The organism is Variovorax sp. 10L426 (assembly GCF_056395305.1).
Map to the genome: position 1 here is coordinate 56,549 of NZ_JBFTJF010000008.1, position 54,809 is coordinate 111,357.

The window sequence follows — 54,809 nt, forward strand, 5'->3', positions numbered from 1 at the left end:
TAGTCCTTCTTGTTCGCGCACCGCGGAGTACGGCGCCCACCAGTTTCGAATTGCTGCGGTTCGAGTCTGGAGACAGCCCGCGGCACGGTTGATTCCGCGGTAAAGCGGAACGTTCATTCCCGGAAACGCACGATCGGTTCAATACCCATGAAGCCAGTTGGGTACGCCCTCGATTGCACCAAGCGAAAGACAGGATTAGCATGATGCCGACCGCCCGGAGGTGAGTGAGCGGCCTGGAGCCGAAGAACCGTGAGCACTCAACGTAACTTGTCCGTCGGACTGCCATTGGGGTTCGCTCTGGCGTCGCCCACATCATGAGTGACCGGCGCATCCTCATCGTGGCTCACCGGACCGCGGCCTCGCCCAAGCTGCTCGCCGCCGTCGCCGAGCGGGCCGCACGCGGGCCGTGCAAGTTCACGCTCCTGGTCCCTCGGCCGTATTGGGACCCGGACACCGAGGAGGCGGCCATCACGCTCGAGCTCGCGATTCCGCTGCTCGACGTGGCCGCGGGCTCGCATGTGCAGGGGATCGTCGGGGCCACCGACCCGTACGAGGCCGTACACCAGACGCTCGAGCGCGAGAAGTACGACGAGGTCATCGTCTCGACGCTGCCAGAGCGGATCTCCCGGTGGTTGCGCCTCGACCTCGCCCATCGCATCGAGCGGTTCGGCGTGCCCGTGAGCGTCGTGACTGCGGAGCAGGCGAAGCGCACCCTCTCGCCGGGAGCCGGGTCGGGCTGATCGGACGCCGCGGTCAATCTACGGCGCGGGGTAGTCCCAAACGTCGGGCGGCAGCTTGTCCTTGAGCGATGCATACATGGCGTCGCGGGACAGTTTCAGCGCCGGGGCCCTGCTCGTTGTCCACGATGACCTCCAAGCTCTCGAGCTTGCTCGGCACCGAGGACCACCAGCCGCGAGCGGTCCTCACCCAGCCTCTTGGTGCGCCGCGCCGCCCGCACCCGCGCGACGGGACGGAATCCAATAGGCCAACGCCCCAGCCGCCACCAATGCGATCAACCCGGTCGCAGCGATGCCCAGGGCCAGGGACAGGCTGGCGGCCAGGAACGACAGCAGCGCCGGACCGCTCGAAGAACCGATATCCGACATCAGGCGCCACACGCCCAGGAAATGCGCACGCCCGTGCGGTGGCGAGTGATCGGCGCCGAGCGTCATGATCATCCCCGAGCCGATGCCGTTGCCGAAGCCGATCGCCAGCGCGGCGATCAGCAGTGTGACGAATCCGGTACTCAGCGGCATCAGCAGCATCGCCATGCCCATGATCAGCATCGACGGCACCGCGACCCAGCGCCGGCCCTTGTGATCCATCACCTTGCCTGCCGGATAGAACACCAGCATGTCGATGCCGCCGGCCAGGCCGTAGATCAAGGAAGCCACCGCAGGCGCCAGCGCCAGGTGCTCAGCCCACAGCGGTATGACGGCCTGCCGCGATGCCCGTACCGCACTGACCAGCACCACCCCTACGCCCACAGTGAGAAACACGCGGCGGTAATCCTTCAGCGTGGAGATGAGGGTCACGGACGCCGGGGCGCTCTGTCCGGCAGGCGCTGGCGGCACTTCCAGGTCGGGAATGCGCGCGCCGATTCCCGCCGCGCCCAGGACCCCGACGATCCCGATGACGTAGGCCGCCGAGAGGCCGAAGGCGTGCACTGCCGCTGCGGCAAGAAAGGGGCCGACGAACATGCCGATGCGCATCACGCCACCGAGCGTCGAGAGCGCCCGCGCGCGATACACGACCGGAACGGCTTCTGACATGTAGCTCTGGCGCGCCAGGTTGTAGACGGCCTGCGACATGCCCACCATGAGGCAGCCCGTCGCGAACAGGCTCAGGTGCGAAGTCCATAGGCACAAAGCCATGCCCAGGCCGCTCCAGATACCAGCGACAACGATGGCCCAGCGCTCGCCCCAGCGCATGGTGATGAGCGATGCCGGGATGTTGTTGATCAGCGAGCCGATGCTGATCAGCCCGACCACCAGCGCAGCCATTGACACCGAGGCCCCCAGGTCGCGCGCCGTGAGCGGAATGATGGGAAGGATCGCGCCTTCGCCCAAACCGAACAGCAAGGAAGGTCCAAAGGCCGGGACGGCTATCTTGCGGAGAGAAAACGTGGATGAGGCGAAAGAAGCGGGTGGTGGAGGGGAAGACATGCAGGAGGAATTCTCGGCCCGCCGGAATTGACAAGCGGGGCTCGATTGTGTCGCCGAACTCAGGCCTTCACCGCGATCGGGAAATGCGCTTGAAATCCATCCGTGCCCCGCTCGAACGGCACGGTGACAGCGTCTCGCGCAGCCGGAGAGAGATTGCGCCACAGGAAGTCGCGCGCGTTGCCCTGCTCGCCCGCCACGTAAAGCTGCGTGGTCAGCAGTTCGCGCGTGCCGAGCCTTACCTTGAAGTGAATGTGCGGCGTGCGGCCGCTGTACGCCACGGGCCGGATCGTGTGGAAGCGGTAGCTGCCGTCCGCACCGACGGCGACGCGACCGAAACCCTGGAACGCGGCGTCGGCGCGGTCGCCGTCGCCCGGGTGGTGGTAGTGCCCGTTCTCATCGCATTGCCAGATCTCGACCTGCGCGCCACGCAGTGGCTTTCCGTCGAGGTCCGTCACGATGCCGTCCACCCAGGTGGGTTCACCGTCACGGTAGTTCAGCGTGCCGTTGCGCAGGAGATCGTAGTCAGTGTCCTTCGGCAAGCGGACCGGATAGAAAGGCCCTTCCGTCTGAGAAGGCGTCGCGGTGCGCGCCGCCGCCGGCTGCGCGCGTGGTCCCAGCCATAGCGCGGGCGACGCGACCAGTGCAGCAGCAACGGTGCGCCGAGAAAGTTCAATGCTGGAGCGAACGAATGCTGGTTCTCGTGTTGCCATCATGACCTTTCGGATTCCGCTCACGTCCAGCAAGTTTAGGCGCCTATCTCATACCTTGCGGACAGGCCCTGGATAAAGTGCGACGTTCGCGTCGGCAGTCAGGAGCGTCATCCTCGCTTGACAACAACCTCCCAGATGCTCGCGACACTCGCGACACTGAAGAAGAGCTTGTTGTCAGGCGATTCGATCGCCTTGCGTGTCGCCGCGGAAAGGCGCTTCGGAGTGCCCGCTGCCCAGAGCAGCTGGTGCGTATCCAGCAGCAGTCTCATGCGGTGACGCCGAACAGGTGCTCGATCTCGGTCGAGCCCATCGTGTCAAAGTCGTCCGGTACCTGGACCTGCTCGGCAAGAAACCCAAGACGCTTGAGCGGCGAAGGTTCGGGCGAATCGAACGGCACGACCTTGACCATCGGCTTGCCCGCCTTGGCGATCACGAAAGACTCTCCGCGTGCCGCGCGCTCGACGATGCGCGAGAGGTGTGTCTTGGCTTCATGGATGTTGATCGTTTGCATGATTTCTGTTTTTAGTCGATCTTCGCCTGCCGCACAGGCTGGCGTCGACGAAGCCCGGTGGCAAGCCTTGCTGGAGTGGGCGATCGTCTGAGACGCGCCTCGCCACTGGACCTGGAGGCCGTCGCTGAGCTATCCAACGGCTTGAGCCACGAGCCGCCCCAGCGCCGCCACTTCCACCACGCCTTCGCGTGCCGCGGCGGCGAAGATGTTGTAGTCGTGATGGGTCTGTTCCGCGTAGGCGCCGGCGAAGCGCACCATCGCGTCGTCGAACACGTCCGACTTGCCGAGATAGCCGCCGATCATCGCCGCGTCACCCGACTTGGCGTGCGCCAACGCCAGCGCCCAGCCGCAGATGCCGCAGTACTCGGCAAAGACCGCCGGACTGGTCGCGCCAGGTTCCAACTCGATGCTGCCCTTCATGTCGCGCAACTGGCGCACATAGAAGTCGATGCCGTCGAGCCGGCCCCAGCCGAGGAAGATGTCGGGCGAGCCCTGGATCAGGCGCTGCCCGATCACCACGCGGCGGCCCTGGTTCGAAGGCAGGCCGATGTCGGGGTTCGGAGGCAGGTAAGGCGAGAGCACGGAGGCCTGGGCCTCCTTCATCTGCAGGAACAGCGGATCGTCCTTGTCGCGGCCCTGCAGCAGCAGCACCCAGCAGCGCGTGCCGACGCTGCCGACACCCACCACTTTCTGCGCCGCATCCATGACCCGGTAGCGCGACAACAGCAAGCGCCGCTCGGGCGCCAGCGAATCGACATAGGCGGCCAGGAAGTGACCCAGGGCGTCCCGCACCGGTCTTCCCATCGAGGTATGGGTCGCGCGCACGATGAAGGGGTGCTGCTCGATGATGTGATGCCGGTCGTCGATCAGATCGGTCATCTTGTCGAGCACCTGCAGGTGGGTTCGCTTGCGCGCCTTGTCGAGCGCGGCCGCCGCGCCGGGTTGCAGCCAGGGTGGCAGTGCATCGAGCAGGCGGGCGCTGTCGATGGTGTCGTACCACACGTCGAGCAGTCCCATGCCTGCGTAGCGCCGTATGCGCTGCCGGTAGCTCTCCACGCCCGCACGTGCCGCCGCCTCGCACGCAGCCGTATCGCCGCCCAGATACTGGGTGGCCACGAACGCGCTGGCGGCCAGTCGCTTGACATCCCATTCCCAGGGACCGGGCTGTGTCTCGTCGAAATCGTTGATGGCGAAGACCAGTTGTCGCTCGGCCGATGCGAAGACGCCGAAGTTCGCAACGTGCATGTCGCCACAGGTCTGCACTTGAAGCCCGGTGGTCACGCTTGGCGCCAGATCCGCCGCCATCACCGCCGCGGAACCGCGCAGGAAGGCGAAAGGCGACTGCATCATGCGCATGTGGCGCACCGGCACCAGTTCGGGGATGCGCGTCAGGGCCTGGGCGCCAAGGATCGCGACGGGATCGACATTCGGGCGACGCTGGAACTCACCGTGACTCGCCCGGGGAATGCGCTCGCGCAACGACTTGCCGGCGGCCATGCGCTGCTCGACGCTCGGCCTCTTCTTGGTGAACGCATCCGACAGCTCCTGCGCCCTTGCCTCATGGTCGCTGTCGGGCTCGCTCCGGTGGTTCCGCGCCATGCCTCGCTCCGTCTTCTTGTTTCGTGTGCATCATTCTGAATCCAATTCGAGAGCCGATGTGGGTTCAGTGGGGCTCAGTGCGGGATCTGCTGGCGCCACTCGCGCGGCGAGCAGCCGAAGCGCTCGCGGAAGGCGCGGCTGAAGTGCGCTGCGTCGCTGAAGCCCCGGCCATAGGCAATATCACCCACCGTGCGGCCCGCAAGACGCGGATCGAGCAAGTCGCGGCTGCAGGCTTCGAGCCGGCGTTCCCAGATGTACTGCGATGGCGTCAACGGCTCGCTCTTGAACACGCGGTGGATCTGGCTGACCGACATGCCGAGTTCCTCCGCCAGCGCGCCCACCGACAGGGCAGGATCGTCCAGCCGCGCGTCGATGCGCCGCTTGATGCGCGCGAGATGGAATGCCGTCAGGTTGCTCAGGGCCGGCGAGCGCGCCGCCGGCAGCGTCTGCAGGCCCGCGACGAGGATGTTGAGCACCCCGTTCGCCACGGCGAGCGCCGATGCGGGCTGCAGCGTGTCGATGTCTTCGCGCAGCGTCCGGATCATGCCGAGCAGCAGATGGCCGGCACCCTCGCGGCCCGACACGGTCGTGGCGGTCAGCGCTTCCGTCTCGCGCAGTTCGCTGCGGAGCCGCTCGCCCGGCAGCTTGAGCACGATCTGCTCGAAGGCGTCGTCGAACAGCAGCTGATAGGGCCGCGTGCTGTCGTACAGCGCGAAATCCCCCACCGACAGCACGGCGTCCCGCCCGTCCTGCCGAACCACACCGCGGCCGCGCGCCTGGATGCTGACCAGGAAGTAGTCGTCGGAAGACCGCGCAATGTGGCCGGGCGTGCGCATGACTTTCTGCGGCCCGGAGGTCACCACCGACACGTCGAGACTCGGCAGGGTGTGCTGCCGGATGCTGCCTTCGAAATCGCCCCGGCCGCCCGGGCCCGGGACCGGATCGCAGCCGAGCTGGACGTAGACATTGCAGATCATGTCCGTCCAGTACGCGAGACGCTGGTCGTGGGGAACGAGGTCGGTGCTGAGCAGCCGGGCCATCAGAGGCTCCTTCCGAAATTCGGCGTTGCAACGCTGAATCAAGAACGCCGCGCGTTCCGGACAAGGCGCATTCTGGCGGCGAACTTACGCTTCAAGCAACGCGCATGCCACCGCGCTAACCCGAAGAGATTCCTTCCAACCACCCGGAGCCCATGATGTCCAGCAAAGCCCATCCCCGTCTTCGCGTCGCCGCCGTGCAGGCGGCCCCCGTGTTCCTCGACCTCGACGGCACGATCGACAAGACCATCGACCTGATCGCGCAGGCGGCAGGCCAGGGCGTGAATCTGATCGCATTCCCGGAAACATGGGTGCCGGGCTATCCGTGGTGGATCTGGCTCGATTCGCCAGCCTGGGGCATGCAGTTCGTGCAGCGCTATCACGACAACTCTCTCGTCGTCGGTTCGGCCGAATTTGATCGCGTCAGGGATGCCGCGCGCAAGCACAAGATGTGGGTTTCGCTCGGCTACAGCGAGAAAGCAGCCGGCAGTCTGTATATCGCGCAGGCGCTGATCGACGACCAGGGCAATACGCTGCAGACGCGCCGCAAGCTCAAGCCCACGCACGTCGAGCGCACCGTTTTCGGCGAGGGCGACGGATCGGACCTCAGCGTGATCGAGACGCCGGTCGGCAACATCGGCTCGCTCTCCTGCTGGGAGCATCTCCAGCCGCTCAGCAAGTACGCTATGTATTCGCAGAACGAGCAGATCCATTGCGGCGCGTGGCCCAGTTTCTCGCTCTATCGGGGCGCCGCCTATGCGCTGGGCGCGGAAGTCAACAACGCCGCAAGCCAGGTGTATGCGGCGGAGGGTCAGTGCTTCGTGATCGCGCCCTGCGCCACGGTGTCCAAGGCGATGCACGAGATGCTCTGCACCGATCCTGGAAAGCAACAGATGCTGCTTGCGGGTGGCGGCTTTGCGCGCATCTACGGGCCGGACGGCTCGCCACTGGGAACCAACCTGCCGGAAGACCAGGAAGGCCTGGTGGTGGCCGATATCGACCTCGGAATGATCTCGCTGGCCAAGGCGGCTGGGGACCCCACGGGCCACTATTCGCGGCCGGATGTCACGCGACTGTTGTTCAACAAGACGCGGCGTGAGCCGGTGGTGGTGCAGCGGCCGGGAGAACTCGAGGCGGGAGGCTTCGAGGCGGTTGCGCCGCAGGGCGAAGCGGCCGCCGGGCCGCGACAGACGCTTGCGGCCTGAACCGCGGGAGCGTCAGGCTTCGGCCTGTGTCCCACGTGAGATCGCCTCGCGCAGCGCCGCCGGAATCTCGATCGCGCGATGGCTTTCGAGCGAGGTGGTCACCAGCACCTGCCGCATGCGCATGCGCGTCTCGCCGTCGTGATCGAAGCAGTGCAGTCCCAGCGTGATCGAGCGTGTGCCCAGGCGCTCCACCGTGAGTCCGAGGTTCACGTGGTCGCCCATCCGGCTCACGGCGCGGAAGTCAGCTTCCAATCGCACCGTGGGCAGGCCGACGCGCTGGTCGACGATGAGCTGGCGATAGCCGATGCCGAGTCCCTCGTTCACCCAGTCTTCCACCAGGCCGTTGAACATCACGAAGTACTGCGGATAGAAGACGATGCCCGCGGGATCGCAGTCGGAGAAGCGGATGAGCCGCTCGCGGCGGAATTCCGCTGCAACGTTTTCGCTCACGAGTTCTCCTCGGAAGAGGGTTCGCTGCGCATTACGTGCACGCGCAGTTGCCCGAGTTGGCTGTGCAGTTGCCGCACCGTCTTCATGTCGAGCCCCGAGAACATCTCGAGGATCCATTGCTCGTGTTCCTTGGCCATGGCCTCGAAGCTTCGCCGGCCCTTGGCCGTGAGGCTGACGATCCATGCGCGGCGGTCGTCGGGGCTCGGCGTGCGCGACACCACGCCTTCGCGCTCCAGCTCGTCAGTGAGTCCGGTCACGTTGCCACCGGTCACCATCAGATAGCGCGACAGCACGCGCATCTTGAGCCCGTCGCGATAGCGATAGAGCTGCGCCATGTAGTCGAAGCGCGCCAGCGTGATGCCGAAGCGTTCCCGCAGGCGCTTTCGGATCTCGGATTCGATCTGCGTGGTGCTCGCGAGCATGCGCAGCCAGAGCTTGAGCACCGCATGGTCCTCGTGGCCGGCGCGCGCCTCGTGGCCCAGTTCCTCGGCGTCGCTCAGCGCAGCGTGCGAAGGGTCGTTGGTGCTGTCGTCCATCACGTCACTTCTCCTCCAGACACGGAGATGGACTGCCCGGTCATCGAGGCAGCACCCTCTCCGCAAAGCCAGCGCACCGCGTCGGCCACTTCGGCGGGCTGCACGATGCGGCGCTGCGGGTTGACGCCGGCGAATTCCGCAAGCGCATCGGCTTCGCTGCGGCCGGTCTTGCCGACCACGTTGGCAACGCTGGCGCGCAGGATGTCGGTGTCGGTGTAGCCGGGACAGACGGCGTTGACGGTGATGCCCTTGCGCGCCACTTCGAGCGCGAGTGAGCGTGTGAGTCCGATCACGCCGTGCTTGGCGGCCGTGTACGCGGCCACGTAGGCGTAGCCTTTCTGCCCCGCCGTGCTTGCGATGTTCACGATGCGGCCCCAGCCCGCGTCGAGCATGTCCGGCAATGCGACTTGTGCACAAAGAAAGCTGCCGGTGAGATTGACCGCCAGCATCCGCTGCCACAGTTCCAACGATGTCTTCAGGAACGGGGCGCTCTCCGCCTGGCCCGCGTTGTTGACGAGGATCGCCACCGGCCCGGATGCGGCACGGAGTGCCTCGAAGGCGGCACGCACCGATTCCGCATCGCTCACGTCAACGGCAGCGACGCCGTGACCGGTGCCGGGCAGTTCGTCCTGCACGCGCTGCAACGCGGCGCGATCACGGCCGAGCAGGGTGACGCGGGCGCCTTCGGCGGCCAGGGTTCTCGCGATCTCTGCACCGATTCCGCGTGCGGCACCGGTGACGACGGCATGGCGACCGTTCAGGGCATTGTTCATGGCGGACTCAATTGGTTGACAACTAAATAATTTTATCCGTACGTATCTCGGCCGCCGTCAGCGCATCAACCGCCCGCCGTTGAGATCGAGCGTCGCGCCGGTGGTGAAAGCGCCGGCGTCCGATGCAAGGTAGACGACGGCCGCGGCCACTTCCTCCGCCTTGCCGAATCGGCCCAGAGGGATCGAGGCCTGCACCGCGCGCTGCCGCGCCTCGTCCATCGCGTCGAGCAAAGGGCTGCGGATCGCGGCGGGAGCGACCGCATTCACAGTCACGCCTTGCGGCGCGAGTTCCTGCGCGAATGAGCGAGTCAGCGCGAGCAAGGCGGCCTTCGACGCCGCATAGTGGGCTCCAGTCGCCGCGCTCGCTTGTTGGCCGGCAATCGATGACAGGTTGATGATCCGACCCCAACCTCGGTCACGCATGTGCCGCCCGGCAATGCGGCAGCCGAGGAAGCTGCCGCGCAGGTTCACGGCCATCACGCGGTCCCATTCGTCGGCGTCGATGTCCCACAACGAAGTCGATGGTGTCAACGCGGCGTTGTTCACCAGGATGTCGACCGCGCCGAAGTGCCCCACGGCGGTGTCGAAACAGCGGACGAAGGCCATTTCTTCACGAACGTCCAGCGGCATCCCGATGCATTCGTGCCCGGCGTTCTGCAGATCGGTTGCGCCTGTGTTCGCCGCTGCGCCGTCGATGTCGGTCAAGACGACCTTCGCCCCCGCGTCGGCCAATCCCCGCGCAATCGCCGCGCCGAGCCCCCGCCCCGCACCGGTCACGAAAGCCGTTCGGCCGGACAGCGAGAACATGATGCTACTTGCGCCCGGTGGGGCGCCGGTCCCAGGTGTCGGCGGTCACACCGCGTTCGCGCAGCTTGTATTTCTGCACCTTGCCGTTCTCGGTGCGCGGCAGGTCGTCCAGCAGGTCGACATACCGCGGCACGGCGAAGTAAGGCAGGCGCGCTTCGCAAAAAACCATGAGTTCCTGCGGATCGATGCGGTGATCGGGACGAGTCACCAGCGCAGCCATCACTTCGTCTTCCGCGAGTTCGGACCGCACGGGATAGACCGCGCACGAGGCCACGCCGGGATGGCTCAGCAACACCTGTTCGACCTCGAAGGAAGAGATGTTCTCGCCGCGCCGCCGGATCGCGTCCTTGATGCGATCGACGAAACGGAAGGCCCCGTCCGTGTCGCGGACCACGCGGTCGCCGGTATGGAACCAGAGATTGCGCCACGCCTCGACGGTCTTGGCCGGCATGTTGAAGTAGCCGCTCGCAAATGCGTAGGGCTCGTCGGCGCGCAGCAGAAGTTCGCCAGCCTCGCCGGGTGGTAGCTCGACATCGTCATCGTCTGCCACGCGCGCCTGGAAGCCAGGACGCAGCCAGCCCATCACACCGCCGCGCGGTGAATCCGGCGCGGTGGAAATCGCGAAGTTGGTCTCGGTCGAGCCGTAGCCTTCGAGCAGCTGCACGCCGGTGCGCTCCAAGAAGGCCTTGGCAGCCGCCGCCGGCACGCCGGGGCCGAGCCCGGTGCGCACGCGGTGGTCGCGCTCGCCGCTGCCCTCGGGTTGCGCGAGCAGGATCGGCACCATGGCACCCAGCAAGTAGACGACGGTCGCTCCGCTGGCCCGCATGGCCGGCCAGAAGCCCGATGCTGAAAAGCGCGATTCGAACACCACCTCGCAGCCGGTGACGGCGGCCTGCGCAAAGGTGTTGAGCGCGTTGATGTGGAAGAGCGGCAGCGTGGTGCACAGCACGTCGTCGCCGCCGACGCCGAGCACCTCGGCGCTGTTCACGCCCCACCAGAAGTACTGCGCGTGCGGGCAGACCACGCCCTTGGCGGGGCCGGTGGTGCCGGAGGTGTAGAGGATCGCGAGCGGATCGCCCGGCTGCACATCGGCCGGGGCGATGGACTCAACGCCTGCAGGATACGACCTGACGCGCACCGCTGCAGCCGGCTGCCAAGCGTCGGCGCCATCACCCTGTACCCCCTGTGCCTCACCGATCACCCAGACCTCGCGCAGCTTCGTGCCGGCCAGATCCGCGGTGCGAAGTCGCTCGACGAATTCCGCCTCGATGACCAGCAGGTTCGCCTCGCTGTTGGCGAGGAAGTATTCGATCTGCGGACCCATCGAGGCGGTGTTGATCGGCACCGCCACGGCACCGATCCAAGCCGCGCCGAGGAAGACTTCGAGGAATTCGATGCGGTTGCCGCACATCAGCGCGACCCGGTCGCCGCGCGTGACCCCAGCCTGCGCCAACGCCGATGCCCGCGACGCAGCCGCGGCGGCGGCATCGCCATGCGTCCACGCGCGCCCCGCGATTCGAAGCAGCGGCCCGCCTGCGAAGAGCGCAACCTGTCGCTGAAGCATCGCCGGCAGCGTACGCTGCGCGGGCGGCAGGGCGCGGGCCTCAGTCGTCGTCATGTGTGCCTCCGCCGAGATAGGTCGCCTGCACGCGCGGATCACTGGCGAGGTCGCCCGAAGCGCCGGACAGCGCGATCTCGCCGGTTTCGAGCACGTAGCCGTGGTCGGAGCTTTCGAGCGCAGCGCGGGCGTTCTGCTCCACCAGCAGGATCGACACGCCGTCGTCGCGCAGCTTGCGCACGATGGTGAGAATGTCGCGCACGATCAGCGGCGCGAGCCCCAGGCTGGGTTCGTCGAGCATCAGCAGGCGCGGTGCCGACATCAATGCACGGCCGACCGCGAGCATCTGGCGTTCACCGCCCGACAGCGTATCGGCGCGTTGTGCCCGGCGTTCGGCCAGGCGCGGAAAGCGGTCGTAGACGGATTGCAGGCGGCGCTTGAGCGCATCGCTGCGCAGACGCTTCGAGAACGCGCCGAGCTGAAGGTTGTCGAGCACGCTCAGCTCGCCGAAGAGCTCGCGCTTCTCGGGCACGAGGCAAAGGCCGCGCTCGACGCGTGCCTCCACATCCAGGCCATGCAAGTCCTCGCCTTCGAAACGCAGAGTGCCCTTGCTTGGAAGCAAGCCCATGGCCGCGGCGAGCAGCGTGGTCTTGCCTGCGCCGTTGGGGCCGATCACTGAAATGATTTCACGAGGCTCGAGTTTCAGGGACACACCGCGTACGGCGTCTACCTGCCCATACGAAACATGCAGATCACCGATCTCCAGCATTGCCGTCATACGACGCTCCCGAGATAGGCAGCCTGCACGCGCTCGTCCGCACGCACCGCGGAGGGCACGCCCTCCACCAGCTTGGAGCCGAAGTTCATCACCACGAGCCGATCCACCAGTTTCATCACGAAGTCCATGTCGTGTTCGACGATGAGGATGGTCACGCCCTCCTCCCGCAGTTTGCGCAGCAGGTCGCCGAGCGCCATCTTTTCCTTGCGGCGCAGACCGGCGGCCGGCTCGTCCAGCACCAGCAGCACCGGGTCCGCCGCGAGTGCGCGCGCGATTTCCAGGATGCGCTGTGTGCCGAGCGGCAGGCTGCCCGCCAATTCGTGTGCGCGGTCACCAAGGCCGATGCGGTCGAGTTGCCGCTGTGCTTCCTGAAGAATCTGGCGCTCCTCGGCGCGGTCGAGCCGCAACCCCGCCTTGAGCAGGCCCGAGGTGGTCCGCGAATGCGCGCCGAGCGCCACGTTGTCCAGCAGGCTCATGTGCGGCCGCAGCTTCACGTGCTGGAAGGTGCGAGCCAAGCCGAGCCGCGCAACCTTGCGTTGCGGCATGCCCGCGATGTCCTGCCCGAGGAAGCGCACCTGTCCTGCCGTCATCGGCAGCGTGCAGGTCAGCAGGTTGAACATGGTCGACTTGCCGGCGCCGTTCGGCCCGATCAGGCCGATGATCTCGCCGGCGTTCACATCGAAGCTCACGTCGTTCACCGCGACCAGCCCGCCGAAGCGCTTGACCGCGCCCGCCACGGACAGGATCGGCGAGCCGCGTTGCGGCAGCGTGCGATGCGGCAGCGGCGCCACGGGTGCCATCGCCTCGCGCGAGGGCGCGGCGAAGCGGCCGTGCGTCCAGCGGCGCACGAAGCCCATCAAACCACCGCGCGCGAAATGCAGCAGCAGGATGAAGAGCGTCGCGAAGGCCACCGCCTCCAACTGGCCCGCGCGTTGCGTGAGCATCGGCAGCACATCCTGCAGCGCGTTCTTCAGCACCAGCACCAGCGCCGAGCCGACCAATGCGCCGGCGAGCTGCCCCAGCCCGCCGGCCACGGCCATCAGCAGGTATTCGATGCTTGCCCGCACGTCGAAGGGCGATGGGCTCACGAAGCGGTTCATGTGCGCGTAGAGCCAGCCTGCGAGGCCGGCGAACAGCGCGGCTGTGACGAAGAGCGAGAGGCGCACGCGATACGCATCCTCGCCCACGCTCGCCAGCAGCGTCGCCCCGCCGCGCAGGCTGCGAATCGCGCGACCCGGCCGCGATTGGAGCAAGTTGACGCTGAACAGAAAGGCCAGCCCGACGAGCGCCCAGATCAGGTAGTAGATCGCGCGCGGATCGGCCAGCGACCAGCCGGCGATGGTCAAGGCCGGGATGTTCGACAGGCCCGTATGACGCCCCAGCGCATCAACATTGCCGAACAGCATCGCGATCGACAGTCCCCAGGCGATGGTGCTCAGCGGCAGGAAGTGCCCGCCCAAGCGAAGCGTGAGCATGCCGATCGCCAGCGCCGAAACGCCGGTCAGGAACAACGCGAACAGCAGCCCGATCCACGGCGACATGCCTTGCGCGGTCGTGAGCCATGCCGTCGCATAGGCCGCGATGCCGACGAAGGCCGCCTGGCCGAACGACGTCGCGCCGCCGATGCCGGTGAGCAGCACGAGCCCCAGCGCAACGAGCGCGCCGATGCCGATGTCGTTCAACAACGAGACAGTAAAGTTGCCGGCCAGCATCGGCGCGACAGCCAACGCTGCGACGACCAGGCCGATCCACACACGGCGCTGGCTCAGCAGGCTGCCCTGCGCAACCGTCACCTTGCTTGTCTTTTCGCCGAGCGCAAGCGACGCCTCGCCCGGTGTTCCGATCGATTGGCTCATTGGTCCACCTCGTCGTCTTCCTCTTCGGAGTGAACGGTGAGGTACGACCTCAGCATCAGCACCGGGATCAGCAGGCTGAACACGATCACGTCCTTGAACGCGCCGCTCCAGAACGATGCGAAGCTTTCCACCACGCCCACCGCGAGCGCGCCGATGGCCGTCATCGGGTAGCTCACGAGGCCGCCGATGATCGCCGCCACGAAGGCCTTCAGGCCGATGATGAAGCCGGAGTCGTAGTACATGGTTGTCACCGGCGCGATGAGCACACCGATCAGTCCCGCCAGCAACGAGGCACTGCCGTAGGCCAGCAGCGCGGTGCGCGCCGGACGGATGCCGACCAGCCGCGCGCCGACACGGTTGACGGCCGTGGCGCGCAGCGCCTTGCCCGCGACCGTTCGTTCGAAGACGAGGAAGAACAGGCCGCTCAACACGATCGCCGAAGCCACCATCAACACCACCTGCCCGCTCACCGTGAAGCTTTCCCCGATGGAGATGACGCCGCTGGCGAGCGGGTTGGTGCGCGAGCCTTCAGGGCCGAAGAACAGCAGGCCGAGGCCCGACAGCAGGAAGTGCAGCGCAAGGGAGACGATCAGCAGCACCAGCACAGACGCGTCGGCGATCGGCTGGAAGACCACTCGCGCCAGCAGCGGCGCGATCGGCACCACGAGCAGCACCGTCACGGCAATCTGCACCGCGGCCGGCGCGCCGGCCCGCGACGCGGCCCAGGCCAAGGCGCACGGCACGAGCGGCAGCACGCCCCAGGCCAGGATGGCCTTGGGAATCTTCGCGGCCTCGCCCCTTCGGATCAGGCTTCCGACTTCGGTGAGCACCGCGAGCGCGGCCAGCACGATCACCAGCCCGATGGTCGGCGGCAGACGGCCGGTCTCGAAGGCCGCCAGCGTCAGCGCTGCAAAGGCCGCGATGTCGCCGAAGGGCACGAACACCACCCGGGTGACGGAAAAAATCAGCACCAGTCCCAGCCCGGCGAGCAGATAGACCGCGCCATTGGCGAGTCCGTCAGTGCCCAGGATGAGCGCCACGTCCCATGTCATTGCAGAAGTCCTCAGAAGTGTTGGAATGCCCTGCGCAGGGTGCCCCTGTTCGAGGGGTGGGCCATCATTGCGCCAGCTTCCACTGGCCGTTGTCCAGCTTCACGATCACGCGGGCGCGCTCGTCCACGCCGTAGAGATTTCCCGGCTTGAAGTTGTAGACGCCGTGCGTGCCAACGACCTCCTTGGTGCTCGCGATGGCGTCGCGCAGCGACAGCCTGAACTCGGGCGTACCCGGCTCGCCCTTGGCCCGCGCAGCGGCGTCGGTGAAGACCAGCCAGCCGTCGAAGGAATAAGCCGAGAAGGCGTCGCTGGTCGGCGCGTTGTTGACCTTCTGGAAGATCTTGCGGAAGTCCAGCGCGATCTTCTTGGTCGGGTATTCGTCCGGCAATTGCTCGGCGACGATCACCGGGCCGGTCGGCATCAGCGCGCCCTGCCCCGCGGCGCCGACGACGCGCACGAAGTCGGGGTTGATGAGGCCGTGTTGCCCATACACCGGGCCCTTGAAGCCACGTTCGTTCAATGCCAGGAAAGGCAGCGCGCCCGGCGTGCCGGCACCGCCGGTCATCACCGCGTCGGGCTTCATCGCCAGCAGCTTGAGGATCTGCCCGGTCACCGAGGCATCGGCCCGTGCATAGCGCTCGTTGCCCAGCACCTTGATGCCGGCAGCGGGCGCCGACTTCATCAGCGCTTCGTAGACGAGGTCGCCCCAGGCGTCGGAGAAGCCGATGTAGCCCACCGTCTTGACGCCGTCCTTCTTCATGCGCTGGACCACGGCGTCGATCATCAACTGCGTCGGCTGCGCGACGGTGAACACCCAGGCGTTTTCTGCCGGGTCGAGCTGGATCGGCGTGAGGCCGATCATCGGCACCTTGGCGTCGCGGCCGACCTGCGCCATCGCGATCGCGGCGGGCACGCCCGAAGTGCCCATCAGGATGTCGACCTTGTCTTCTTCCACCAGCTTGCGCGCGTTGCGCCCGGCCGTGGTCGGATCAGAGCCGTCATCGAGCACGATCAACTGGATCTTGCGGCCGTTGACCTCCGGCTTGTAGGCAAGCGCGGCCTGCATGCCCTTGGCGTACGGGACGCCCAGAGACGAATTGGGACCGGAAAGCGAAACGCTCAGGCCGACCTTGAGATCGGCGGCGAACGCGGTCATCGCGAGACCGGCGCCCAGCGCGGCAACAAGCGCGGTGCGCGTCAAGGTCTGCATCAAGCTCTTCATGTCGTGACTCCTGGTGGGGTGAAATGGATGAGCAACTCGCTCAGATGAACAACTGGATGGCCGGCAGGGCGCGCCAGGCATTGAGAAGATCGATGCGCTTGAGCCGGATGGACCAGCCGGCCGCGTCGCGAACGAGAAGATGGCGGCAGGTGCCAGCGAGCGTCACCTGGTCCTCGCCGCGCGCCTCGACATAGATGAAAGGCGTGCGCAGCGCGACTTCGCCGCTCGCGGCGTCCTCGCGCTCGACGACCGAGCGTTGCAGCACATGCTGGCAATGGCTGGCCGGATGCTGCGAATGCGCACGCGGGTTCTTGAGACGGTCGATGCGCAACTGCAGCAGCAGGCGGTCTTCGTAGGCGATGGAGTTGTGCGATTGCGGATCGACCTGCGCCGCACCCAGCAACGGCACCCAGTAGCGACCGTCTTCGGCGAACAGCGCCAGCCAGTCGTCGAAGCGGCGTGCGTCGAGCAGCGCCGCTTCCTCGGCGATGAAGTCGCGGGGATCGGTCATGGTTGGGTCTCCATGCCTGCCGTCATGAACTTCGCCCAGGCGCGGAACTGGTTGCGCATCAGCAGTTCGTTGGTGCCGTTGGTGGTGATCGACGACTGCGCGAGCTCGGCAGGATCGAAATCTCGATGCAGGCTCACCCACTCGTTGCCTTCCGCGCGGAGGCCCTGCTGGATGCTCTCGAAGAGATGCACGTCGTCGTGCGCCACGACCGACATCGGCGAGAAGACGAGCCGGTTGTAGCTCATGGCCCGCTCGAAGAGCAGGTCGGGCGCACCGACAGCGCGGAAGCTCCAGGCTTCGATCAGCGTGCGGTTCGCGGCCAGCGGGCGAATCACCCGGATGGCCTGCGGCGAGCCCTTGACGGACAGGCTGGGAAAGAAGACCGAGTTCTGCGGTGAGCGCTGCAGGATTTCCACCGCACGCTCGGCACCGTGAGCGGCGCGCATCGCCGCTTCGTAATCCGGCAACTGCGCGTAGTTCGAGTGGATGCTGAAGTTGACGCCGAGCACGCTGTGCCCGTTGGCGAACACGCGGCCACCCATCTTGTCGAAGAAGTCGTAGCCCGAACCGAAGGGCAGGATCTGCTCCATCGCCATCGGCTTGGGTTCGTCGGGCGCGCGGCCCTGCCAGAGCGCATCGGCGGCCTGCGTGGCGGATTCGTGCGTCGACATCGGATGCACCGTGTCGTTGATGTTCTCCAGGTACATCTTCCAGTTGCAGTGGATGACGTTGCGCATCACACCCCCGCCGACGGTCAGCCGACCCTCGGGCGAGCGATCGACCATGTTGTCGATGGCGCTCAGCACCTCGCCGAAGTACTCGCCGAACTCCGGGCCGTCGTCTGACAGCCGGGCAAAGACGAAGTCGCGGTAGACGGTGACATGCTTGAGCGCCGTCAGCCCCTGGCCCGATTCGCATTCCCTCAGGCGCGTGCCTTCATAGCCACTCTTGAGCGGAATGCCGAGGGGCGCCCCGTCGAGCTTGTAGGTCCAGGCGTGATACGGGCAACGGAAGAACTTGCCCGTGTTGCCGCACTCGTCGGACACCAGCCGGCTGCCCTTGTGCGCGCAGCGGTTGTAGAACACGCGGACCGTGCCGTCGGGCTGGCGGACCATCATCACCGGCCGGCCGGCGAGGTCGAGCGACCAGAAATCGCCGGCATTGGGCACCTGGCTCGCGTGACCCACGTAAAGCCAGGTGTTGGCGAAGAATTGCTCCTGCTCCAGCGCGAAGAGTTCCTCGCTCAGGTAGACGTCACGATGCACGCGGTCGTCCTGCACAAGCGCTTTGATTGCGTCGGGGCGATTGCGGTAGGTGTTCATCGCGGGTCTCCTGGATTTGCGTCAGGTCAGGGAACCAGCTTCCACTGGCCCTTTTCGCTTCGCACGATGACGACTGCGCGCTGGTCCGAACCGTAGCGGTTGTCGGGCTTGAAGTTGTAGATGCCGTGGGTGCCGGTCAGCTCCTTCGTGCTCACGATGGCGTCACGCAGCGCCGTGCGGTACTGCGGCGTGCCAGGCTCGCCCTTGGTGCGGGAGGCCGCATCCGCGAGCAGCAGGTACGCGTCGTAGGTGTAGGACGAGAAAGCATCGTTCGGTGCCGAGCCGTTGGCCTTCTTGTAGGCATCGCGGAAGTCCATCGACACCTTCTTGATCGGATTGCTGTCGGGCAACTGGTCGGCGACCAGCACCGGCCCGCTCGGCACTTGCAGCCCTTCGATGGAGGCGCCGCCCACGCGCACGAAGTCTGCATTGATCAAGCCGTGCGTGCCGTAGATCTGGCCCTTGTAGCCGCGATCCGCCAGCGCGAGGTAAGGCAGCGCGCCCGGCGTGCCGGAGTTGCCGGCGAACACCGCATCGGGCCGCGCCGAAATGATCTTCAGCACCTGGCCGGCGACCGACGAATCGCTGCGCGCATAGCGCTCGTTCGCCACGACCTTGATGCCGGCCGCGTCCGCGCTCTTCACGAGCGAGTCGTAGGCCAGGTCACCTAGCGCGTCCGAGAAGCCGATGTAGGCCACTGTCTTCACGCCGGACTTCTTCATGCGTTCGACGACCGCCGACACCATCAGCGGGAAAGGCTGCGAGACCGTGACGGTCCAAGCGCCTTCCGGCCCGGGAATGGTGACGGGCGTGGGCGAGATCAGCGGCGTATTGAGTTCGCGCGCGACAGCGGCGATGGCCATCGCACCGGGAACGCCCGAAGTACCGATGAGCACGTCGACCTTGTCCTCCACCACCAGCTTGCGTGCATTGCGACCTGCGGTCGTCGGATCGGAGGCATCGTCGAGCACGATGAGCTCGACCTTGTGGCCGGCCAGCATCGGGTGCTCGGCGATGGCAGCGCGGATGCCCTTTTCATAGGGAATGCCGAGCGCCGAGACCGGGCCCGAGAGCGAGCTGATGAAGCCGACCTTGAGGTCCGCGGCTGCTGCGTGTGCTGCAGCGAGAGCGATGGCGGTCAGGCCGAGGAGTCGAGTGAGATTGCGCATGTTCAGTTCACCAGCTTCCATTGGCCTTTATCGAGCTTGACGATCACGCGGGAACGCTCGTCGGAGCCGTAACGATCGGTGGGTTTGAAGTTGTAGACGCTGTGCGTGCCGACCAGCTCCTTGGTGCTGACGATCGAATCGCGCAATGCCACGCGGTAGGCCGGCGTTCCGGGCTCGCCCTTGGTGCGCGAGGCGGCATCGAGGAACAGCAGCCACGCGTCGAAGGAGTACGCGGAGAAAGCATCGGTCGGCATGGCGCCGTTGGCCTTCTGATAGGCGTTGCGGAAGTCCATCGACACCTTCTTGATCGGATTGCTGTCAGGCAACTGCTCAGCGACGATGACCGGCCCGGTCGGCGCCAGAAGGCCCTCGACCGAAGCGCCGCCGACGCGCACGAAATCGGGGTTGATCAAGGCGTGCGTGCCATAGATCTGGCCCTTGTAGCCGCGCTCGGCGAGCGCCAGATAGGGCAGCGCGCCGGGCGTGCCCGACGTGCCGGTGATCACCGCATCGGGACGCAGCGCGACGATCTTCAGCACCTGGCCCGTCACCGATGCATCGGCGCGCGCATAGCGCTCATTCGACACGACCTTGATGCCGGCCGGCTCGGCGCTCTTCTGCAGCGCGTCGTAGACGAGGTCACCCCAGGCGTCGGAGAAGCCGATGTAGCCGACCGTCTTCACGCCCGACTTCTTCATGCGTTCGACCACCGCGCTCACCATCAGCGGCGCGGGCTGCGGCAGCGTGACCATCCATGCACCTTCTTCGCCGGGCAAGTTGGCGTTGGCGATGGAGATCAGCGGCGTCTTGGTTTCGCGCGCRACGGCGGCGATCGCGAGTGCGCCCGGCGAACCGGCCGTGCCGATGATGACGTCGACCTTGTCCTCGTCGATCAGCTTGCGCGCGTTGCGTGCGGCAGTGGAAGGGTCCGACGCATCGTCGAGCTGCACCAGCTGGATCTTGTGGCCGTTGAGTTCAGACTTGTACGCGACCGCGGCCTTGATGCCCTTGTCGTACGGAATGCCGAGCGAGGAAACCGGCCCCGACAGCGAAGTGATGAACCCGACCTTGAGGTCGGCGGCCCACGTGTTCGCTGCGGTGAGCACACCGGCGGCGGCGGCAACGCCGGCCATGGTGCGGATGCGGGTCAGGACTTTCATGCAAGGCTCCTAGAAATGAACAACCACATGATTTGTGAAATATTTAGAGTTAAACAATACTATCGAGCCAGTGGCGCGACGACAAGGGAGAGAAAACGATAGGTGGGTGAATTTGCGGACGGTGCACTGCTACAGGGCCAGACTGCCCACGCTGGTGCCGCCGCACACGTAAAGAACCTGCCCCGTGACAAAGCTGTTCGCCGGGTCGGCAAAGAAACGCACGGCCCGTGCCACATCGGCCGATTCGCCGAGTCGCCGCACCGGCACGGATGCCGCGAGCGCGCGTTCCTTTTCGCTGCCGGCTTCGACGACGTCGTAGAACATGTCGGTGCGGATCGGCCCCGGCGCGACCACGTTCACCGTGATGCCCTCGGGCGCGAGTTCGAGCGCCCAGGTGCGCGCCATGCCGAGCATGCCGGCCTTGGTGGCCGAGTAGTTCGTGCGCGTGGCCAGGCCGAGCGCTGCGCGCGACGACAGCAGCACCACACGGCCGAAGCGCTGCGCGCGCATCGCGGGCAATGCGGCCTGCACGAGCTGGATCGCGCAGCCCAGGTGCAAGTCGACCAGGGCATCGAGATCATCGAGCTTGACGTCGGCGAGCAGCGCGGGGCGGATCACGCCGGCGTTGTGGACGACGGTCGTCACCTCGAAGCGACGAACCAATTCAGCCACGGCCTGAGTGGTGGCGGCGCGGTCCGCGAGATCAACCTCGATGCTGTGCAGCTTCGGATGGTCGATGTCAGCACGCCGCCTTGCCAGCGACACCACTTCGTAGCCCTGTGCGAGCAAGTCTTCGCAGATCACCTTGCCGATGCCGGCGCTGCCGCCAGTGACTGCGGCCACCTTCGCTGATGCACTCATGCCGAAGCTCCCACCAGCGCAAGCACGCGCAGCGGGCTTCCACTGCCCTTCTCGATCTTGAGCGGCGGGCAGATCAGCACCGCGCCGGCCGGCGGCAGCAGGTCGAGGTTGCTCAGGCACTGCAAGCCATAGCGTCCCGCGCCATGCATGTAGTAGTGGCACGGATACGGCGGCCGCAGGTGATAGCCCTGGCCCGCGTCGGTGCCGATGGCCTCGGAGCCGAAGCCGAGCACATCGCGCTGCTCGACCAGGAAGCGCACGGCCTCCGTGCTCGGGCCCGGCGTGTGCTGGCCGGTCTCGTCGAAGTTCTGATAGGCCTCGGGGTCCTGGCGCTTCGACCAGTCGGTGCGCATCAGCACCCAGGCGCCCTTTGGGATGCGGCCATGACTCGCCTCGTATTGCTCGATGTCTTCGATGGTGAGCAGGTAGTCGGGATCGTCCTTCACCTGCGGCGAGCAGTCGATGACACAGGCCGGCGCGACGAAGTGCTGAACGGGGATCGTGTCGACCGAGTTGTTCGGCAGATCGCGGCCCGAGATCCAGTGGATCGGCGCATCGAAGTGCGTGCCCGTGTGCTCGCCGCAGGAGAAGTTGTTCCAGTACCAGCCGGGTCCGCGCTCGTCGTACTTCGACACTTCCTCGATGCGGAAGGGCCAACACTGGCCCATCTCGGGCGGCAAAGCGATCTGCGGAAACTCGGGCGTCAGGGTCTGCGTGAGGTCGACGACGCGGATGCGGCCGGTCGACATGGCGCTCACCAGGCCGCCGAGGATTTCGGCGGTGGACATCAGTTCGGTTGTTGCTGTGGTCATTGATCTTCTCCTGGGCTCAGCTTCCGCCCGCCGCCAGTTCGCGCTCCAGCACCTTCGGGTTGTCGCGCCAGCGCTCCAGCCACTCCTGGGCCACATCGCCGGGGTACACGTCCTCGACGCCATCGCGCAGCGCCTTCACGATGGCGTTGGCCAGCGCGCCCGGCGCCAGCTTCGGCGGCGGCGTGTGCTGGTTCCATTCGTCGTCGATCGGACCGGGGAACAGGTTGATCACGCGGATGCCGGCCGGCCGCATTTCGGCGCGCAGGCATTGGGCCAGCGAATGCGCAGCGGCCTTCGACGCGCTGAACGTGCCGTGGGGCGGGAAGTTGCTCAGCGCGTAGATCGACAGCAGGTTGACCCACGCCGTCGCGCCGGTCACCCCGTCAGCCGAACGACCCTTGAGCGCCGGCCCGAACTCCTGTGCGAGACGCAGCAGGCCAAAGTAGTTGATGTCCATCTCGGCCTTGGCCACGTCCGTGCCGCGCCGCGCGCCGATGCCGAAGCTGCGATGCACCTCGGCGTTGTTGATCACGATGTCGACCTTGCCGCCGATCTCGCCGGCCAGTTCGCTCACCGAGCGCCCATTGGTGAGATCGAGCGGCACCAGCGTGACTTGCGGCAAGGCGGTGATGTCCTCCAGGCCGCCCATCTTCTTCCAGGGCTCGGCATGGCCGACCCAGACGATGTCGGCCCCGGCCTTGACCAGTGCGCGCACGATGGCTTGCCCCACTTCGGTCTTGCCATCGGTCACGAGCACCTTGCGGAATTTCGGGTCGCTCGTCATTTCTCTCAGCATCTTGTCGTCAGCCATGTGGGGGCTCCCTTCGTTCGGAAATCCAATGAGTACGGCCTGCCCGGCGCGGTCGAGCCGGGCGCCGACACGCACGCGCGCCGGGGCATCGCCGACCTCGCCATGCAGGTGGACCATGAGCGTCGGACCGGCATCGAGGTGCACCAGGCCCAGTCGCCAGGGCAGTCGCTCGCGGAAGAACAAGTCGTTGCTGTGATGCAGCGTGGTGCTGCTGAGCAACTCGCCTTCACCGCTCTGCTCGCGCCAGTGGAGTCGCGGCGACAGGCACTTGTGGCAGGCTTCGCGCGGCGGGTATTGCACCGTGCCGCAGTCTTCGCAGGTCTGCAGTTCGAAGCGACCCTCGGCGGCAGCGGCGGTGATGCCCAGCGCGACACGGCCGCGCGCCCATGGCGGCAGGTTCATCTGCCGGGTGCGCAGCACCGGGTTCTTGCGCTTGGGGCGCATCAGGGGCATGGTCATGACGGCCTTCCGAAAATCACTGCGCCCGTACACAGGCAGCGGTCGTAGGTCACCATGCCGAAGCCGGCGACCAAACCCAATGTCGCATCAGGCACGGTGCGCGCCTCGGCGGTGCCGGTCAATTGACGGATGGCTTCCGTCATCCCGAGGAAACCGCCCGCCGCACCCGCCTGCCCGGCCGACAGTTGGCCGCCGCTGGTGTTGTTGGGGAAGGTGCCGTCGTTCGTCATGCTGTGCGATCGCACGAAGGCCGAGCCTTCGCCCTTCTCGCAGAAGCCGAGGTCCTCGAACTGCATCATCACGATGACGGGGTAGTCGTCGTAGGTCTGCACGAAATCGATGTCGGCAGGCTTCGCGCCGGCCTGGGCATAGAGATCGTCGCGGTCCATGCGCCAGCCGCCCTGGACCATCACCGGGTCTTCGGAATACGCGTTGTGCCGCTCGATCGCGCCGCGAATCACCACGTGGGCCAGTCCGAGGTCGCGCGCCCGCTCTTCGCTCATCACGAGGAAGGCTTCCGCGCCGGCGCAAGGCATCACGCAATCGAAGAGATGGATCGGGTCGGAGATCGGACGCGCCGAGATGTACTCTTCGAGCGTCAGCGGCTTCTTGAACATGGCATGCGGGTTCTTGAGCGCGTTGCTGCGCTGGTCGACGCAGATGCGGCCGAAGTCCTCGCGCGTCGCACCGAACGTGCGCATGTAGTTCGACGTGATCATGGCGAAGATCGAGTTCGGTCCGCCAGAGCCGTAGGGATAGGTCGCGTCGCGCGCGAAGTTGCTGAAGCTGCCCAACGTCTGCCGGAACGAATCGACATGGTTGGTGTCCGCCGCGACGCATGCCACCACGTCGGCGTCGCCCGACTGGACTGCGCGCGCTGCACGGCGAAGGCACATCACGCCCGATGCGCCACCGGTCGGCACATGGTCGAGCCAGCGCGGCGAGAGACCCAGATGCTGCGTCACGCCGACCGCGGTATCGGGCGCCAGCGAGAAGCTGCTCACGCACAAGCCGTCGATCTGATCCTTCTTGACGCCGCTGGCCTTCACCAGCGATTCGATGGCCTGGCCGAGGAACCAGTGCGCCGTGTGCGTCGAATAGCGCATGTAGGGCACCGTCACGGGCACCGCTACGGCCACGCCTTCGTAGGAAAGCCTGCGCTTCATGACTGCCTCTTCTTCATTGAGCGGGTGTCGATGCAGTGCGGTTGGCCCGGCAATGCTTGGGCCAGTTCGCGCAATTGGCCGCGCTGAATCTTCTGCGAGGCCGTGAGCGGCAGTGCATCGACAAAGGCGACGTAGCCCGGAGCCTTGTAGTAGGCCAATTGCGCCAGCGCGTGTTCGACAATGCTGGCCGCGATCTCCGCCGGCGAAGATCCATCGATGTCATCGCACATCACGATGCATGCCAACACTTCGTCGCCGCGCACGGTGTCCGGCGTGGCTGCGACGGCGGAGGTCTTCACGGCCGGGTGCTGGTTGAGCACACTTTCGACTTCGACAGCGGAGATGTTCTCGCCGCTGCGGCGGATGACATTCTTCTTGCGATCGACGAAGTAGTAGTTGCCTTCGCCATCGCGTCGCACCATGTCGCCGGTGTGGAACCAGCCATCGGCCCAGGCATTACGTGTGGCTTCTTCGTCTTTCAGGTAGCCGGAGAAGAAATAGCGCTTCGGATCGGCGCCGGAAGACCGCACGAGCAGTTCGCCCGGTGTGCCATCGGCGACATCACGGCCCTCGTCGTCGACGAGGCGAATCTCGGCGAATTCCTCGCAGCGGCCGAAGCAACTCGTGCCGACATGGCGCGGTTCGTGGTTCGCCATCACGCACGCGGCAGCGCCGGTCTCGGTCATCGCCCAGGCCTCGACCAACGGGAAGCCGAAGCGCGATTCGAACGGCGCGTGGTTCTTGCGGTCCACGCCGGCACCGAAGCCCCAGCGGATGGCGTGCTCGCGGTCCGATGTCGCCGCGGGCGCCGACAGCAGCATCGCCGGCATCACGCCGAGGTAATGCGCGATCGTGGCCCGGCTCTCACGTGCACTCTGGAGCCAGCTCTTCGGGTGGAAGCGATCGAGTTGCACCAGACAACCGCCGGCGACCAGCACCACCATGGTCGAGAACGCCATCGCGTTCACATGATTGAGCGGCAGCGGCGTGATGATGCGTTCGGCATCGGGCCGGACCGGGCAGAGATCGCCCAGCTCCGCGTACCACTGGCCTGCGCGCAGGAAATACTCGTTCGACAGCATGCAGCCCTTGGGCCGCCCGGTGGTGCCCGAGGTGTAGAGCAATGCGCATTCTGTCGCGAGGCCGATTGGCTCGCCAGCATGTGGTGGCGCGGTCTTCGATGTTGGAACGGCATCATCCGGCCCCATGGTTTCGAAGGGCCGGCCGGCGGTCTCGGCGGCGGCGCGCAGGTCGGCCGCGCGGTGCGGCAAGGTCACGGCCAGTGCGATCTCACTGTGGCCGATCAGGTAGCTCAGCTCGGCCGACCGCATTTCCGCGTTGATCGGCACCACGCTCACGCCCAGTGCATTGAGAGCGAACCAATGGAAGAGAAAGGCCGGCCGGTTTTCCAGCAACAGGCCGACGCGATGGCCATGGCCGTAGCCTGCCTTCTCGTAGGCGGCCCGGAGTCGATCGACCTCGGCCGCGGCGGCGCTCCAGAGGATCGGGCCGGGTGCAATGCCATAGGCCTCCGCAGTGACCGATTCGGTGAACAGGAATTCGCCCTGCGGCGTGCGCCGCGCGCTCGCGCTGAAGGCCCCGTGAACAGTTACGTGCATGGCGGACCTAGATGAAGAGCTGCACAGCCGGCAGGGCCGCGTCGCAGTTGAGCAGGTTGACGCGCTTGAGCGTCATGCGCAAAGCGCCGTCCTGCACCGTGAGGTGGTGGAAGAAGGTGCCGACGTAGAACCGAAGCTCGTCGCCCTGCGATTCGGTGTAGTGGAACTCCGAACGCACGACGAAACGGTTCGCCGCCGCATCGAATTCCTCGACGGTCGGTGTCTGCAACAAGTGGTGGCAACGGCTCGCCGGCTGCTGCGAAAACGCGCGCGGACTCTTGAGCCGCTCGATGCGCAGGTCGCGCAACAGCTTGTCTTCGTAGAGGTGCGAGGTGTGGTTGATGCCGTCTTCCTGGTCCGGCACCAGCGGAACCCAATAGAACGCGTCGTCCGTGAAGAGTGCGTTCCATTCCTCGTAGCGCTTGGCGTCGAGCAGGCGGGATTCGTTGACGACGAAATCGATGAGATCCTGGCGGGTCACGTCGGGCTGCATCACATCGTCTCCGTCATGTATTGGGCCCAGCTTCTGTACTGGTTGCGCATCGGCAGTTCGCTGGTGCCGATCGTCGTGATCTCTCCGCCCTTGGTTTCGGCCGGGTCGTAGTTGCGATGCAGGCTGACCCATTCGTTGCCGCTCGCGTGCAACCCTGCCTGGATTCCTCGATACGCCTGCAGGTCGTCATGCCCGACCACCGAGAACGGCGAGTTGATGAGCCGGTTGTACATGGTCGTGCGCTGCAGCAATTCAGGCGGCGCACCCTTCAGGCGGAAAGTCCAGCTCTCGATCAAGGTCTTGTCGACCGAGATCGGCCGAACCACGCGGATCGCCTGGATCGCGCCCTTGATGGTCAGGTTGGGGTAGTAGACGGTGTTGTGCCGCGCCATGCCGAGGATCTGCGCAGTGCGCTCCTCGCCGTAGCGAGCCTTCATCGCGTCGTCGTACGCGGGGATCGCCTTGTACTTGCTGTGGATGCTGAAGTTGACGCCCGTGAAGCTGTGGCCGTTGTCGTAGGTGCGAACGCCCATGTCCTCGAAGAACTTGTAGTCGGACATGAAGGGCACGAACTGCTCGATGGCCATCGGCTTCGGTTCATCGGCGGACTTGTCGGCCCACATGCTCTTGGCCGTGCCCGCGGAGGACTCGTGCGCCACCATGGGGTGCATGGTGTCGTTGAGGTTCTCGACGAACATCTTCCAGTTGCACTGGTGCATGAAGCGCAGGCAGCCGCCGGCAATCTCCAGTTCGCCTTCAGGCGAGCGGTCGGCCATGTTGTCGATGGAGCTCAACGAGTCGCCGAAATACGCCTCGAAGTCGGGGCCGACATCGTTGATCTTGATGAAGATGAAGCCGCGGTAGCTGCGCACGTTCTTCAGCGTGGTCAGGCCCTTGGCAGACTCGCACTCGTGCAGTTGCGTGCCCTCGTAGCCATTCTTGAGCGGGATCGACAGCAGCGAGCCGTCAGTCTTGAAGGTCCATGCGTGGTAGGGGCAGCGGAAGAACTTGCCGGTGTTGCCGCAGGGCGCCGTCACGAGTCGCGAGCCCTTGTGGGCGCAGCGGTTCATCATCGCGCGCACCGAACCGTCGGTGTGGCGAACGATGATCAGCGGCCGGCCGGCGAGCTCGGTGTTCAGGTAGTCGCCCGGCTTCGGGATCTGGCTTTCGTGGCCTGCGTAGTTCCAGGTGTTCGCAAAGAAATGCTCCTGCTCCAGCTCGAACAGTTCGGCGCTGGTGTAGAGGTCGCGGTGCACGCGATCGGCCTGCACCAGCGCGCGCACGGCGTCGGGGTTGCCTCGGTACGAAGTCATGTTGTTCTCCTTCAGATGTCCAGCACCAGTCGCTGTCCCTTGACGCGCGAGATGCAGATCTGCATGACGTTGCCTTCCGCCTTCTCGCGCGCGGTCAGCACATAGTCGCGGTGGTCGATGTCGCCCTCGATCACCGGCGTCGCGCACACGCCGCATTCGCCGCGCTTGCAATCGAACATCGGGTCGCAGCCATGCTCGATCAGGCAGTCGAGGATGCTCTGGTTGGCCGGCACAGTGAAGCGCTGGCCGGACTGGAGAAGCTCGACCTCGAAGGGGTGATCGCCCTCTTCCACCATCGGCGTGGTGAAGAGCTCGAAGTGCACGCGGTCATGACTCCAGCCGCGCGCCTGCGTCTGGGCGAGCACGGCGTCGAGCATGACCTTGGGGCCGCACACATAGAGGCGATCGCCCGCAGGACACGCATCGAGCAATGCGCCGATGTCGAACGGTCCGCCCCGCTCTTCATCCGAATGCACGAGCAGGTCATCGCCCAACACCGATTGCAGTTCGGGCAGGAAGGCCATCAGCTCGCGGTTGCGGCCGGCGTAGTGCATGCGCACGGGCAGCCCTTCAGCTCGGCGGCGCGTGGCCATGCTCGCGAGCGGCGTCACGCCGATGCCGCCTGCCAGCAACACGGTACCGCCAGGGCCGGTGTGCAGTGGGAAGTCGTTCTTCGGCACTTCGATGGTGACCGTGTCGCCTTCGTGCAGCCGCTCGTGCATGAAGCGCGATCCGCCGCGGCCTTCGGCTTCCTTGCGGACGGCGATCACGTAGTCGGCCGGGGCATCGGTGGCATCGGCCTGCGCGGCGAAGTTGATCAGCGAGTAGTGGCGCCAGTCCTGCGTACCGTCGGGCAGTTCGACCTGCACGCGGATGTGCGCCCCGGCGGTGTAGCCGGGCAGCCCCCCACCGTCCGCCGCACGCAGTCGGAAAGTCTTGATCAGTGGATTCAGTTCGCGCGCTTCGACGACGCGCAGTTGCAATGTGGCGGGCTGGGCAGACATGGGCAGGTTTTCCGGTTCAGGCGAGCGCGTGCTGTGTGAGCGCGGCGCGCAGCTTGTGGCCGTGCTCGTCGGCCAGTGCGGCATCGCGCAGCTCGCGCAGGGTGGCAGGCGCGATGGCGCTGCCCGCGCGCTGCAGGGCATCCATCACGGTGTCGTAGTTGCGCAGGCCACGCTCGTGGGTGTCGCTGTAGCCCTTCACCAGGCGCTGGCACTGGGCGATCTCGACGGCGAGTTCGGGGTTGCGCCCGGCGATGTCGGCGATGCGTCGCAGCCATTCCTCGATGCGGCGGTTCTCCTCCGGATAGCGCAGGGTCGAACGTCGCCAGCGCTTCATCCAGGCGACAGTGCTGAGCATCAGGTAGCCGTGCAACGAGCTGGTCTGGATGACGCGGCCGCGCTGCGTGAGGCGCTCGACCAGCTTGCGCGGCAGGGTCGAGTTCATCAGCCAGCGGCCGATGCCGGCCGGCAGCGTCTCGCAGATTTCCTGCAGGCGCGGATGCATGTATTCGTTGATCGCCAGCACCTGGCCGTCCTGCACGCTGGCCTCACCGCGCACGCGCTCGAAGCGCGATGAACGGGTCTTGAGGGCGGCGACGCGTGCCGTGTCTTCGTAAGACATCCACAGCGCCAGATGGCGGGCGGTTTCGCGCAGCAGCTTGCCGTCGTCATTGGCGGGCAAGGCGGCGACGGAGGTCATGCGATCGAGATAGAGGCCGGCATAGTCGACGTCCTGGTAGTCGATGAGGCGGCGGATGCCTTCGAGCAGAAACGGTTGCGCGCCAGCGGGAAAGTCGCGCTGCACTCGTTCGACCAGCGCGCGCACGGCGGGATGGCGTGGCTGTGGCGGGGCGACTTGCACCGGCGCGGCTTCCGGCTCCGGTTCGCCCTGCGCACGCGCGAAGGCACCGCCGAAGGCCTTCAGGCTTGGCTTGACGCCGACGCCGCCGTGTTCGATGGTGGCCTCGAACTGCGCGCGGCTGAAGGGCAGCACGCCGGAACCGGCCAGTGCACCGAAGAGCACCGCACTGATCACGCTGCCGGAAGCCTCCGCGGCCTTCGCCATGTCGAAGCGGATGAAGCGCTTCGCGGCGCGTTCGGCGTGCGCAAGAAGTTCGGTGCTGTCGACGCGGCCGTCACCCATCGAGCTCTTCTCGGCGATCGAGTACACGCGGTGGGTCGATGCGATGAGCGTGGTGCGGTCGCCTGTGACCAGGCCGCGCTGCACGGCTCGGCCGGCTTCCATGAGTTCCGACGCGAGCACGATGTCGACGTCGCCGGGCAGCGGCATCAGCGCCAGCACCGGCTGGCCGTGATCGGCCTCGGCCTGCGCCTGCGGGTACAGCTCTACGTAGTAGATGGTTGCGCCGGTCCGCTGGGCCACGCCCGGCACCGAGGTGGTCTGGGCGAAATAGCCGTTGGCTTCGCCCATCTCGACGATCCAGTCGGCGAGCACGCCGCCGCCTTCGCCGCCCATCGCCAGAATTGCAATCTTGATTGGTTGATGTCGCATCGTGGTCAATCTTCAGAACGCATAGGCCGCGCGGCGCTTGGCCTCGCTCTTCTGCAGCCAGCCGATCACGCGTTGGCGAAGGGTGTCGCGCAGGCGGTCCCAACGGCTCGGGTTGCTCACGATCTGCGCCTTGTAGAACGAGGGGCACAGCACCGCTGCATGCGAGACCTCGCCGCACACACCGCAACCGACGCAGGTGTCGAGCACGGTCGCGACCGGGTCGACGCGCAGCGGGTCGGGGTTGGGCTTGATCGACAGCGACGGGCAACCCGACAGCCGGATGCACGAATGGTCGCCGGTGCAAGTGTCGGAATCGACGCCGAACTTCTCGCGCACCATCCGCTTGCCGTCGGCGATGGCCTTGCGGACCATCGGCTTCTCGCGGCGCTGCTTGTTCAGCATGCATTCCGATTGCGCGATCAGGACCTTGGGGCCCTTCTCCTTCGTTGTCAGCGCTTCCTTCAGCGTGTCGCGCATGCCCGCGACGTCGTAGGTGCGGCGCATGGTCCGCACCCACTTGACGCCGACGCCGCGCACCGCGCGCTCGATCTCATGGCCGGTGCTGCGCGTCGCGTTCACCGCCTTCGATGACAGGATGTCCTGGCCGCCAGTCGCGGAGGTGTAGTTGTTGTCGACGACGATGGTGAGGTTGTCGCTTTGGTTGAAGACGGCGTTGGCGACACCACTGGTCAAACCGTTGTGCCAGAAGCCGCCGTCACCCATCATCGAAATCGCGCGCTTGCCCGCCTGCGTGTTGAGCGCCGCAGCGCCCGCGGCACCGAGGCCGTAGCCCATCGTCGTGTTGCCGATGTTGAACGGCGGCAAGATGGAGAACAGGTGGCAGCCGATGTCCGCGCTCACATGGTGCGGGCCGAGTTCGCGCTCGACCAGCTTCATCGCGCTGAAGATCGGACGCTCAGGGCAGCCGGTGCAGAAGCCCGGCGGGCGCGCATGCACGCTGTCGCCCAGCGGCTTCGCGGGTTCGGCCATCGCGACGAGCGGAATCACCTTGCGCACCGGCGCGGGCACCGGCAGAGGTTGGAGGCGGCCATAGCGTTCGCAGAAGCTGCGCGCGCCCTTGAGCAGTTCGGCGGCGGTGTATTCGCCGGCGACGGGCAGCATGTCCTTGCCATGCAGCGCCGTGGTCGAACCCGCCTGGCGCAAGATGGTCGCGAGGTTCTGCTCGACGAAGTTGGGCTGGCCCTCTTCCACGATCATGACGGCGCGCTTGCCTTCGCAGAAGCGCAGCACCTCGCTCTCGATGACGGGATAGGCCACGTTCATCACATAGAGCGGCACCTTCGAGTTGCCGTAGACGTCGGCCAGATCCAGCCGTTCGAGCGCACGGATGAGCGTGTTGTAGCTGCCGCCCTGGACGATGATGCCGATGTCGTCGGCGCCTTCGGAGAAGAATTCGTTGAGCTGCCGCTCTTCGATGAAGCGCACGGCGGCGGGCCAGCGGTCCTTCACCTTTTCCTGCTCGTGCTGGAAGCTGGCCGGTGGCAGGACGATGCGGCTCACGTCGCGCTGCGGGTTTTCGAGTGCTTCCTTGAGCGTGAACTTCGAGCGGCGGTTGTCGCCGGCAATGAATTGCCCGTGAACGTGGCATGCGCGAATGCGCAGTTGCAGCATCACCGGCGTATGGCTGGCCTCCGACAGATCGAAGCCCTGCTTGACCGCGTCGACGATGCTCGGCAGGTTGGGCCGCGGGTCGAGCAGCCACATCTGCGACTTCATCGCGAAGGCGTGACTGCGCTCCTGCATGATCGAAGAGCCTTCGCCGTAGTCCTCGCCGACGATGATCAGCGCGCCGCCGGTCACGCCGCCCGAAGCCAGGTTGGCCAGGGCGTCAGAGGCGACGTTGGTGCCGACCGTGGCCTTGAAGGTCACGGCGCCGCGCAGCGGGTAGTTGACGGAGGCCGCCAGCGTCGCGGCGGCAGTCGCCTCGCTCGCGCTGTTCTCGAAGCGGATTCCGTGCTCAGTGAGGATGTCCTGGGCGTCGGCCAGGACATCCATCAGGTGCGAGATCGGCGCGCCCTGGTAGCCCGCGACGTACGAAACGCCGGATTCGAGCAAGGCCTTGGTGACTGCCAGAATGCCTTCACCCCGAAACACCTCGCCACCGGTCAGCCGTAGCTTCTTGACTTCCTCGACGAATGATCGTTCTGCCATGGCGCCCTCTCCGGTTAGGGATTTGCTGGGTTCCCAACGGAACCGCGGTCTCTATAATGTTGACAACTGAATGTATTCACAATCATGAATAACCCTAGACATGCAAGCAGCGTGCCCGCCGCGGATCCGGGGCCATTCACAGTCGACACGCCGGGCGAGAAGCCTCGATTCGTCGACGACTACCTGCCTGCGTTGCTGGCGCAGGCAAGTCAGCTGATCTCCTCCGAATTCCACGTGGTCGCGCGCAAGCACGGCTTTTCGGTGTCGGAATGGCGCGTCATGGCGTCGCTGGCGGGCGGCGAGGCGATCAGCATCGGCCAGCTTGCGCAGGTGACGGTGACCAAGCAGCCCACGGTCACGCGGCTGCTCGACCGCATGGAAGCGCGCGAACAGGTGGAGCGCCTGCCCCACGACAGTGATCGGCGTATCACTCTGGTGCGGATCACGCGCAAGGGCACGAAGGCGGTGGAGCATCTGATGGAATTGGCGCGCGAACACGAGCGGCGCGTGCTCGAGCCCTTCGGCCTCCAGCGCGCGGAAGAACTCAAGGACACGCTGCGTCACATCATCGAACTGCATGCGCGTGTGCCGGGCGAGGCAGGCGAGACGGCCGAAGAGGTTTGAAGCGCGTCAGCGCCCGGGTACAAGAACCGCCCGGCCGCGATGGCCGCGCTGGCTGATCCAGTCCATCGCCTTTGCGGCTTCTTCGAGGGCGAAGGGCTGGACATCCAGCCGTAGCCGGCCATCTGCCAGCCGGGCCAGAAGTTCAGGCGCCGCCGAGCGGCCCGCTGCTTCGCGGCGGAACATGTTGAGCGGCAGCAACGACACGTCTCTCTGCAGAAAATGCGCGATGTCCAGCGAGAGCGCGTTGCCGGCCGTGTAGCCGACAAGCACGGCTCGGCCGCCGGGCCGAATGCGCGGCAGCGCGACGCTCAAGACATGTCCACCGACGGTGTCGACCAGCAGGTCGGCCGAAACGCTCTCCAGGGCCCGCGCCGGGTCATCGCCGAGCACCACGACCTTTGCGCCGGACGGCATCGATTGCGCCTGCGCCGGGTTGCCGACGGCTGCTGTCACGTTCGCACCGACATCGAGCGCAAGCTGCACCGCCATCGATCCGACCGCACCCGTCGCACCTGTCACAAGCACGCTCTCGTCTGCGGAGAGATGCGCGATGTCATGCAGCGCGACCCATGCGGACGTGCTGGGAGAGAAGAAGGCTGCGCCGATGGCGGCAGACACGCCATCCGGCAGCAGGCCGAGCGCTTCGTCGGGCGAATCGATCAGTTCGGACCAGGTACCGTCGAAGAGCGTGCCCAATCCGCTGCCGCGCAGCCATACGCGCTGGTCCTTTGCGTATTGCGCGCTGTCGACCACGACGCCAGCCGCCTCGACGCCTGGTGTGTAGGGAAAAGGCGGATGCTTCAAGAAACTGCCGCGCCACACCGTGCGGTCGATATGGCCGACTGTCGCTGCTTCCATGCGCACGATCGTGCGGCCGGCTCGCGCGACCGGGTCTGCAACATCCTCCAGTACGGGAGGCGCATCGAATGCGTGCACGCGTATGGCTTTCATGCCAGCGTCTCCAGAAAGGAGAGCACCACTTGCGCAAATTCCTCAGGCAACTGGTCGGGCAAGGGCACCATGCCGCCCGCGATGTCGACGATGCGCGCGTTCGCGAGATGCTCGAGCAGTTCAGCCGCATGCGGAGCGGCGAAGGGATCGTCGGTGGCGCGGATGATCAGCGTGGATTGCGTCACGCGATGGATGCGATCCTCCATGCGGTAGGCGGCCACGGCGCGATGGCCGTCTTCGGGGCTGCCGCTCACCTTCAGCGCATCGCGCACGAAAGCTTCGAGCAACTCGGGCCGGCCGGCCGGGTAGAAACCTTGCCTTCGTTGCCACAGCGCGGCGAGATGCGTCCCGTCATCGGTGGGTTCGACCTCATCGATCGGCGGACGTCCGGCACGTGCGCGGCGGAACGCGTCATCGGTGAAAGGCGTCGACGACAAAACCAGCCCGCGCACGCGATCCGGAAAAGCCGCCGCCAGTTCGACCGCGATCACGCCACCGGTGTGATGGCCCACCACGGCGGCGCTTCGGATCTGCAGTGCATCGAGCAATTCGCACGCGACCCGTGCCCATTGCTCAATGCTTGCCGGTCCATCGCCGGCCGCGGAATCGCCGAAGCCCACGGTGTCCATGGCGATGGCGCGATGGTGCGCGCCGATCAGCGGAAGCACCGCGCGGTACTCGGACCAGCTGCGCGGGGACTGATGCAGCAGCAGCACGGCCGGCGCCTCGCGATCGCCGCATTCGGCGTAGTGGATCTGCCCAGGCGACAGGTCGGCGAAGGCGCGCCGAATCTTCATGAGTGCGTCTCGGTCGCTGGCGGCTGCCAAAGCCCGGCGTGCCTGAGCATGCCGAGCGTTCGCGAAAGCACATCGCGGCGATACGCCGCCACGTCGCGACCTTCGTAGTCGTAGAAACCGCTACCGCTCTTGAGGCCGAGCCGCCCTTCTTCGACCATGCGGTCCACGATGGCAGGCGCGGTGTAGCGTGCGCGGTCGATCGATGCTGACATCTCTCGGCTCGCGTGATGCAGGATGTCGCAGCCGCCGAAGTCGATGAACTCGACGACGCCGAGCGCGGCGAAGCGCAAGCCCAGGCCGTAGCGCGTGGCCTTGTCGATTTCTTCGGCGGTGGCGGCGCCCTCCTCGATCATGCGGGCCGCCTCGTTCATCACCAATGCCTGCAGGCGCGGAACGATGTAGCCCGGCGCCGCGCCGCACACGACGGGCAGCTTGCCGATGGCCTCCATCAGGGCCTTGGTGCGAGCGAGCACGGCAGGATCGGTGCCAGGGTGGCAGCTGAGCTCCACGACGGGGATCACATACGCCGGGTTGAGCCAGTGCATGTTGAGAAAGCGCTCGGGCCGCCGCACCAGCGCCGCAAGCTGCGTCACGAGGATGCTGCTGGTGGTGGAGGTGAGGATCGCATCGTCGCTGCAATGCCGATTGATGTGCTCGAAGGCATCGCGCTTGGCCTCCAGCATTTCCGGCACGCCCTCGAACACCAGTTCGGCTGCTGCCAGAGCGGCAGGCGCGTCGGCTGCGTTCACGAAGTCGACGCGCGCGGCGATCGCACGCACCTGCGCGGTGTCGATCACGCCGAGTTGCGCGAGCCCGGTCAGGCTGGCTTCGATCTCGGTCTGCGCTTCGCCGCGAAGCTTGTGCCACGCCTCGTCGCTACGCGGGCGCAGGTCGATCAGCGAAATGCGGTGACCGGCGTACGCGAACGCGATCGCGATGCCGCGCCCCATGCGCCCCGCGCCGACGGCGGCGAATCTCGGCAGTTCACTCGCCATCGTGCAATCTCTGCTTGAGTTGCGCCGGCGTCAATCCGGAGAGACCGAGCGCTTCCAGCGTGCGCGGACCCTTGCGCAGATCGCGGCCGAGGAAACCGCCGACGATCGCCAGCAACCCGTGCGCAATCGGTGCGTCGACGCCAGCATAGCGGGCCGCGGAAGCCAGGAACGCCAACCCGAGCTCGGTGTCCTCGGTGATGTAGCGGTGCGCATAGAGGTCGATGTTTTCGCGCCAGTCGCCCGATTTCACCAACTGCTTGTGCGCGTCGCCGTACATCCACTGGTCGTTGTTGTAGTGGTCTGCCAGCGGATAGTGCGGCGCACCCTGGCCGAAGGCCTCGCGCACCGCCATGCGTTCCTGGTCGAGGCGGTCGGTCACGTCGCGCACCGCGCGCTGCGTGCCTTCGTTGTGGATGTCCCAGCGCTCGAAGTGCTGCAACGGCGCGGCGTTCATCACCATCAACGGTGGATGGATGACGGGGCCTGCGTTCATCAGCGCGCCGGAGAGCGCATCGCCGCAGCCGTGCACGCTGGGATAGGCCTTGCGGATCACCTCGATCGCTTCCTGCGACTTGCGCGCCGGGTACACGCCGGTCGGCAGGCGAATGGCACGGATCGTCACATTCACCTCGCGCTCACCATGCTTGCGCGCGAGATAGGGCAGCGTGCCGGTTTCGGCCCAGGCCACGTCGGCACGGTTGCCGGCTTCGGCCACCACGCGCGCCATGACGTAGCTGCCGAAGGTGCCGGGCGGGAGGAACACGACCTGCCCATCGACGAGGTGCGGGGCCATCGCACGGGCAATGTCTTCCTGCGCGATAGCCGGCGTAGGAATGACGATCAGGTCGGCGCCGCGCAATGCGGCTGCGATGTCGGACGTGGCGAGCGCCAATGGTACGTCGCGCGTGCCGGCGGCGTCCTTGAGCGTGATCGAACTTGTTCGAAGGAGCGGCTCCAGCGCCGCGGCATCACGACGCCAGAGACGCACTTCATGGTCAGCTTCGGACAGGTCTGCGGCAGCCGCATAGGCGCCGTGGCCGCCGCCGAGAATCGCGATTTTCATAAGGCAACAGTTGAAGAAACGAGGTGGACGAACCGGCCGCAGAAGCGGTCACGGAGGATTCGAGGCCTCATTACATTACTTTTCAACTGTTCATATGTCAATTAAATTGAGGTCGTATTAGCGTTTGTCACTAGGCGCGCGGAGCGGGAACGGCCGCCAGTCGACCTTGCAATTCGGCGGTGCACCCAGTAGGCGCCCTTGGGCTTGCGCGTGCGTGATTCGACCTGGGCCCGCGTGCGCAACGGGTTCGCTTCAGGTGGCACCGGAGAGGCATGGTGCATTTCGAACCTTTGCTCCTTTTGCTTCAGGTAGTGCATGAGCACGTGCGAAGTCATGTTGATGCCCAATGTTCCGAACGCGGCCGGCAGGATGTAGAGCGCGATCGAGAGTTCCGACGCAAAGACGACGTCGTCTGCGAGCGAAGGTGTCGCGCGGGCCGAGACCGACAGCGCGTGCAGCAGAAAGATGTCCGCCGCTGCCAGTCCGATGAGCAGCAGGCCGAACACCAGCACCGTCGTCTTCGAGAACTCGCGCTGCACGAAGAGCGTGACGAAGATGGCGGCGGGCATCACGACCGAGAACAGCACCAGGGACCAGAAACGAAGCTGCGTGAAGACCGTTGCATCCGACATGGACGGATTGAGCCATCGGCCACGCCCAGGAGTTTGTCCGCCGTGTGAATCCGGCGTAAAGGCTGTTTTCGGCCTCCGTTTTCGTAAAGTCACCGGGCTTTACGCTGCGTTCATCAGATTGCCATGCCGCGAGGCCAACATGCTTAGCTCGAATGAGAAGCAGACGAGAAGCAAACGCCATGGCACATACCCCATTGCAATCCAAGAGCAACTCTCAGACGACCCCCGAGCCTGACTCGGACATGACCATACCCAACCTTGTCGCGGAGGTTTTCGAGGAAGCGCCCATTGCAGAGCGCCGCAGCCTCGTCGAGGCGCTGATGCGGCCACTGGGCGTGTTGTCTCTCGTGGCCATTGCCAACGGCATCTTCGCGAAGATCCGGTTCCGCAATGCCGGCCATGATCTGAGCGTCCGGCTCGAGGACATCCAGAACGTCCATACCGCCGACGTGGTCGCGCTCGTCCATCACGCCCAACAGGTCAGCGTCGAGACTGTCGACGGACTGGCTCAACTGCTGGGGTCGTCGGGAGGCATGGCGAGTTCGGCTGCCGCGACATTGCTGATCGCGCTGCTCGTGCAGCGCGCGCGGTCGCGGAGTAGTTCGCGGGCAGCCCCTGACGACCCGTCACCGTAGCGCCCCAACAAAACAAAAAGCCCGTACTTCCGAAGAAATACGGGCTTGCGAATTGCAAGGCAGCCTCACGGCCGCCGTCACTCAGCGGCCAGGCTTGAATCCACGCTTCTGCGCGTCGCGCGGAACGAAGACCTTGCCGCCGCCGCCGGCATGGCCGCGGGGCGCGAAACCCTCGCCACGGCCACCGCCGGCTCCGCCGCGCGGTGCGCTGTCACCCCAACCCGGCTTGCGACCGTAGCCGCCGCCTTCGTTGCGGTCGCCGCCGAAGCCTGCATTGCCCTGGTTCTGGAAGCCACGCGGTGCCGGAGCGCCCGGGCCGCGGGCGTTGCGATCGTTGAAACCGCTGGCGCCGGCATAGCCGCCGCCGAAACCGCCACGATGACCGCCACCGCCGCCGCCGCCGCCGAACTTGCGATCGCGTGAATGGTGTTCACGGCTATCGCGGCCACGGCCGCCGAAGTCGCCTTGCGGGCGCGATTGCGGCGCGCGCTGTTGGGGCTCCAGGCCGGGGATCACTTCGGACTTGAACTGCTGGCGGCTATAGGCCTCGATGTCGAAGATCCTGCGGCGGTCGCGGAACTCGGCGAAGGTGATGGCCAGGCCGTCGCGCCCTGCCCGGCCGGTACGGCCGATACGATGCGTGTAGTCCTCGGCCTTCATCGGCAGGCCGAAGTTGAAGACGTGGGTGATGGTCGGCACGTCGATACCGCGCGCGGCGACATCGGTTGCGACAAGGATCTGCACCTGGCCCTGGCGCAATGCCATCAGGCGGCGATTGCGCAGGCCCTGGCTCAGAGCGCCGTGCAGCGCAACGGCGCTGAAGCCGTCCTGCTGCAGGTCATTGGCGAGGCCGTCGCACTCGACCTGCGTGCTTGCGAACACGATGGCCTGGTTGATGGTGGTGTCGCGCAGCCAGTGGTCGAGCAACTTGCGCTTGTGCTGGGTGTTGTCTGCCCAGAAGAGCGCCTGCTTGATGTTGGCGTGCTTTTCTTGCGGGCTATCGATGGTCAGGCGCTGCGGTTCGCGCATCACGCGCTGCGCGAGCTGCTGGATGCGTGGCGCGAAGGTCGCGCTGAACATCATCGTCTGCTGGCGTTCGATGGTCAGCTGGTTGATCTCGGCGAGATCGTCCGAGAAGCCGAGGTCGAGCATGCGGTCGGCTTCGTCGACGACGAGGAACTTGACCTGTTCGAGCTTGATCTGCATCGAACGCTGCAGGTCGAGCAGACGGCCCGGCGTGGCGACGACGAGGTCGGCGTTCTGCAGCTTGGCAATCTGCAGTTGATAAGGCATGCCACCAACCACGCTGGCGATACGCAGGCCGCGGCAATGCCTGACCAGATCGATCGCATCGTGCGCAACTTGCTGTGCCAGTTCGCGCGTGGGGCAGAGCACCAGCGCGCCGGGTGTGGCAGGCTTGAAATTGCGCGTGTTGGTGGGATCCTTGCGCTTTGCCTTTTTCGGCGGCGCTTCGCCGCGGGCGGCGGCCTCGGCGGCAAGGCGCTGGAATTCGGCCTTGGCGGTAGCTTCGGCTTCGGCTTGGCGCTGCAGCAGGGTGTGCAGCACGGGCAGCAGGAAGGCCGCCGTCTTGCCGCTGCCGGTCTGGCTGGAAACCATCAGGTCGACGAAACGAGTGGTGCCGCCGGCATCGCCGCTGATCGTCATTGCGCGAGGGATCGCCTGTTCCTGCACGACGGTCGGCTGGGTGAAGCCGAGGTCTTCGACAGCTGCGATCAGTTCGGGCGCGAGGCCCAGCTTGACAAAGCCGTTGGGGAGCTTGGGTTGCTCGACAGCCTCGGCTTCGAGCGCCTCGAGCACGGGCGTGGTGATGGAGATGGATTCGGCTTCGCCCGAAATGGCGAAGTTGTCGGATTGCACAGGCGCGAAGTCGCCCTGCGCTTCAAAAGCGTCGGTCATTGAAAAGTCTCATACGCGAGCGCTGCCGTAGGCGGCGCCCCGTCGGGTGGTGAAAAACATCAACCATCCAACGACGTTCAGCTTCGACTTTCGTCGCGGCTGCGGCCCATTCAGTCGGGCGCGATGTGCAAGATAGGGAGATGCAGGAAAACGCTGTCTGAACCCCTGGGTACTCAACAGCGAAGCCCGTGATTATTGCACGGCTCCGGGTTTTTACCTAATCCTGGATGCGAAGGAAGGTCTCGCGGTAATGCGCAAGTTCCTCGATCGATTCATGGACGTCGGCGAGCGCCGTGTGGGCTTGTTGCTTCTTGAACGCGTTGTAGGCGGCCGGTTTCCACCGCTTGGCAAGCTCCTTGAGCGTGCTGACGTCCAGGTTGCGGTAATGGAAGTAGGCCTCCAGCTTGGGCATGTACTTGACCAGGAAGCGGCGATCCTGCCCGATGGTGTTGCCACACATCGGCGAACCGCTCTTCGGGATGTAGCGAGAGATGAACTGGATCAGTTGTTGCTCGGCCGCTGTTTCGTCGAGCTTGGAGGCCTTGACCTTGTCGATCAGTCCGCTGCGACCGTGCGTGCCCTTGTTCCAGGAATCCATGCCGTCCAGCACTTCATCGCTCTGATGGATGACGAGGACGGGGCCGTCGATCCGCGGCGTGAGGTCGGGGCCTGTGACGACTACGGCAATCTCGAGCAGCCGCTCCCTTTCGGGGTCAAGGCCGCTCATTTCGCAGTCCAGCCAGACGAGGTTCTGGTCGCTCTTCTTGAGCATGGCCGCGGACGCAGCCGGTTCGATGGATTCGGGCATCCGCCGATTGTCGTCGATGCCCCTTCAGGCGACCGGCCCGCAGGCGAGCAGAGGGCCTGCGGGCTAAACTCGACCGTCATGCCTACCACCTCGTCCGCCCCCCTTGCCTTCACCCTGGCCTTCGCCGTGGCGCTGGTCGTCGGGCTGGTCGTGAAGTTCTGGCTTGCCACACGACAGGTGCGGCACGTTGCGCGCCATCGCAACGCGGTTCCGGAGGCCTTCGCGCAGGCGATCGCGCTGGAGGCCCACCAGAAGGCGGCGGACTACACGATCGCGAAAACGCGACTGGGGGTGCTCGAGATGGCGTGGGGCGCCGCCGTGCTTCTTGGCTGGACGCTGCTCGGCGGACTCGACCTGCTCAACAAGGCACTGCTCGCCTGGATGGACGGCGGCATGCTGCAGCAGTTGGCACTGCTCGCCGCTTTCGCGCTGATCGGCGGACTTCTCGAGCTGCCCTTCACGCTGTGGCAGACCTTTCGGCTCGAAGAGCGTTTCGGATTCAACAAGATGACCTGGCGGCTATGGTTCGCAGACGCGATCAAGGGCCTGGTTCTGGGTGCAGTGATCGGCCTGCCGATCGCCGCGCTCATCCTCTGGCTCATGAGTGCGGCCGGCGCGCTATGGTGGCTCTGGGCCTGGGGCGTGTGGATGGCATTCAACCTGCTGCTGATGCTTGTCTATCCGACTTTCATCGCCCCGATCTTCAACAAATTCCAGCCGCTGGACGATGCCGCTCTCAAAGCCCGCGTGACTGCGCTGATGCAACGCTGTGGCTTTGCGGCCAAGGGACTGTTCGTGATGGACGGCAGCACGCGCAGTGCGCATGCCAACGCCTATTTCACCGGCTTCGGCGCCAGCAAGCGCGTGGTTTTCTACGACACACTGCTGCGCCAACTCAATGCCGGAGAGGTCGAGGCCGTGCTCGCACATGAGCTGGGTCACTTCAAGCACCGGCACGTCGTGAAACGCATGGCAGCCATGTTCGCGCTGAGTCTGGCGGGCTTCGCCCTACTGGGCTGGCTGTCCGTGCACACATGGTTCTTTGTCGGGCTGGGTGTGCAACCCAATATGTCGGCGCCCAACAGTGCGCTCGCCATCCTCCTCTTCATGCTCGCCGTGCCCGTGTTCGGGTTCTTCGTGGCGCCGCTGCCGGTGCTGATCAGCCGACGACACGAGTTCGAGGCAGATGCCTACGCGGTCGCCCAAACCAGCGGCGCCGACCTGTCCGCTGCGCTGCTCAAGCTTTATCAGGACAACGCTTCGACGCTCACGCCCGATCCGGTGTTCGTCAAGTTCTACTACTCGCACCCACCCGCGTCCGAACGCCTCGCGCGCATGGCCGGGGCAACCTGAAAGCCGACGATGAGCAGCATGTTGACATTCAAAGACTGGAAGTCCCACCCACGACGCGCCATGAGCGCCACGGAAATCGTGGCAAGCCTGGCACGTCTCGAAGGCTGGAAGTTGGCAGGCGACGGCGCGAACGTCGCGATCGAAAAAACCTTCACCTTCGCGAACTATTTCGAGACCATCGCTTTCGTGAACGCACTCGTCCTGGTGGCGCACAAGCAGGATCACCACCCGGATCTCTCGGTGTACTACGACCGCTGCGTCGTGCGATTCAATACACACGACGTGGGCGGCATCTCGGCGACGGACTTCGAGTGCGCATCGCAGGCCGACGCACTGCTTGCAAACTGAGCCGCCCATGGAACGCATCCTTGGCTAAGCAGCGCGCCGGCACGAACGGCGCGGCACTGCGCGACGGACTTGTTGTCGCCGGTCACGGCCGCCACTGCATTGTCGAAACGCCGGAAGGCGAGCGCGTCATCTGCCACCCGCGCGGCAAAAAGAGCCAGGCCGTCGTCGGCGATCGCGTTCTGTGGCAGGCGAGCCAGGACGAAGGCACGATCGAAAAGGTGCTGCCGCGCAAGAATCTCTTCTATCGACAGGACGAGATCCGGACCAAGTCGTTCGCGGCCAATCTCGACCAAGTGTTGATCCTCATCGCCGCGGAACCCGAATTCTCCGAGACCCAGTTGACGCGCGCATTGATAGCCGCCGGGGCTGAACGCATCACGCCGCTGATCGCGCTCAACAAGAGCGACCTGAAGGCACCTTTCGAGCGCGCGTGGAACCGACTCGCCCCTTACCGGCGCATGCACTACCAAGTGCTGCCGCTGGCTCTCACAGCTTCGGGCGATACCGATCGCGCCACACTGACGACACTGCTGACCGGCAAGACCACGCTGGTGCTGGGCCCCTCCGGCGCCGGCAAAAGCACGATGATCAATTTGCTGGTGCCCGGCGCCACGGTCCTGACAGGCGAGATCTCGCAGGCTCTCAACTCGGGCAAGCACACGACGACCAGCACGACGTGGTACTGGATGGACAAGGCGAGCAGCACCGCGTTGATTGACTCGCCGGGCTTCCAGGAATTCGGCCTGCATCACATCGAACCGATGCAACTCGCGCATCTGATGCCCGACATCGCCGAGCATGCGACCGACTGCAAGTTCTACAACTGCACGCACCTGCACGAACCGGGTTGCGGCGTGATCGGGCAGTTGGATTCGGCCTCGCACCCGGGCGCCATCAGTGCGTCCCGCTACCGCATCTACGGCGAGTTGTTCGCCGAACTCAGTCAGACGCGCTACTGAGCGCCGAGGATGGCAGCCAGCGCATCGACCAGTGCCGAGCACTGATCACGCGTTCCGACGGTGATGCGCAGATACTGCGCGATTCGCGGTTGGCGAAAGTGGCGCACTAGAACCGCTCTTTCGCGCAACGACGCGGCAAGACCGCCGGCATCAAGTGCAGGGTGCCGCACGAACAGGAAATTGGCCTGGGACGGCAGCACCTCGAAGCCCAGGTCTTCCAGTTGCAGCACCAGCCCTTCGCGAGTGTCGATCACGTCATTGCGGGTCCGCTCGAACCACGCTTGTTCCTCGATGGCTGCCACGGCACCGGCCGACGCGAGACGGTCGATCGGATAGGAGTTGAAGCTGTTCTTGACGCGCTGAAGCCCATCGACGAGATGCGCCTGACCGCAGGCAAAGCCGACCCGCAAACCGGCGAGCGAGCGCGACTTGGAGAGCGTCTGCACGACGAGCAGGTTCGGATAGCGGTCGATCAAGGGAAGCGCGCTTTCGCCGCCGAAATCGACATACGCCTCGTCCACCAGCACCACGCGACCCGGGCACGCCTGAAGCAGCGCCTCGATGCGAGCGAGCGGCAATCCGATGCCGGTCGGCGCGTTCGGATTGGCGATGACGATGCCCGCGCAGCCGCCCGCAGCACGCGCAACCAGTGCCTCGGCATCGATGCGCAGACCCTCGTCAACGGGCGGGAGTTCGCATGCGATCCCGTAGAGCTGCGCGTAGACACGGTAGAAGCTGTAGGTGATGTCCGGGATCAGAAGGGGTTCGGCCTGCTGAAAAAACGCGAAGAACGCGTGGGCCAAAACCTCATCGGAGCCATTGCCCACAAAGACTTGCGAAGCATCCAGCCCATGCCGTGCGGCAAGGGCCTCGCGCAACACCGTCGATTCGGGGTCGGGGTAGCGCTCGAGACCGCTTTCCGCCGCGCTTTGGATGGCATGGATCACGTGCGGCGACGGCGGATAGGGATTCTCGTTGGTGTTGAGCTTGACGAGATTGGCGATACGCGGCTGCTCGCCAGGCACATAGGGTTCGAGCGCCTCGATGCGCGGGCTCCAGAAGATCGGGGATTTCGACACGATCGCGCCCTCTTGAGGCTCAGCCCAGCAAGCGCGCCAAGGTGAGCAGCGCCAGTAGAACCATCCACATCACGACCGATCGCCAGACAAGACCGACGACGCTGCGCAGGTGTGCCGGCTCGGGCTCGCGTCCCGGAGTACTGCCGCTGTCCGGGATCTGGCCGTCGGCGAACGAATCTCCGGCTTGCGCGCGCGGCAATGGATCGGTCATCGGCACGGCGCTCAACGTACCCCCACCGAGCCGCACGTTGACCGCACCGGATGTCGCGGCAAGGATGACGCCGTCGTTCCGGTTCGGAAAACGGCGAGCGTCGTTGCGCCAACAGTCGATGGCCTCTTCAAAGCTACCCACGACCGCAAAGCCCAGGGCCGTGATTCGGGCAGGCAGCCAGTCGATCAGTCCCCAGGCGCGCTCCGCGGCTTGCTGAACCCAGATGCTGGAAGGTTGCGTCGATGCGCCGCTCTTGTGCGCCCAATAGCGCGCGACGAATTCGCTCATCCGGTAGAACACCGCCCCGGCAGGACCGAGCCCCACCGCCGCGAGGATCGAGAACCACGCAAGCACGCCAAAGACGTGCCGATGCGCGGCGATCACTGAGTGCTCGATCACGTGTCGCACGATTTCGCTGCGCGGCAGGTTGACGGCGTCGACATGCTGCCAATGCGCGAGCAACGAGCGCGCCAACGGTTCGTCGCCCTCGTCGAGGGCATCGCGAATGCCGGTGAAATGATGGCTGAACTGTCGGAATCCCAAGGTGACGTACAGGATCGCAATGCTCCACAAGACCGCAAAGGGCAGCCCTATCGTCAGAATCAGAAGCCAATGCACGGCCAGCGCAAGCACGGTCGGCACGAACACCGCAAGGGACCAAGCCACCCAGCCGTGATTTGGCTTGCCGGCGTCGAAATTGCGGCTGGTCCAGCGCGTCCATGCAAGCACGCCGCCATAGATGGGGTTGTGGTACGCCAACGGACGCACCTGCTCGATCAGCAACGCGCACAGGATCGCAAAGAAGCTCATTCGTCGATGATACGAGAGCCTTTGCGGGATCCCATGGGCCGCTCAGGCAGAGAGAAAACGGTAGAGATTGCGCAGCATGCCTGCCGTCGCGCCCCACACGAAGCGCTCCTGGTCGCCATCCTGATATGGCATCGAAATCCATTCGCGCGACTTGAGGTCGTTGCCGGTCATGCTGTGATGACGGTGGTTTGCCGGATTCATCAGAAACGAGAATGGCACTTCGAAGGCCTCTGCGACTTCGTAAGGATTGATCGTCAGCTCGAAATCCGGCCGGACGAGCGCGACGACCGGCGTGACGATGAACGACGTGATGGTCGTGTAGGTCGGCAGATTGCCCAACACTTCGATGTACTCGGCCGACAGACCGACCTCTTCCCAAGCTTCGCGAAGCGCAGCGGCGGCAATGTTGGCATCCTCTGGATCAACCCGGCCGCCAGGAAATGCCACCTGTCCCGAATGGTTCGTCAGGCCCGCAGAGCGTTCGGTCAGCAGGACGGTGGGCGTATCCCGCATCACAACGGGCACGAGCACGGCCGCTTGGGCGGGCGGCCGGTCCATCATCCGGGGTTCGCGCCGCAGTTCGGGAGTCCATGCAGGCCGTGCGGCAAAGCGCGCACGCAATGCGCGGGCGCTGAGCTGATCAGGCGACACCGCCGGCAAATCGGCATCAACGAAGGTCACCGGCACCTCGCGCGGGTCGAACGACGGCAGAACCGGCGGGAGCACGGCATTGATCGTTTCGACGGGAGAAGCGCGCATGGCCGATGGGAGAGTGGTCAAGTGAATGGACTTGGTAAGTTAAACGCAAAAACGGTGCAAACGTGGGACACGGCACCACAACAAAAATCACGAATACCCCGCTCGAGCGGTGGACCAATGCAAAAAGCCGCCTCGAACGGCGGCTTTTTGCATGACATGGTGTACCTATTATTGGGCGGCCGTGGCTGCCGACTTGCCCGGCAACTTTTCCTTGATGCGAGCCGAGCGGCCGCTGCGATCACGGAGGTAGTACAGCTTGGCACGGCGCACATCGCCGCGACGCTTGACTTCGATGCCGGCGATCAGCGGGCTGTAGGTCTGGAATGTACGCTCCACGCCTTCGCCGCTGGAGATCTTGCGAACGGTAAAGCCGCTGTTGAGGCCGCGATTGCGCTTGGCGATCACGACGCCTTCGTAGGCCTGTACGCGCTTGCGGGTGCCTTCGACGACGTTCACGCTGACGATGACCGTGTCACCGGGCATGAATTCGGGGATCTTCTTGCCGAGACGGGCGATTTCTTCCTGCTCGAGGGTCTGGATGAGGTTCATGATTTCCTGATGTCGATCATGTCCGCGCTACACAAAAGGCACCTTCGGATGAAGGAGCGGCCGGGCAGAGGATCGGGGAACCGAAGATTATAGCTTTTTTTGGAGGGCTATCTCATCCGACTTGCTAAGGCGGCCCGCGCGCCGTGCGGCATCGATGAGATCAGGACGTTTCTGAAGCGTGATCGCCAGCCGCTGATCGCGGCGCCAACGTTCGATCTGAAGGTGATGCCCCGACATGAGGACCGCTGGCACTCCCTCCCCATTCCACAACTCGGGCCGAGTGAAGTGCGGGCAATCGAGCAATCCGTCGAGGGCGGGATTGAAGCTGTCCTGAACGTGGCTGGCCTCGTCGCCCAGCACACCAGGTTGCAACCTGGCCACGGCATCCAGAAGCGCCATGGCGGCAATCTCGCCGCCCGACAGCACGAAATCGCCCAGACTGATCTGATGCGTGACCCTTGCATCGATGAAACGCTGATCGATGCCCTCGTAGCGACCGCAGACCAGAATTGCGCCATTGCCGACCGACCAGCTTTCGACCGCTTCATGGCGCAACGTTTCACCAATGGGTGAGAACAGTATGACTGGCGCTGCTGCGCCGCGCGATGACAGGGCGGCATCCAGGCAAGCCGACAACGGCTGCGCCATCATGACCATGCCAGGTCCGCCGCCGAATGGCCGGTCGTCGACGCGCCGGTAGTTCCCTTCGGCGAAGTCACGCGGATTCCAAAAGACGACCTCGACCTGCTTCGACTCGTAGGCGCGACGGGTGACGCCGCTCGAGAGAAGCGGCGTGAACAACTCCGGGAACAAAGTGATGATGTCGAAGCGCATGACGGCGCCAACCCGGACCGGTCAGTAGTCCGGCTGCCAGTCGACCGTGATCAGCCGACCCGCCAGGTCCACCTTGTCGACGAAGGCCGATACAAAAGGAACCATGCGCTCGACCGGCTTGCCGTCTTCTTCGGCAGCTAGGACCAACGTGGTCTGCGGGCCGGTGGCGAGCAATTCGCGCACCTTACCTAGTGCGATGCCTTCGCGATTCACGACGGCGAGCCCTATGAGATCGACCCAGTAGTACTCGTCATCGCCGGCAGTCGGAAAACTTGAACGAGGTACGAAAACACGCGCGCCGCGCAGTGCTTCGGCCGCATTGCGGTCCGGAACCTCAGTGGACGAGGCGACGATGCAATCGGAATGTTCCTTGGCCTCGCGGATCGCGAGCCGGAATGCGTGGCCAGCCGCAGCGCCCGGGGGCTGCAGGAACCAGCGCTTGGATGAAAAAAGCGCCTCGGGTTGGGCGCTGTGGGGCAGAACCTTGAACCAGCCCTTGATGCCCCAGGCATCGACGATGCGCGCCACTTCGATTGCATCCGCCGGAAGGTCGGCGGCCTCGAGGGTGGGCAGCATCGCGTGCCAGCGGCTTAGGCTGCTGCCTTGGGCACGGCTGCGGCCGCTTGCTTGATCAGACGGGTGACCGTGGGCGAAGCTTGCGCGCCAACGCTCTTCCAGTAGGTCAGGCGATCCTGAGCGATGCGGATGCTTTCTTCATTTTCCTTGGCGATCGGGTTGTAGAAACCCAGGCGCTCGATGAATCGGCCATCGCGACGGACACGCTTGTCCGACACGACGATGTTGAAGAACGGACGACCTTTGGAGCCGCCGCGGGAGAGTCGAATAACGACCATGATTTATCCTTCGGGTGGTGCGACGAACCCGACTGGGCCCGCCCACAATGTTCTTCCAGCGTCGAGACACGCGACATGGCCACCCGGCCAGCGACACGCTGAAAAGCCCACGATTATAGCCCGGACCCACTTTTTTCTACACCTCGGCCCTGCCGGGAGTTGCTGTATGACGACCATCCGCCCCAGTTGCGACGAAGACGTCGCCGCCATCACCGCCATCTATGCGCATCACGTTCTGCACGGGACGGGTACCTTCGAAACCGAGCCACCGAGTCCTGCCGACATGGCCGCACGACGCGCCGATGTCCTGTCGAAGAACCTTCCCTACCTCGTTGCGGAGCAAGACGACGAAATTCTGGGCTTCGCCTATTGCAACTGGTTCAAGCCACGTCCTGCCTATCGCTTTTCGGCCGAGGACTCGATTTACCTCGCAAACAGTGCGCGGGGCCAGGGCCTCGGCGCGAAGCTGTTGGCGGCGCTCTGTGAGGCGACAGAAGCGGTCGGTGTGCGCAAGTTGATCGCGGTCATCGGCGACTCGGCCAATGCCGGCTCCATTGGCGTGCATCGCGCGCAAGGCTTCAGCCATGTTGGCGTCTTGAAGGACTGCGGGTGGAAATTCGGCGAATGGCGGGATGTCGTGCTCATGGAAAAGGTCCTGGGTGAAGGCAGCTCAACAAGGCCGGAGCAATGAAAAACAAGACGGTGGCGGCGTGGCTGGCCTTCCTGGGCGGCCCCTTGGGCCTGCATTGCTTCTATCTCCGCGGCCCATCGAGCATCCTGGGTTGGCTGCTCCCGATTCCTACAGCCCTCGGCCTGTACGGAGTCGAGCGCGTGCGGACATACGGCCTTGACGACGCCTGGAGTTGGCTGCTGATCCCCCTGCTGGGATTCACGATCTCCGGATGTGCGCTGACCGCCATCGTGTATGGCCTGATGACGCCCGAAAAGTGGAATGCTCGCTACAACGCGAAGCTTTCCACCGACTCGGCACCTGCGACCGGAGGCACGAACTGGCTCACCATCGGAGCCGTCGTGCTGGCATTGCTTTTCGGGAGCACCATCCTCATGGCGAGTCTGGCATTCAGTTTTCAGCGCTACTTCGAGCACGAGGTCGAAGCAGGCAGAAAGATTTCGCAGTAGGACCCGAGCCTCAGAACACCTGGATACCGATCCAGTAAGCGATTGCCGCCACAAAGGCCGCCGCCGGGATCGTGAATATCCAGGCCCAGACGATGTTGCCGGCCACGCCCCAACGCACCGCGCTGGCGCGCTGCGCCGAGCCCACGCCGACGATCGCGCCAGTGATGGTGTGAGTGGTCGATACCGGAATGCCGAGCGCGGTCGCCAGGAAGAGCGTCAGCGCTCCGCCGGTTTCGGCGCAAAAGCCGCCGACAGGCTTGAGCTTGGTGATCTTCTGGCCCATGGTCTTGACGATGCGCCAGCCGCCGAACATCGTGCCTAGCGAAATGGCTGCATAGCAGGCCACGATCGTCCATGTAGGCGGGAGTTCGGCATCCGCGGCCGCGTAGCCGGTCGCGATCAACAGCATCCAGATGATGCCGATGGTCTTTTGTGCGTCATTGCCGCCGTGACCCAGACTGTAGGCACCGGCCGAGATCAATTGCAAACGCCTGAACCACCGGTCCACGCGCGAAGGCGTGGACCGCCTGAACGCCCAGGCCACCACGATCATCATGAACGAGCCGAGCAGGAACCCGAGCAGCGGCGAAACGAAGATGAATGCCACGGTCTTCCAGATGCCCGAGGCGATCAGCGCACCTGAGCCTGCCTTGGCGATGACTGCGCCCACAATGCCGCCGATGAGTGCGTGCGACGAGCTGCTGGGAATACCGTAGTACCAGGTGACGAGGTTCCAGCTGATGGCGCCGACCAGCGAGCCGAAGACGACGTGCACATCCACGACGCCCGGCTGCACGATGCCTTTGCCGATCGTTGCCGCCACGCTCAGGTGGAACACGAAGATCGCGATCAGGTTGAAAAAAGCCGCAAACACCACAGCCTGACCTGGCTTGAGCACACCTGTCGAAACGACTGTGGCGATCGAGTTCGCCGCGTCGTGGAATCCATTCATGAAATCGAAGGCGATGGCCAGAACGACCAGCACCACTACCACCCAGAGGGCGACCTGAACCGTTGCCATTCGAAGCCCGCGGTTTCAGGAATTTTCGAGGACGATGCCCTCGATCACGTTGGCGACGTCTTCGCACTTGTCGGTGATCGTTTCGAGCAATTCGTAGATGGCCTTGAGCTTGATGACCTCGCGCACATCGGGCTCTTCGCGGAAGAGTTTGCTCATCGCGCTGCGCATCACGCGGTCGGCGTCCGATTCGAGACGATCGATTTCCTCGCAGGTCTTGAGTGTGGCTTCAGCAGTCGCCGGATCCGTAATCCTGCCCAGGAACTTCACGGCGTCCTTCACCCTTTCGCAGCACTTGACACTCAGCGCAGTCAGGCGCGTGATTTCTTCCGTCATGTGGCGAACGTCGTAGAGTGCCATGGTCTCGGCGGAATCCTGGATCAGGTCGGCCACATCGTCCATCGTGTTGATCAGCTTGTGGATCTGCTCACGGTCGATCGGCGTGATGAAGGTCTTGTGGATCAGCCGGTTGACATCGTGCGTGACGCGGTCGGCGGCGCGCTCGGCGTTGTCGACGTCACGGTTGTATTGCTCGCGCAGGTGCAGGTCGCCGTAGTTCGCCACGAGTTGCTCGAATGCGCGCGCGGCTTCGACAATGCGGTCGGCATGCTGGTTGAACATCTCGAAAAAATTCCCCTCGCGGGGCAGCAGCTTGCCGAACATGGCGGTCTCCTGGGTTCGCGGCCGCCACAGCACATTTGTGTGACGCCATCGTGAAAAAATCCGCGCAAGTGTACTGGGCAGCCCGGGCGCAGGGGTCAGAGGCGTTCGATCTGCTGGTCGGCGACTCGTTGGATCTGGGCCGCCGTGACAAGGACCGGCGCGATTTCTGCCAGAGGCAACAAAACGAATGCACGCTCCGTCATCCGGGGATGGGGGAGCGTGAGCGTCGCTGTATTCATGACGACCTCGCCATGGCAAAGCAAGTCAAGATCGAGGGTGCGCGGCGCATTCCGGAACGGTCGCTCACGGCCCGCGCCGGCTTCGAGACGGTGGAGTTCTTCCAACAGGGCCTGTGGTTCCAAACGTGTATCGAGTTCAACGACGGCGTTGATGAAGTCCGGCCCCGACGCATCGACGGGCGCGCTCCTGTAGAGCGACGAGCGTGCAGTCACCCGCGTCTGGAGCAACCCGTCCAGGTCCGACATGGCGCGCAACACGGCCGCGCGCGCATCGCCAAGGTTGGCGCCGATCGCGACATAGGCGCGGCCTTTCATTCCACGGTTGCGCCGCCTGCTTCGCCACCGCTGCGCGGCTTGCGCCGACGCCGGCGCTTGCGTGGCGCCGTGGCAACTTCGCCATCGGGCGGTAACGCGGAATCGACTTCGGCAGCCGGTGAAGCCGCTTGCCGTCCGGGGCCCGTGCCGCCTGGCGTTCGCGCGGGAACGCGCTGCCGAGTCTTCTTGTGCTGCTCGTCGCGGACCTGGTCCATCAGGTCCTGCCGCCGCAGGTCATCGGCCGTGCTGAACTCCTGCCACCACTCGGCGATCGCTTCGCCGACTTCGCCAATGTCTGCGCGCAGCCGCATGAAGTCGAATGCCGCACGAAATCGAGCCTGCTCGACCAGGCTGTACGGCGTGGCGCCGATGCGCTTGTCGAAGCGCGGCTGCATCATCCAGATTTCGCGCATGTCGGCGGCGAGCTTGCCACGTCCTGAGACGTCACCGATGCGCGCATTGAAGACATCGTCGATCGCGTCCTGCAAGGCGGGGAATGGCGGTTGAGGACGCTGCCCATGCCGGCCCTGCTGACGCTGCGCCCAGCCGTCGCGGACGTCGGCCCAAAGCACGCATGCGAGCAGGAAGCTCGGCGCCACGGGCTTGCCTTCGCCCACACGGCGATCGGTGTCCTGCAACGCCGCTTTCACGAATGGCTGGTCGGCGCGTTCCACAACCACGTCGAGCAGCGGATAGATGCCTGTCGAAAGGTCGAGCGCACGAAGCTGCGCGATGGTCGCGACCGCATGCCCCGTTTGCAGCAATTTGAGCATTTCATCGAACAAGCGGCTTTGGGGCACGTCCGCCAGGAGGCGGCTCGACTCGACGAGCGGCGCGGCGGACTTGGGTTCGAGCTTGAAGCCGAGCGCGGCCAGCTTGGCGGAGAAGCGAATCGCACGAATGATGCGCACCGGGTCCTCGCGGTAGCGCGTGATCGGATCGCCGATCATGCGCAGCGTGAGCTTCTTCGCGTCCTTGATGCCATTGTGATAGTCGACCACGATCTGGCTGGCCGGGTCGTAGTACATCGCGTTGACGGTGAAATCGCGCCGTGCAGCGTCTTCTTCTTGCGGGCCCCAGACGTTGTCACGCAACACGCGGCCGCTGGCGTCCACGGCGTGCTTCATGCCGGCGAGTTCGCCCTTGCTGGTGCGCTCGTTGCCCGCTACCTGCTCGGCGCCCGCGCTGTCCATGTAGGCGCGGAAGGTCGAGACCTCGATCACTTCGTGCTCGCGGCCGCGGCCGTACACCACGTGCACGATACGAAACCGCCGCCCGATGATGAAAGCGCGACGGAACAGGCTCTTGACCTGCTCGGGCGTGGCATTGGTCGCGACATCGAAGTCCTTCGGCCGCAAGCCCAGCAGCAGGTCGCGAACCGCTCCGCCGACCACGTAGGCCTCGAAACCGGCTTCCTGAAGGGTCGTGACGACGTTCTTGGCCCGCTCATCGACGAGGGCCGGATCGATGCCGTGCACCGAGGCGGCCACCTCCTGGCGCTTGCCGAAACGGGCCTTGCCGGTGGATGAGCCGCCGCCGGATTTGCCGAGGAGTTTGTCGATGAATTTCTTGATCATTGGAAGGAAGGGTTCGGCGCGCGAAGCGCCTCATTCATTTTCGAGCATCGACCGGATCAACGGAATCGTGATCGCGCGCTGGGTTTGCAGGGCGTAGCCGTCGAGCTGCGTGAGCAGTTCCATCAGGCTTCCGAGGTCTCGGCTGAACCGATGCAGCATGTAGTCGAGCACTTCGTCCGACAACATCACGCCGCGGCTGTCCGCGGCCTTCCGCAGTACGGCACGACGCTCAGCTTCGCTCAGGACCTGCAAGTGGAACACATGGCCCCAGCCGAGGCGCGTGCGCAGATCCTCGCGCAAGGGCAGGTCGGCCGGCGGCACTGCACCCGCCGCCACGACGCCACGCTGGAGGCTCTGCGCGTTGACGAACCAGTTGAACGCCGCGTGCTGCTGCACCGCTGTGTAGAGATGCACTTCATCCAGCACCACCGCGCCCCAACGCTCGTCAAATTCGGGAGGATCGGTCACGCCCGCATGGAGCCAGCCGGCGCTGGCGCCCTGGTCCTTCAACGCTGCCCGGACGGCTTCGAGCAGGTGTGTCTTGCCACTGCCGCTGTCGCCCCACAGATAAGTCGGCACCGGCGAATGGAGCGTCGGGACGTGCGCGTCGCCCACCCATAGCGTCAAATGCCGCAACGCCGGTTCGTTCGGCCCGGCGAAGAAGCCGGCCAGCGTCGGACCGGTCGCGATGCCGATGTCGAGCGCGAGCTGCTTCATGCCGCGACTGCCGCGAGCGGTTGAGGTGGCGCGTAGGACGCGAAAAAAAGATTCATAGGACAGGGCAGAGCGCCGCGCGACTGCCGGAAGGCGCCCACCCCTTTCCGGGAGGGGTGGCGCAAATACACGGAGACACGGAGTGACCAGCCCGGGAGAGGGTCAATGAGCGCCCTTAAAATCGTGGCGAATTCTATCGGCCCGACCGCATCGGTCGCCGGCGTCATTCTCCTCTTCCTTCCGCCTCCCCTCCCTCAGCCCGGCCCAGCCCATGAACTCCAACTCCTCCTCTCCGCTCAGCTACAAGGATGCCGGCGTCGACAT

58 protein-coding genes (1 of these 58 cut by a window edge) are annotated in these 54,809 nt (G+C 65.3%); 10 read left to right on the forward strand and 48 right to left on the reverse strand.

What is annotated here, in order from left to right:
- Positions 1-314 precede the first annotated feature (314 nt).
- Positions 315-740 (forward strand): hypothetical protein, encoded by a 426-nt coding sequence (locus AC1DHL_RS13490; protein WP_478162285.1) that lies wholly within the window; start codon positions 315-317, stop codon positions 738-740.
- Between the two features lie 183 nt (positions 741-923).
- Here the strand turns inward: AC1DHL_RS13490 and AC1DHL_RS13495 are convergent, their stop codons facing one another.
- From AC1DHL_RS13495 to AC1DHL_RS13520, 6 genes are all read right to left on the reverse strand, one after another.
- A complete protein-coding gene (locus AC1DHL_RS13495) occupies positions 924-2,165 on the reverse strand; it encodes an MFS transporter (RefSeq protein ID WP_478162286.1) in 1,242 nt (413 codons plus the stop codon).
- 59 nt (positions 2,166-2,224) lie between these two features.
- The gene (locus AC1DHL_RS13500; RefSeq protein WP_478162287.1) at positions 2,225-2,878 is read right to left on the reverse strand and encodes a dioxygenase family protein; all 654 of its coding nucleotides are present in this window, start codon (positions 2,876-2,878) and stop codon (positions 2,225-2,227) included.
- A 104-nt stretch (positions 2,879-2,982) separates the two neighbouring features.
- Positions 2,983-3,144, reverse strand: a complete 162-nt coding sequence (locus AC1DHL_RS13505; protein ID WP_478162288.1) for a type II toxin-antitoxin system VapC family toxin — start codon at positions 3,142-3,144, stop codon at positions 2,983-2,985.
- Entirely contained in the window at positions 3,141-3,386 is a 246-nt protein-coding gene (locus AC1DHL_RS13510; RefSeq protein ID WP_478162289.1) for a type II toxin-antitoxin system Phd/YefM family antitoxin, read from the reverse strand. Before AC1DHL_RS13510 ends, AC1DHL_RS13505 begins: the two co-directional genes overlap by 4 nt.
- A gap of 129 nt (positions 3,387-3,515) precedes the next feature.
- Positions 3,516-4,985 (reverse strand): DUF2252 domain-containing protein, encoded by a 1,470-nt coding sequence (locus AC1DHL_RS13515; protein WP_478162290.1) that lies wholly within the window; start codon positions 4,983-4,985, stop codon positions 3,516-3,518.
- A 74-nt stretch (positions 4,986-5,059) separates the two neighbouring features.
- Positions 5,060-6,025, reverse strand: coding sequence for an AraC-like ligand-binding domain-containing protein (locus AC1DHL_RS13520; protein ID WP_478100395.1), 966 nt, complete (start codon positions 6,023-6,025; stop codon positions 5,060-5,062).
- A gap of 155 nt (positions 6,026-6,180) precedes the next feature.
- Between AC1DHL_RS13520 and AC1DHL_RS13525 the strand changes: the two genes are divergently transcribed.
- On the forward strand, positions 6,181-7,227 hold the full coding sequence (locus AC1DHL_RS13525; RefSeq protein ID WP_478162291.1) for a carbon-nitrogen hydrolase family protein: 1,047 nt from the start codon (positions 6,181-6,183) through the stop codon (positions 7,225-7,227).
- 12 nt (positions 7,228-7,239) lie between these two features.
- On the opposite strand, the gene AC1DHL_RS13530 is transcribed toward AC1DHL_RS13525, so the two are convergent.
- The 23 genes from AC1DHL_RS13530 to AC1DHL_RS13640 all read right to left on the reverse strand — a co-directional run bounded on the left by AC1DHL_RS13530 (position 7,240) and on the right by AC1DHL_RS13640 (position 32,641).
- Entirely contained in the window at positions 7,240-7,677 is a 438-nt protein-coding gene (locus AC1DHL_RS13530) for an acyl-CoA thioesterase (protein ID WP_478162292.1), read from the reverse strand.
- A complete protein-coding gene (locus tag AC1DHL_RS13535; RefSeq protein ID WP_478100404.1) occupies positions 7,674-8,213 on the reverse strand; it encodes a MarR family winged helix-turn-helix transcriptional regulator in 540 nt (179 codons plus the stop codon). Before AC1DHL_RS13535 ends, AC1DHL_RS13530 begins: the two co-directional genes overlap by 4 nt.
- The gene (locus AC1DHL_RS13540) at positions 8,213-8,986 is read right to left on the reverse strand and encodes an SDR family NAD(P)-dependent oxidoreductase (protein ID WP_478162293.1); all 774 of its coding nucleotides are present in this window, start codon (positions 8,984-8,986) and stop codon (positions 8,213-8,215) included. Before AC1DHL_RS13540 ends, AC1DHL_RS13535 begins: the two co-directional genes overlap by 1 nt.
- A 57-nt stretch (positions 8,987-9,043) precedes the next feature.
- Positions 9,044-9,793, reverse strand: a complete 750-nt coding sequence (locus AC1DHL_RS13545) for an SDR family NAD(P)-dependent oxidoreductase (RefSeq protein ID WP_478162294.1) — start codon at positions 9,791-9,793, stop codon at positions 9,044-9,046.
- A 4-nt stretch (positions 9,794-9,797) separates the two neighbouring features.
- Complete coding sequence (locus AC1DHL_RS13550) at positions 9,798-11,411, reverse strand: ATP-dependent acyl-CoA ligase (RefSeq protein ID WP_478162295.1); 1,614 nt, start codon at positions 11,409-11,411, stop codon at positions 9,798-9,800.
- A complete protein-coding gene (locus AC1DHL_RS13555) occupies positions 11,398-12,129 on the reverse strand; it encodes an ABC transporter ATP-binding protein (RefSeq protein WP_478162296.1) in 732 nt (243 codons plus the stop codon). The genes AC1DHL_RS13550 and AC1DHL_RS13555 overlap by 14 nt, the downstream gene beginning before the upstream one ends.
- A complete protein-coding gene (locus AC1DHL_RS13560; RefSeq protein ID WP_478162373.1) occupies positions 12,126-13,841 on the reverse strand; it encodes a branched-chain amino acid ABC transporter ATP-binding protein/permease in 1,716 nt (571 codons plus the stop codon). The genes AC1DHL_RS13555 and AC1DHL_RS13560 overlap by 4 nt, the downstream gene beginning before the upstream one ends.
- Positions 13,842-13,981: 140 nt before the next feature.
- A complete protein-coding gene (locus tag AC1DHL_RS13565) occupies positions 13,982-15,037 on the reverse strand; it encodes a branched-chain amino acid ABC transporter permease (protein ID WP_478100414.1) in 1,056 nt (351 codons plus the stop codon).
- Positions 15,038-15,101: 64 nt separating this feature from the next.
- Positions 15,102-16,259 (reverse strand): ABC transporter substrate-binding protein, encoded by a 1,158-nt coding sequence (locus AC1DHL_RS13570; protein WP_478100416.1) that lies wholly within the window; start codon positions 16,257-16,259, stop codon positions 15,102-15,104.
- Positions 16,260-16,299: 40 nt separating this feature from the next.
- Positions 16,300-16,770 (reverse strand): aromatic-ring-hydroxylating dioxygenase subunit beta, encoded by a 471-nt coding sequence (locus AC1DHL_RS13575; protein ID WP_478100418.1) that lies wholly within the window; start codon positions 16,768-16,770, stop codon positions 16,300-16,302.
- Positions 16,767-18,092 (reverse strand): aromatic ring-hydroxylating dioxygenase subunit alpha, encoded by a 1,326-nt coding sequence (locus AC1DHL_RS13580; RefSeq protein ID WP_478162297.1) that lies wholly within the window; start codon positions 18,090-18,092, stop codon positions 16,767-16,769. Before AC1DHL_RS13580 ends, AC1DHL_RS13575 begins: the two co-directional genes overlap by 4 nt.
- Before the next feature lie 26 nt (positions 18,093-18,118).
- Positions 18,119-19,261 (reverse strand): ABC transporter substrate-binding protein, encoded by a 1,143-nt coding sequence (locus AC1DHL_RS13585; RefSeq protein ID WP_478162298.1) that lies wholly within the window; start codon positions 19,259-19,261, stop codon positions 18,119-18,121.
- 2 nt (positions 19,262-19,263) lie between these two features.
- The gene (locus AC1DHL_RS13590) at positions 19,264-20,421 is read right to left on the reverse strand and encodes an ABC transporter substrate-binding protein (RefSeq protein WP_478100423.1); all 1,158 of its coding nucleotides are present in this window, start codon (positions 20,419-20,421) and stop codon (positions 19,264-19,266) included.
- Positions 20,422-20,550: 129 nt separating this feature from the next.
- Positions 20,551-21,282 carry an SDR family NAD(P)-dependent oxidoreductase gene (locus tag AC1DHL_RS13595; protein ID WP_478100425.1) on the reverse strand — a complete coding sequence of 244 codons (732 nt, stop codon included), beginning with the start codon at positions 21,280-21,282 and terminating at the stop codon, positions 20,551-20,553.
- Complete coding sequence (locus AC1DHL_RS13600) at positions 21,279-22,094, reverse strand: cyclase family protein (RefSeq protein ID WP_478100427.1); 816 nt, start codon at positions 22,092-22,094, stop codon at positions 21,279-21,281. The genes AC1DHL_RS13595 and AC1DHL_RS13600 overlap by 4 nt, the downstream gene beginning before the upstream one ends.
- Before the next feature lie 16 nt (positions 22,095-22,110).
- Entirely contained in the window at positions 22,111-23,364 is a 1,254-nt protein-coding gene (locus AC1DHL_RS13605) for an SDR family NAD(P)-dependent oxidoreductase (RefSeq protein WP_478100429.1), read from the reverse strand.
- Positions 23,361-24,530, reverse strand: coding sequence for a thiolase family protein (locus tag AC1DHL_RS13610; protein ID WP_478100431.1), 1,170 nt, complete (start codon positions 24,528-24,530; stop codon positions 23,361-23,363). Before AC1DHL_RS13610 ends, AC1DHL_RS13605 begins: the two co-directional genes overlap by 4 nt.
- Positions 24,527-26,149, reverse strand: a complete 1,623-nt coding sequence (locus AC1DHL_RS13615) for an AMP-binding protein (protein ID WP_478162299.1) — start codon at positions 26,147-26,149, stop codon at positions 24,527-24,529. The genes AC1DHL_RS13610 and AC1DHL_RS13615 overlap by 4 nt, the downstream gene beginning before the upstream one ends.
- A gap of 7 nt (positions 26,150-26,156) precedes the next feature.
- On the reverse strand, positions 26,157-26,642 hold the full coding sequence (locus AC1DHL_RS13620; RefSeq protein ID WP_478162300.1) for an aromatic-ring-hydroxylating dioxygenase subunit beta: 486 nt from the start codon (positions 26,640-26,642) through the stop codon (positions 26,157-26,159).
- Positions 26,642-27,955 (reverse strand): aromatic ring-hydroxylating dioxygenase subunit alpha, encoded by a 1,314-nt coding sequence (locus tag AC1DHL_RS13625; protein WP_478162301.1) that lies wholly within the window; start codon positions 27,953-27,955, stop codon positions 26,642-26,644. The genes AC1DHL_RS13620 and AC1DHL_RS13625 overlap by 1 nt, the downstream gene beginning before the upstream one ends.
- 11 nt (positions 27,956-27,966) lie before the next feature.
- Complete coding sequence (locus tag AC1DHL_RS13630; protein WP_478162302.1) at positions 27,967-28,959, reverse strand: PDR/VanB family oxidoreductase; 993 nt, start codon at positions 28,957-28,959, stop codon at positions 27,967-27,969.
- A 16-nt stretch (positions 28,960-28,975) separates the two neighbouring features.
- A complete protein-coding gene (locus AC1DHL_RS13635; RefSeq protein WP_478162303.1) occupies positions 28,976-30,469 on the reverse strand; it encodes an indolepyruvate oxidoreductase subunit beta family protein in 1,494 nt (497 codons plus the stop codon).
- A 12-nt stretch (positions 30,470-30,481) separates the two neighbouring features.
- Positions 30,482-32,641, reverse strand: a complete 2,160-nt coding sequence (locus AC1DHL_RS13640; RefSeq protein WP_478162304.1) for a thiamine pyrophosphate-dependent enzyme — start codon at positions 32,639-32,641, stop codon at positions 30,482-30,484.
- A gap of 84 nt (positions 32,642-32,725) precedes the next feature.
- Here AC1DHL_RS13640 and AC1DHL_RS13645 point away from each other — a divergent pair, with 84 nt between their 5' ends.
- The gene (locus tag AC1DHL_RS13645) at positions 32,726-33,265 is read left to right on the forward strand and encodes a MarR family winged helix-turn-helix transcriptional regulator (RefSeq protein WP_478100445.1); all 540 of its coding nucleotides are present in this window, start codon (positions 32,726-32,728) and stop codon (positions 33,263-33,265) included.
- Between the two features lie 6 nt (positions 33,266-33,271).
- Here the strand turns inward: AC1DHL_RS13645 and AC1DHL_RS13650 are convergent, their stop codons facing one another.
- From AC1DHL_RS13650 to AC1DHL_RS13670, 5 genes are all read right to left on the reverse strand, one after another.
- Positions 33,272-34,216, reverse strand: a complete 945-nt coding sequence (locus AC1DHL_RS13650) for a quinone oxidoreductase family protein (protein ID WP_478162305.1) — start codon at positions 34,214-34,216, stop codon at positions 33,272-33,274.
- Positions 34,213-35,013, reverse strand: a complete 801-nt coding sequence (locus AC1DHL_RS13655) for an alpha/beta fold hydrolase (RefSeq protein WP_478162306.1) — start codon at positions 35,011-35,013, stop codon at positions 34,213-34,215. The genes AC1DHL_RS13650 and AC1DHL_RS13655 overlap by 4 nt, the downstream gene beginning before the upstream one ends.
- Positions 35,010-36,008: a 3-hydroxybutyryl-CoA dehydrogenase gene (locus AC1DHL_RS13660; RefSeq protein WP_478162307.1), complete on the reverse strand. Its 999-nt coding sequence runs from the start codon at positions 36,006-36,008 to the stop codon at positions 35,010-35,012. Before AC1DHL_RS13660 ends, AC1DHL_RS13655 begins: the two co-directional genes overlap by 4 nt.
- On the reverse strand, positions 35,998-37,071 hold the full coding sequence (locus tag AC1DHL_RS13665; RefSeq protein WP_478100453.1) for an NAD/NADP octopine/nopaline dehydrogenase family protein: 1,074 nt from the start codon (positions 37,069-37,071) through the stop codon (positions 35,998-36,000). Before AC1DHL_RS13665 ends, AC1DHL_RS13660 begins: the two co-directional genes overlap by 11 nt.
- A gap of 101 nt (positions 37,072-37,172) precedes the next feature.
- A complete protein-coding gene (locus AC1DHL_RS13670; protein WP_478162308.1) occupies positions 37,173-37,703 on the reverse strand; it encodes a hypothetical protein in 531 nt (176 codons plus the stop codon).
- Positions 37,704-37,945: 242 nt separating this feature from the next.
- Between AC1DHL_RS13670 and AC1DHL_RS13675 the strand changes: the two genes are divergently transcribed.
- Complete coding sequence (locus AC1DHL_RS13675; RefSeq protein WP_478162309.1) at positions 37,946-38,338, forward strand: hypothetical protein; 393 nt, start codon at positions 37,946-37,948, stop codon at positions 38,336-38,338.
- 81 nt (positions 38,339-38,419) lie between these two features.
- On the opposite strand, the gene AC1DHL_RS13680 is transcribed toward AC1DHL_RS13675, so the two are convergent.
- Together AC1DHL_RS13680 and orn are read right to left on the reverse strand one after the other, a co-directional pair.
- The gene (locus AC1DHL_RS13680; RefSeq protein WP_478162310.1) at positions 38,420-40,255 is read right to left on the reverse strand and encodes a DEAD/DEAH box helicase; all 1,836 of its coding nucleotides are present in this window, start codon (positions 40,253-40,255) and stop codon (positions 38,420-38,422) included.
- Positions 40,256-40,472: 217 nt separating this feature from the next.
- Positions 40,473-41,063: an oligoribonuclease gene (orn, locus tag AC1DHL_RS13685; RefSeq protein WP_478162311.1), complete on the reverse strand. Its 591-nt coding sequence runs from the start codon at positions 41,061-41,063 to the stop codon at positions 40,473-40,475.
- Positions 41,064-41,141: 78 nt separating this feature from the next.
- Between orn and AC1DHL_RS13690 the strand changes: the two genes are divergently transcribed.
- The 3 genes from AC1DHL_RS13690 to rsgA are packed head-to-tail and all read left to right on the forward strand — an operon-like array spanning position 41,142 to position 43,723.
- On the forward strand, positions 41,142-42,416 hold the full coding sequence (locus AC1DHL_RS13690; protein ID WP_478100463.1) for a M48 family metallopeptidase: 1,275 nt from the start codon (positions 41,142-41,144) through the stop codon (positions 42,414-42,416).
- A 9-nt stretch (positions 42,417-42,425) separates the two neighbouring features.
- Positions 42,426-42,764, forward strand: coding sequence for a 4a-hydroxytetrahydrobiopterin dehydratase (locus AC1DHL_RS13695; RefSeq protein WP_478162312.1), 339 nt, complete (start codon positions 42,426-42,428; stop codon positions 42,762-42,764).
- Between the two features lie 20 nt (positions 42,765-42,784).
- Positions 42,785-43,723, forward strand: coding sequence for a ribosome small subunit-dependent GTPase A (gene rsgA, locus AC1DHL_RS13700; protein WP_478162313.1), 939 nt, complete (start codon positions 42,785-42,787; stop codon positions 43,721-43,723).
- On the opposite strand, the gene hisC is transcribed toward rsgA, so the two are convergent.
- From hisC to rpsP, 7 genes are all read right to left on the reverse strand, one after another.
- Complete coding sequence (hisC, locus tag AC1DHL_RS13705) at positions 43,717-44,802, reverse strand: histidinol-phosphate transaminase (protein WP_478100471.1); 1,086 nt, start codon at positions 44,800-44,802, stop codon at positions 43,717-43,719. The two genes, rsgA and hisC, sit on opposite strands and share 7 nt — an antisense overlap.
- Before the next feature lie 19 nt (positions 44,803-44,821).
- Positions 44,822-45,823 carry a CobD/CbiB family protein gene (locus tag AC1DHL_RS13710; protein ID WP_478162314.1) on the reverse strand — a complete coding sequence of 334 codons (1,002 nt, stop codon included), beginning with the start codon at positions 45,821-45,823 and terminating at the stop codon, positions 44,822-44,824.
- A 42-nt stretch (positions 45,824-45,865) separates the two neighbouring features.
- Positions 45,866-46,582: a CoA pyrophosphatase gene (locus AC1DHL_RS13715; protein WP_478162374.1), complete on the reverse strand. Its 717-nt coding sequence runs from the start codon at positions 46,580-46,582 to the stop codon at positions 45,866-45,868.
- 168 nt (positions 46,583-46,750) lie between these two features.
- Positions 46,751-47,131 (reverse strand): 50S ribosomal protein L19, encoded by a 381-nt coding sequence (rplS, locus tag AC1DHL_RS13720; RefSeq protein WP_478100477.1) that lies wholly within the window; start codon positions 47,129-47,131, stop codon positions 46,751-46,753.
- 87 nt (positions 47,132-47,218) lie between these two features.
- Positions 47,219-47,965 (reverse strand): tRNA (guanosine(37)-N1)-methyltransferase TrmD, encoded by a 747-nt coding sequence (trmD, locus tag AC1DHL_RS13725; RefSeq protein ID WP_478100479.1) that lies wholly within the window; start codon positions 47,963-47,965, stop codon positions 47,219-47,221.
- Between the two features lie 21 nt (positions 47,966-47,986).
- Positions 47,987-48,541 carry a ribosome maturation factor RimM gene (rimM, locus tag AC1DHL_RS13730; RefSeq protein ID WP_478100481.1) on the reverse strand — a complete coding sequence of 185 codons (555 nt, stop codon included), beginning with the start codon at positions 48,539-48,541 and terminating at the stop codon, positions 47,987-47,989.
- Positions 48,542-48,555: 14 nt separating this feature from the next.
- Positions 48,556-48,819, reverse strand: coding sequence for a 30S ribosomal protein S16 (gene rpsP / locus AC1DHL_RS13735; RefSeq protein ID WP_478100483.1), 264 nt, complete (start codon positions 48,817-48,819; stop codon positions 48,556-48,558).
- Positions 48,820-48,985: 166 nt separating this feature from the next.
- On the opposite strand from rpsP, the gene AC1DHL_RS13740 reads away from it, so the two are divergent.
- Positions 48,986-49,510, forward strand: a complete 525-nt coding sequence (locus tag AC1DHL_RS13740; protein WP_478100485.1) for an N-acetyltransferase family protein — start codon at positions 48,986-48,988, stop codon at positions 49,508-49,510.
- A complete protein-coding gene (locus AC1DHL_RS13745) occupies positions 49,507-49,959 on the forward strand; it encodes a TM2 domain-containing protein (protein ID WP_478100487.1) in 453 nt (150 codons plus the stop codon). Before AC1DHL_RS13740 ends, AC1DHL_RS13745 begins: the two co-directional genes overlap by 4 nt.
- 10 nt (positions 49,960-49,969) lie before the next feature.
- On the opposite strand, the gene AC1DHL_RS13750 is transcribed toward AC1DHL_RS13745, so the two are convergent.
- The 5 genes from AC1DHL_RS13750 to hda form a co-directional block, all read right to left on the reverse strand.
- Complete coding sequence (locus tag AC1DHL_RS13750) at positions 49,970-50,980, reverse strand: inorganic phosphate transporter (RefSeq protein ID WP_478100489.1); 1,011 nt, start codon at positions 50,978-50,980, stop codon at positions 49,970-49,972.
- 15 nt (positions 50,981-50,995) lie between these two features.
- Entirely contained in the window at positions 50,996-51,640 is a 645-nt protein-coding gene (locus AC1DHL_RS13755) for a DUF47 domain-containing protein (RefSeq protein WP_478162315.1), read from the reverse strand.
- A gap of 95 nt (positions 51,641-51,735) precedes the next feature.
- Positions 51,736-52,194, reverse strand: coding sequence for a 2-amino-4-hydroxy-6-hydroxymethyldihydropteridine diphosphokinase (folK, locus tag AC1DHL_RS13760; protein WP_478100493.1), 459 nt, complete (start codon positions 52,192-52,194; stop codon positions 51,736-51,738).
- Positions 52,191-53,771 carry a polynucleotide adenylyltransferase PcnB gene (pcnB, locus tag AC1DHL_RS13765; RefSeq protein ID WP_478162316.1) on the reverse strand — a complete coding sequence of 527 codons (1,581 nt, stop codon included), beginning with the start codon at positions 53,769-53,771 and terminating at the stop codon, positions 52,191-52,193. The genes folK and pcnB overlap by 4 nt, the downstream gene beginning before the upstream one ends.
- A gap of 30 nt (positions 53,772-53,801) precedes the next feature.
- A complete protein-coding gene (gene hda, locus AC1DHL_RS13770) occupies positions 53,802-54,488 on the reverse strand; it encodes a DnaA regulatory inactivator Hda (RefSeq protein ID WP_478100497.1) in 687 nt (228 codons plus the stop codon).
- Positions 54,489-54,756: 268 nt separating this feature from the next.
- On the opposite strand from hda, the gene purM reads away from it, so the two are divergent.
- Positions 54,757-54,809: the start of a phosphoribosylformylglycinamidine cyclo-ligase gene (gene purM, locus AC1DHL_RS13775; RefSeq protein ID WP_478100499.1), read on the forward strand. 988 nt of this gene lie beyond the right edge of the window; the window shows 53 of its 1,041 coding nt (coding positions 1-53); the start codon lies at positions 54,757-54,759; the stop codon falls past the right edge of the window.

Coding starts and splice junctions, on each gene's coding strand:
- AC1DHL_RS13490 (WP_478162285.1), top strand. CDS start 315: ATGAGTGACCGGCGCATCCTCATCGTGGCTCACCGGACCGCGGCCTCG.
- AC1DHL_RS13495 (WP_478162286.1), bottom strand. CDS start 2,165: ATGTCTTCCCCTCCACCACCCGCTTCTTTCGCCTCATCCACGTTTTCT.
- AC1DHL_RS13500 (WP_478162287.1), bottom strand. CDS start 2,878: ATGATGGCAACACGAGAACCAGCATTCGTTCGCTCCAGCATTGAACTT.
- AC1DHL_RS13505 (WP_478162288.1), bottom strand. CDS start 3,144: ATGAGACTGCTGCTGGATACGCACCAGCTGCTCTGGGCAGCGGGCACT.
- AC1DHL_RS13510 (WP_478162289.1), bottom strand. CDS start 3,386: ATGCAAACGATCAACATCCATGAAGCCAAGACACACCTCTCGCGCATC.
- AC1DHL_RS13515 (WP_478162290.1), bottom strand. CDS start 4,985: ATGGCGCGGAACCACCGGAGCGAGCCCGACAGCGACCATGAGGCAAGG.
- AC1DHL_RS13520 (WP_478100395.1), bottom strand. CDS start 6,025: ATGGCCCGGCTGCTCAGCACCGACCTCGTTCCCCACGACCAGCGTCTC.
- AC1DHL_RS13525 (WP_478162291.1), top strand. CDS start 6,181: ATGTCCAGCAAAGCCCATCCCCGTCTTCGCGTCGCCGCCGTGCAGGCG.
- AC1DHL_RS13535 (WP_478100404.1), bottom strand. CDS start 8,213: ATGGACGACAGCACCAACGACCCTTCGCACGCTGCGCTGAGCGACGCC.
- AC1DHL_RS13540 (WP_478162293.1), bottom strand. CDS start 8,986: ATGAACAATGCCCTGAACGGTCGCCATGCCGTCGTCACCGGTGCCGCA.
- AC1DHL_RS13545 (WP_478162294.1), bottom strand. CDS start 9,793: ATGTTCTCGCTGTCCGGCCGAACGGCTTTCGTGACCGGTGCGGGGCGG.
- AC1DHL_RS13550 (WP_478162295.1), bottom strand. CDS start 11,411: ATGACGACGACTGAGGCCCGCGCCCTGCCGCCCGCGCAGCGTACGCTG.
- AC1DHL_RS13555 (WP_478162296.1), bottom strand. CDS start 12,129: ATGACGGCAATGCTGGAGATCGGTGATCTGCATGTTTCGTATGGGCAG.
- AC1DHL_RS13560 (WP_478162373.1), bottom strand. CDS start 13,841: ATGCTGGCCGGCAACTTTACTGTCTCGTTGTTGAACGACATCGGCATC.
- AC1DHL_RS13565 (WP_478100414.1), bottom strand. CDS start 15,037: ATGACATGGGACGTGGCGCTCATCCTGGGCACTGACGGACTCGCCAAT.
- AC1DHL_RS13570 (WP_478100416.1), bottom strand. CDS start 16,259: ATGAAGAGCTTGATGCAGACCTTGACGCGCACCGCGCTTGTTGCCGCG.
- AC1DHL_RS13575 (WP_478100418.1), bottom strand. CDS start 16,770: ATGACCGATCCCCGCGACTTCATCGCCGAGGAAGCGGCGCTGCTCGAC.
- AC1DHL_RS13580 (WP_478162297.1), bottom strand. CDS start 18,092: ATGAACACCTACCGCAATCGCCCCGACGCAATCAAAGCGCTTGTGCAG.
- AC1DHL_RS13585 (WP_478162298.1), bottom strand. CDS start 19,261: ATGCGCAATCTCACTCGACTCCTCGGCCTGACCGCCATCGCTCTCGCT.
- AC1DHL_RS13595 (WP_478100425.1), bottom strand. CDS start 21,282: ATGAGTGCATCAGCGAAGGTGGCCGCAGTCACTGGCGGCAGCGCCGGC.
- AC1DHL_RS13600 (WP_478100427.1), bottom strand. CDS start 22,094: ATGACCACAGCAACAACCGAACTGATGTCCACCGCCGAAATCCTCGGC.
- AC1DHL_RS13605 (WP_478100429.1), bottom strand. CDS start 23,364: ATGACCATGCCCCTGATGCGCCCCAAGCGCAAGAACCCGGTGCTGCGC.
- AC1DHL_RS13610 (WP_478100431.1), bottom strand. CDS start 24,530: ATGAAGCGCAGGCTTTCCTACGAAGGCGTGGCCGTAGCGGTGCCCGTG.
- AC1DHL_RS13615 (WP_478162299.1), bottom strand. CDS start 26,149: ATGCACGTAACTGTTCACGGGGCCTTCAGCGCGAGCGCGCGGCGCACG.
- AC1DHL_RS13620 (WP_478162300.1), bottom strand. CDS start 26,642: ATGCAGCCCGACGTGACCCGCCAGGATCTCATCGATTTCGTCGTCAAC.
- AC1DHL_RS13625 (WP_478162301.1), bottom strand. CDS start 27,955: ATGACTTCGTACCGAGGCAACCCCGACGCCGTGCGCGCGCTGGTGCAG.
- AC1DHL_RS13630 (WP_478162302.1), bottom strand. CDS start 28,959: ATGTCTGCCCAGCCCGCCACATTGCAACTGCGCGTCGTCGAAGCGCGC.
- AC1DHL_RS13635 (WP_478162303.1), bottom strand. CDS start 30,469: ATGCGACATCAACCAATCAAGATTGCAATTCTGGCGATGGGCGGCGAA.
- AC1DHL_RS13640 (WP_478162304.1), bottom strand. CDS start 32,641: ATGGCAGAACGATCATTCGTCGAGGAAGTCAAGAAGCTACGGCTGACC.
- AC1DHL_RS13645 (WP_478100445.1), top strand. CDS start 32,726: ATGAATAACCCTAGACATGCAAGCAGCGTGCCCGCCGCGGATCCGGGG.
- AC1DHL_RS13650 (WP_478162305.1), bottom strand. CDS start 34,216: ATGAAAGCCATACGCGTGCACGCATTCGATGCGCCTCCCGTACTGGAG.
- AC1DHL_RS13655 (WP_478162306.1), bottom strand. CDS start 35,013: ATGAAGATTCGGCGCGCCTTCGCCGACCTGTCGCCTGGGCAGATCCAC.
- AC1DHL_RS13660 (WP_478162307.1), bottom strand. CDS start 36,008: ATGGCGAGTGAACTGCCGAGATTCGCCGCCGTCGGCGCGGGGCGCATG.
- AC1DHL_RS13665 (WP_478100453.1), bottom strand. CDS start 37,071: ATGAAAATCGCGATTCTCGGCGGCGGCCACGGCGCCTATGCGGCTGCC.
- AC1DHL_RS13670 (WP_478162308.1), bottom strand. CDS start 37,703: ATGTCGGATGCAACGGTCTTCACGCAGCTTCGTTTCTGGTCCCTGGTG.
- AC1DHL_RS13675 (WP_478162309.1), top strand. CDS start 37,946: ATGACCATACCCAACCTTGTCGCGGAGGTTTTCGAGGAAGCGCCCATT.
- AC1DHL_RS13680 (WP_478162310.1), bottom strand. CDS start 40,255: ATGACCGACGCTTTTGAAGCGCAGGGCGACTTCGCGCCTGTGCAATCC.
- orn (WP_478162311.1), bottom strand. CDS start 41,063: ATGCCCGAATCCATCGAACCGGCTGCGTCCGCGGCCATGCTCAAGAAG.
- AC1DHL_RS13690 (WP_478100463.1), top strand. CDS start 41,142: ATGCCTACCACCTCGTCCGCCCCCCTTGCCTTCACCCTGGCCTTCGCC.
- AC1DHL_RS13695 (WP_478162312.1), top strand. CDS start 42,426: ATGAGCAGCATGTTGACATTCAAAGACTGGAAGTCCCACCCACGACGC.
- AC1DHL_RS13710 (WP_478162314.1), bottom strand. CDS start 45,823: ATGAGCTTCTTTGCGATCCTGTGCGCGTTGCTGATCGAGCAGGTGCGT.
- AC1DHL_RS13715 (WP_478162374.1), bottom strand. CDS start 46,582: ATGCGCGCTTCTCCCGTCGAAACGATCAATGCCGTGCTCCCGCCGGTT.
- rplS (WP_478100477.1), bottom strand. CDS start 47,131: ATGAACCTCATCCAGACCCTCGAGCAGGAAGAAATCGCCCGTCTCGGC.
- trmD (WP_478100479.1), bottom strand. CDS start 47,965: ATGCGCTTCGACATCATCACTTTGTTCCCGGAGTTGTTCACGCCGCTT.
- rimM (WP_478100481.1), bottom strand. CDS start 48,541: ATGCTGCCCACCCTCGAGGCCGCCGACCTTCCGGCGGATGCAATCGAA.
- rpsP (WP_478100483.1), bottom strand. CDS start 48,819: ATGGTCGTTATTCGACTCTCCCGCGGCGGCTCCAAAGGTCGTCCGTTC.
- AC1DHL_RS13740 (WP_478100485.1), top strand. CDS start 48,986: ATGACGACCATCCGCCCCAGTTGCGACGAAGACGTCGCCGCCATCACC.
- AC1DHL_RS13745 (WP_478100487.1), top strand. CDS start 49,507: ATGAAAAACAAGACGGTGGCGGCGTGGCTGGCCTTCCTGGGCGGCCCC.
- AC1DHL_RS13750 (WP_478100489.1), bottom strand. CDS start 50,980: ATGGCAACGGTTCAGGTCGCCCTCTGGGTGGTAGTGGTGCTGGTCGTT.
- AC1DHL_RS13755 (WP_478162315.1), bottom strand. CDS start 51,640: ATGTTCGGCAAGCTGCTGCCCCGCGAGGGGAATTTTTTCGAGATGTTC.
- folK (WP_478100493.1), bottom strand. CDS start 52,194: ATGAAAGGCCGCGCCTATGTCGCGATCGGCGCCAACCTTGGCGATGCG.
- pcnB (WP_478162316.1), bottom strand. CDS start 53,771: ATGATCAAGAAATTCATCGACAAACTCCTCGGCAAATCCGGCGGCGGC.
- hda (WP_478100497.1), bottom strand. CDS start 54,488: ATGAAGCAGCTCGCGCTCGACATCGGCATCGCGACCGGTCCGACGCTG.